Below are 54,760 nucleotides of genomic sequence, written 5' to 3' on the forward strand. Positions count from 1 at the left end.
GTGACCTTCGACCTGTACGCCACGTCGGACTGCACGGGTGCGGCTGTCTACACCGAGGACGTCGACGTTGCTGGCGATGCTGACGGCGTGACCGTCGGTACGTCGAACGAGGATGCCTTCGCCGCAGGCGACTACTCGTGGCAGGTGACCTACAACAGTGACAACCCGGCACAGCGGGACATCGACGGCAGTTGTGAGGAGACCTCCTCGCTGACCGTCGACAATGGTGACCCGGTCTCGAGTGACTGAGGCCTGACCAGCCCGCCCTGCGGGACCCGCAGCATCGTCACCCGACCAGTACCCACGAGACTGGTCGGGTGACGACTGCCCGCAGCAAGGACCGCTGGCTCTTCGCGACCCTCGCCGCCGTCACCACCGTCACCGCGATCGTCAGCAGCCTGGGTGCACCGCTCGTCCCCAGCATCGCCAGTCGGTACGACGTCCCGATCAGCACCGCGCAATGGATCCTGACCGCCACGCTGATCACCGCGGCAGCCGCCACCCCCGCCCTGGGACGCTGGGGCAGCGGACGCCTGCGTCGGCCGGTCATCCTCGGCGCGCTCGGTGTCGTCCTGGTCGGCACCGTGCTGTCCGTCGTACCGCTGGGCATCGGCCCGCTGATCGCCGGTCGCGCCCTGCAGGGCGTGGGCCTGGCCCTGTCGCCGCTGACCATGGCCGTCGCGCGCGACGTCTGGTCAGGCGACCGGCTCGCGTCGCGCCTCTCGTTGCTGTCGGTGGCGACCGTGGCGGGCGCCGGTCTCGGCTATCCGCTCACCGGCTTCCTCGCCGAGTACGCCGGCGTCAGCGGCGCGTACGCCTTCGGCGCAGCCCTCGTCGCGATCAGCCTCGGCCTTGCCCTGCGGCACCTCCCGAAGCACGCCGTAGGGGTGCCCCAGGCCGTCGACCTGCCCAGCGTCGCCCTGGTGGGGGCCGGCATGGTGTGCACCCTGCTCGCCGTGAGCGAGGGCGAACGGTGGGGCTGGTTGTCCGCACCGGTCCTGCTCCTCGCCGCAGGTGGCATCGGCCTGCTCGCCGGCTGGATCGTCCGCACGGTCGGCGTGGCCCGCCGCGGCGGCCAGCCGCTGGTCGACCTTCGCCTGGCCACCCACCCGGGCGTCCTCGGCCCGAACGTGGTCGGCTTCGTGCTCGCGTTCGCGATGTACGGACTCCTCACCGTCGTCGTCCTCCTGGTCCGCAACGACGGCAGCGACGGGTGGGGGCTGGACCGCGGACCCCTGAGCGCCGGACTGGTCCTCGTTCCCTACGCACTGATGAGCGTCGGTGGCAGCCGGGTCGCGCTCCGCATCGCGCGCCGGTACGGCGCACACGTGCTGCTCCCCCTCGGCTCCACGATCTTCGCCTCGTCGCTCGTCATGCTCACCCTCGAGCACGACACCCTCACCCTGGCCCTGGTCGCGATGGCCATCGGCGGGCTCGGCAGCGGCTTCACCTTCTCGAGCCTGCCGATGCTGATCGTGCCGCACGTCCCCCCGTCGGAGACCGGCAGCGCGATGGCCTTCAACCAGCTGCTCCGCTACCTCGGCTTCGCGGTGGGCTCGGCTGCCAGCGTCGCCCTCCTCGCGGTGTACGGCGGCCACGAGGCCGCCTTCCGCGCCACCACGCTCACCATGGCCGGTGTGTGCCTGGTCGCGGCGGTCGTCGTACCGCTGGGGCGCCGGAGGCAGCGGCGGTAGCGAACCAGCCGTCAGGGCCCTGCCGATCCACAACTCGCCCGTTTCCCGCCGGATTTGCCCCCTGAACGCCCCGAGGAGTGGATCGCCAGGGACCCTGTGGATGACCACCTGCGTTGCCCGCGCTGATGAGCGACGATCTCTGGTATGCGCCCACTGGAGGTCATGCGCGAGTGCGGCGGCGTCGCCGACACCGCCGTCCTTCGCGCACGATGCGGCAAGAAGGCGATCAAGCGCGCGCTGGACTCGGGAGACATCATCCGCCTGCGCCGCGGCGTCTACGGACTGCCAGGGATTGCCGAGGCGCAGCTGAGGTCGATCGAACTGTCCGCAACGATCATCGGGCCGTCCGCTGCCCTGATCTGGGAGTGGAAGCTCAAGCGTCCACCCGGGAGGCCGCACGTCGCCCTCCTCAAGGGACGGACCCTCACGCCTCGGCAACGCGCACAGATCGTGCCGCACTGGTGGTCCTCCCAGGGCGATGTCCTCGTCAATGCGCAAGGTGCGCGCATCCAGACGCCGCTGGCCACGGCCGTTCATTGCCTTCGGACGATGCCCTTCGACGAGGCGCTCGCCGTTGCCGACTCAGCGCTCCGTTCCGGACGTGTCACTCGCGACGACCTGCTGGTGGCCATCGCGGCCGCGCCGCGGATCGGGCGTGGCCAGGCGGAGGCAGTCGCGCGGGCGGCAGACGGTCGCGCGGCCAACCCGTTCGAGTCGTGCCTGCGCGCGATCTGTCTCGACATACGCGGCCTCGACGTCGAGCCCCAGGTGCAGATCGGCCCCCACCGGGTCGATCTCGCCGACCGTCGCCGACGGATCGTGATCGAGGCCGAGTCGCGGACATGGCACGCCGGACCTGATGAGCACAACGCTGACATCCGTCGCTACACGACGTTGGTCCGCGAGGGCTGGCTGGTGATCCGCTTCAGCTACGACGACGTGATGCACGACCCGGCCTACGTGGCTGAGGCGCTGCTCGACGTGCTTCGCCTGGCACCCGTTCGGGCAGCCTGACCAGCATCACTCAGCGACCGAAGGCCGGCTTCTCCTTGGCCAGGAACGCCCGCACGCCCTCGTTGAAGTCGGGGCCGGAGTAGACCTCGCGCAGCAGGGCCTCCTCGCCCTCGGGAGACGCCTCGAGCGACGCAGCGTAGGTGCGGAGCTGCTGCTTGGTGACCTCGAGGGTCACCCGCGACGCCTGGGCAATGCCTTCGACGAGGGCAGCGATCTCCAGGTCGAGGGCGGCAGCGTCGGGAAGTGACGCGAGCAGGGCACCGGCGGAGTGGGCACGATCCGCGGAGACCAGGCGGGAGGCCAGCAGCATCTCCCGGGTGAGCGACTCGCCGAAGACCGCCTGGCAGCGGTAGAGGACGGTGCCGGACAGCGCGTTGCCGAGCGTGCGGGCGATCGGGTAGCCGAACTTCGACGCGGCCGTCGCGACGCGCAGGTCGCAGTGCGTGGCGACGGCGAGCCCGCCACCGACGCACACGCCGTCGATCGCGGCGATGGTGACCTGGGGCAGTGTCCAGAGCCGCTCGAACATCTCGCGGATCCAGTTCTCGTAGTCGACGGCGTCGGCTTCGAGGAAGTCGCTGATCTCGTTGCCGGCAGCGAACGCCTTGCCACCGGCGCCGCGCAGCACCACGACCGCAACGGACCGGTCATCGGCAGTCTTCTCCCACAGCTCCCGCATCTGGGTGTACATCGCCGTCGTGAAGGCATTGCGGCGCTCGGGCCGGTTGAAGGTCACTTCGAGCACGCCGGCGCCGAGGCGGTCCCGTTCGATCAGCAGGTCGTCAGTCACGGCCCGAGGGTACGGCGCGCAGCAGCGCGTCCCGTACCGGCGTCCGGCTGGTGAGGACCCCCAGCACCACGCCGATCGTGTTCGCGACGGCGTCGCGCCAGTCCATCATCCGGTCGGTGGTGAGCGTGCCCTGCCCGATCTCCATCGCGACGCCGTAGAACACCGCGAACCCGGCCGCCCAGAGCAGCGGTCGCCCGGGCCGGAAGAGCTGGACGCCCGCGGCCGCGACGAGGAAGTACGTCGCCAGGTGCATCCACTTGTCGCTGGCCGGAACGTCCGGGCCGGATCGGGGTGCGCCGAGCGAGGCGTACGCGACGGCCACGAGCAGGGCGACCCACAGCCCCAGCCAGAGCCAGGGCAGGCGGAACGCCTTCACCGGCGCCTGCCGACGAGGCCGCGCCCGCGCTCGCTGACCACGAGGGCCGCCAGGACACCGGCGATCGCACCGAAGAGGTGTCCCTGCCAGGAGACGCCGGGCTGGCCGGGCAGCACGCCCCACAACACCCCGCCGTACACGAGCAGCACGGCCACGCCGATGGCGATCTCGAGGGGCTTGCGGTCGACGAAGCCCTGCACGACGAGGTAGGTGAGCCAGCCGAAGATCAGGCCCGAGGCCCCGATGTGGACCGAGTGGTCACCGGCCACCAGCCAGACCGCGAGCCCACCGGCCAGCCAGATCACCGCGGTGGCGACGAGGCCGCGCGCGATGCCGGTGGCGAGGGTCAGGAAGCCCAGCACCAGCGCCGGCACGGTGTTCGCCACCAGGTGTCCCCAGCCGCCGTGCAGCAACGGTGCCGCGAGGATGCCGAGCAGGCCCTCGTCGGACCGCGGCCGGATCCCCCAGCCGTCGAGGCGGTGCGAGGCAGCCACGTCGATCCCCTCGATGACCCACAGCACGGCGACGAACCCGGCCGCGCCGACGGCTGCCACCTGCCACGCGGGCCGTTCGCTGCCCTGGATGCTCATGCGCCCAGTCTGCCCGGAGGTCGAGGAGGTTGCTCAGCGACCGTCTCGAGACCCCCACACCGCGACCCAGTACTGCACACCAAAGGGCAGGTCGTCGTAGAGCACGTCGGCGTCCGCCAGCTCCCGGCCATCGAGCTCCGAGAGCGCGGCGACGTCCGCCCAGAGCTCGTCGGCCAACGCGGGATCCGCCGAGCCGAGGTCCGCCCGCAGCGCGGCGTCGAAGCCCTCGGCTCGTTCGTCGAAGTGCCCCGGTGCCTTCTCGGTACGACGACCCGACCCGTTCCCGACGACGAGGACCCCCGTCTCTCCGGACTCGACGACGGATGAACCGACCGCAGCGACCAGCGCAGCCCCGACCCGTCCTCCCGACCCTCCCGACCCGCCGGACGCGACGACGCGCACCCGCGGCCCGAGCCGCCCCACGGCCGCGAGGCACGATGCACGCAGCTCAGCGACCGGGTCCTCGATCGACGCGTACTCCGGCAACAGCGCCAGCACGCCGGGCACCAGGGCCACCGGCACGACCGGGGCGCTCACTGCAGCCCCCGGATCGCCCGCAGCGGCGGCCTGCGACCGGCGATCGACCACACCATGTCGACGGTCTGCCGGGTCTCGACGACCTGGTGCACGCGGTAGATCCGGGCGCCCGCCAGCGCACAGACGGAGGTGGCAGCCAGCGTCCCCAGGAGCCGCTCCCCCACCTCCCTGCCCAGCGTCTCGCCGACGAAGTCCTTGTTGGACAGGGACACCAGCACCGGCCAGCCGGTGGCCACCATCTCCCCCAGGCGCCGGGTCACCTCGAGCGAGTGGAAGGTGTTCTTGCCGAAGTCGTGGGCGGGGTCGATCACGATCGACTCCCGCGCGACACCAGCGGCCAGCGCGCGCTCGGCATAGGCCACGGTGTCGGTGATCGCGGAGGCGACCACGTCGTCGTACTCGATCCGGTAGGGGCGGGTCCGCGGCGTCACGCCGCCGGTGTGGGTGCAGATGATCGCCGCGCCCCACTGCGCCGCGACGTCGACGAGCTCGGGATCGGCACCACCCCACGCGTCGTTGAGGACGTCCGCACCGGCTTCGCACACGGCTGCGCCCACCTCGGCGCGCCAGGTGTCGACCGAGATCACCAGGCCGGGCCACTCCGACCGCACCCGGGCCACGAAGTCCACGACGCGCGCCTTCTCCTCCGCAGCGGAGATCTCGACACCGGGTGCCGCCTTGATGCCACCGATGTCGACGATCTCGGCGCCCTGCGCGACCACCTCGGCGACCCGCGCGAACGCTGCGTCCTCGGCCCAGGTCGCACCCTTGTCGAAGAACGAGTCCGGCGTCCGGTTGACGATGGCCATCATCAACGCGTCGTCGTCGCCGAAGGTGTGGCGACCGAGGGCAAGCGTCACAGCAGGTCCTTTGCCGGAGGGCGTTCGATGATCGGTACGACGTGCTCGACGGGCTCGAGTCCGCGCAGGTACTGCCGCAACACCGCTGCATCCGGTGGCTGGGGCCTCGAAACCTCCGGGGCCACCCGCGCCAGTGCCGCAGCGATGATCTGCGTCGCCATCCCGCCGAGGTCGCGCAACGCCTGGTGCCGGTGCGCCCGCACCCCGAGGTCGACCTGGGCGAGCGCTTCCACCCCGCCCTCTCGCACGGTGTCGATCAGCGCGGCCAGTTCCACCGCGTAGCCCGACGGGACCGACAGCCCGGCGAACCACGACCGTCGTACGGCCCACTCACCGGCCAGCGGCTGGACCAGTCCCCCGAGCTCCGGGAACAGCAACGCGATCAGCGGACGCGCGACCAGCTCGGTGACCCGTCCGCCCTCGAGCGGGCCGTCGGCGCCGGGGCGGTCGTAGAACCCCTTGACCAGCTGCACCTCGGGCGAGCCCAGCAGGGGCCCCAGGAGTCCCGGCACGAAGTGGGTGTCCCAGTCGTGGAGGTCGGCGTCCATGAAGACCAGTAGCTCACCGCTGGTGACGAACAGCGACTTCCACATGGCCTCGCCCTTGCCGGAGTGGGTGCCCAGGTCCGGCCGGATCTCCGCGGACCGGTGCACGCGGGCGCCGGCGGACTCGGCGACGGCGAAGGTGTCGTCGACCGAGTCGCTGTCGATGACGACGATCTCGTCCACGAGGGCGACGGTGTCCATCAGGGCCTCGCGGACCCGGGTGACGACGGCGCCCACGGTCGCGGCTTCGTTACGGGCCGGGACGACGAGGCTGACGCGCTGTCCCAGGGCCATCTTCTGACCCAGTAGCCCCTCGAGGCTCCAGTCGTCCCAGTGGGCGGCGCGGATCCCCATGCCCGCCAACCTACCGGCAGCGAAGGTTCACCATCTTTGCTCCCCATCGTCGGAAGACGGTGTTACGGTCGGAGCCATCTCGGGAACTGGGCGCTCCCTCCCCCCTGGAGTTCACATGTCCTTCCGGCGTTGGCGTCGCAAGATGCGATGTCTGTTCAAGCACGGCCCACGCGGCTGCCCTCACATCGAACGGCACACGCGGAGGTCGAAGCACCGACCCCCATTGCGGCCCGCACCGCTTCCACAGCCACAGTCCGCGGACGGCCCCGGCCGCCACGCGATGCACTGACGACCCGTCAGCGCGCCAGATACTTCCGGATCGCCTGCGCGAGGGCCCGGGCGTACCGGTTCCTGCCCTGCGCGCTCTCGACCAGCGCGGCGTCACGCGGGTCGCGCATGTTGGCGAGCTCGACCATCACGGTCGGGATGTCCGAGTGGTTCAGGGTGCCCAGGTCGGTGCGGACATCGATGCCGTTCCTCCCCTGGTACGACGACGCCGGGAATCCCGCCGCCTCCAGCGCATCGCGTACGTCGACCGCGAGCTTGCGTGACGGCTTCGCGATGTCGTCGGTCCAGCCGTCGAGGACGCCCGGCCGGATGACGTGGAACCCACGCGCGCCGTCCACTGCGACCCCGTCGGCGTGGATGCTCACGCGCAGGTCGGCCGTGCGACCGGGCTCTCCCGGGTTGCCGATGGATCCGCGCACGTCCACGCACGGACCCCAGAGGTCATCGGAGTTGCTCGCCCGGGTCAGGACGACCCGCGCGCCGAGGCGCCGCAGGATCCGCCGCGCCGCCACGGCCACCTTCCACGTGAACGTGGCCTCGGGGTAGCCCGCGTTGGTCGCCGCACCCGTGGTGTTGCACTCCTTGTCGAACCCGCCGGCGTCGACGGGCCGGGCGATCTCGGAGCCGTGGTGCCGGTTGCCGAGCTGGTGGCCGGGGTCGAGGACGACGACCTTCCCTGCCAGCGGCTTCTCGACGACAGGTGCCGGGCCGGAGGTCGAAGAGGTCGCGCAGCAACCGTCTCGAGACCCCGTGGCCGCCGGCGGCGTCGGGTCGGCGCCACCCGTGCACCCCGCAGCAACGGCTGCAACGAGCACCAGCGCGACGACCCGGGCACCGCTCACGCGTACCCCAGCACGTCCTTCCGCTTCTCCCCCCAGGCGAGCGCGGACGCGATCGCCTCGTCGAGGGAGAGCTCGGCCTTCCAGCCGAGCAGCTCGGCCGCCTTGTCCGCGTTGGCGAACGCACCGGCCGCATCGCCCGGACGGGCCGGGGCCTCCGTCACCGGGATCGGCTTGCCGACGACGCGCTCGACAGCGGCCAGCAGCTCACGCACGGTCACGCCGTCGCCGCCGCCGATGTTGATGTAGGTGAACGTCGAGTCGACCTTCGCGAGGGCGTTGTCGAACTCCTCGATCGCCCGCACGTGGGCGCGCGCCAGGTCCCACACGTGGATGTAGTCACGGATGCCCGTGCCGTCGCGGGTCGGGTGGTCAGTGCCGGTGAGCGTGAAGCTGTCCCGCTGGCCGAGTGCGGTCTGCGCCATCAGCGGCACGACGTGGGTCGCGTCCTTGAGGTGATAGCCGGTCTCGAGGTCCGGGTCGGCGCCGATCGGGTTGAAGTACCGCAGGATGATCGCGCGCAGGTCACTCGCCCTCGAGAGGTCCTCGAGCACCATCTCCATCATCCGCTTGGTGCGGGCGTACGGGGAGTTCGGGTCGACCGGGTCGGCCTCGGTCACCTCGAAGTCCGGCGTCATCGCGTAGAGCGACGCCGTCGAGGAGAACACGATCCGGCCCTTGCCGAGCGCGGTCAGCTCGTCAAACATCTCCAGCGACTTCGCGACGTTGTCTCGGTAGTACTCGTAGGGCTTCTCCACCGACTCGGGCACGACGATCCGGGCTGCCATGTGGATGGTGGCATCGAGGTCGGGGTGCTCGGCGACCAACCGCCGCAACAGCGCCCGGTCTGCGATGTCGCCTTCGTAGAAGATCCGGTCGCCGACGTACGCGCGCGGTCCGCTGAGCAGCGAGTCGAGGATGACGGGCGTGTGGCCCGCCTGCTCGAGGGCCTTGGACGTGATCGAACCGAGGTAGCCGGCGCCGCCGGTGACGAGGACCTTCATGCCAGAGACCCTAGCGACCGCTTCTCTGCCAGCAGGTCCTGCAGGTACAGGCCGTAGCCGCTCTTCAGCAGGCCGTCCGCCAGCTCCTCGAGATGTTCGTCATCGATGAACCCGAGTCGCCAGGCGATCTCCTCGGGCGAGCTGACCTTGCTGCCCTGCCGGGCCTCGAGCGCCCGGACGAAGTTGCTGGCGTCGTTGAGGTCATCGAAGGTCCCCGTGTCCAGCCAGGCCGAGCCCCGCGGCAGGATCTCGACCTGGAGGCGGCCCTCGTCGAGGTAGAGCCGGTTGAGATCGGTGATCTCGAGCTCTCCCCGGGGCGAGGGCTGGAGCGACCTGGCCCGCTCGACCACGTCGGGACCGTAGAAGTACAGCCCGGGGACGGCGTAACGACTCCTGGGATGCTCCGGCTTCTCCTCCAGCGAGAGCGCCTTCCCGTCGGCGTCGAAGTCCACGACGCCGTACGCCGTCGGGTCGGCCACGCGGTAGCCGAAGATGGCCGCACCGTCGAGGTCGGTGAACTGCCGCAGCCGCGTCCCGAGACCGGAGCCGTAGAAGAGGTTGTCGCCGAGGACCAGACCGGCGCCGCCGCCGTCGAGGTGCTGCTCGCCGATCAGGAACGCCTGGGCGAGACCGTCGGGCGAGGCCTGGACGGCGTAGCTGATCTCGATGCCGAACTGCGAGCCGTCGCCGAGGAGCCACCGGAACTGGTCGGCCTCGCGCGGCGTCGTGATCACCAGGATCTCGCGGATGCCCGCCAGCATCAGCGTGGAGAGGGGGTAGTAGATCATCGGCTTGTCATAGATCGGCATCAACTGCTTGCTGATCGCATGGGTGATCGGGTGCAGACGGCTCCCCGTACCACCGGCCAGAATGATCCCGCGCATGTCCCTAGACTGTCACGCGTGGATCGCATCCTCGTGACCGGCGGGGCCGGATTCATCGGCTCCAACTTCGTCCACCACGTCGTCAGCCAGACCGACGCCGTGGTCACGGTTCTCGACAAGCTGACCTACGCCGCGAGCCGCGAATCCATCGCCGGTCTGCCCGAGGAACGGGTCCGCCTCGTCGTCGGCGACATCACCGACGCCGCACTGGTCGAGCCGCTCGTCGCGGAGCACGACGCCGTCGTCCACTACGCCGCGGAGTCCCACAACGACAACTCGCTCAACGATCCCTCGCCGTTCATCCAGACCAACCTGATCGGCACCTTCACGCTGCTCGAGGCGGTCCGCAAGGCGGACGTCCGCTTCCACCACGTCTCCACCGACGAGGTGTACGGAGACCTGGAGCTGGACGACCCGAAGAAGTTCACCGAGGACACGCCCTACCAGCCGTCGTCGCCGTACTCCGCCTCCAAGGCCGGGTCCGACCACCTGGTGCGTGCCTGGGTCCGCAGCTTCGGTGTGCGGGCGACGATCTCGAACTGCTCGAACAACTACGGGCCGTGGCAGCACATCGAGAAGTTCATCCCGCGCCAGATCACCGAGGTCATCGACGGTCGCCGCCCCAAGCTCTACGGGTCCGGCGAGAACGTCCGCGACTGGATCCACACCGAGGACCACTCCTCGGCGGTGCTGACCATCCTCCAGCGGGGCAGGATCGGCGAGACCTACCTGATCGGCGCCGAGGGCGAGAAGTCCAACCTCGAGGTCGTGCGACTCATCCTCTCGCTGATGGGCCGCGACGCCGACGACTTCGAGCACGTCACCGATCGGGCAGGCCACGACCTGCGCTACGCGATCGACGCGGGCAAGCTCCGAACCGAGCTGGGCTGGGTGCCGCAGTACGCCGACTTCGAGGCCGGCCTCGAACTGACCGTGCGTTGGTACCAGGACCACGAGGACTGGTGGCGACCTCACAAGGACGCGACCGAAGCGTCGTACGCCACAAAGGGCCAATGACCGCCCGGGGTTCCACCCACCTCGACGATCCCACGTCCTAGGCTGGGAACCCCCACCTGAAGTCGGAGACGAAGTGTTCGCGCTCGCCTGTCACACCCAGAACTACGACTGGGGCTCCGCCGACGCCATCCCCGTCTTCCAGCGACGCCTCGGCTCCGGTGACCCCGTCGCCGAGGTCTGGATGGGAACGCACCCCTTGGGCACCGCCCGCGTCATCGACACCGAGGGCGTCGAGCGGCCGCTGACCGAGGTGGCCGGTGACCTCGGATTCATGCTGAAGGTCCTCGCGGCGGACCGGCCGCTCTCGATCCAGGTGCACCCGAACAGCGCGCGCGCCCAGGCCGGCTTCGCTGCCGAGGAGGCCGCAGGCATCCCCCTGGATGGCCCCCGGCGCGTGTTCAAGGACCCGCGCCCCAAGCCGGAGATGGTCTACGCCCTCTCCACCTTCGACACCCTCGTCGGCCTGCGCCGCACGTCCGAGATCGTGCGGGTGCTGCGCGCCCTGGAGCACCCGCTCACCAAGGAGCTGACCGAGAGCCTGCTGGACGACCCCGGCTTCGCCGGCATCATCCGGCTGATCGAGGGCCTGGTGACCAACCCGCCGTCCGCCGAGGTGGTGGGCGAGGTCGTGGCCGAGTGCCAGCGCGCCCTCGACAACGGACTCGACATCAAGCGGGCCTACGCCACCGCGGTCGAGCTCGCGCTCACCTCGCCCGGCGACGTCGGCGTCCTCATCGCGCTGCTGATGAACCGGTTGACACTGCAGCCCGGCGAGGCCGCCTACCTCGCCACCGGCATCATCCACGCGCACCTGAAGGGGCTCTGCCTGGAGGTGATGGTCGCCTCCGACAACGTCCTGCGGGCCGGCCTGACGACCAAGCACATCGACGCCGAGGGCCTGGTCCAGTGCCTCGAGGAAGGCACGTCCCGCGCCGCCCGGGTCGAGCCGCAGGTCGTGAACTACTCGACCGACGTGTTCATCCCCGGCCATGAGTTCGCGCTCTCGGTCACCCAGAGCTCACCCGCCGACCCCGCGGGCGTCGTGCTCCCTGCGGCCGGCGCACGTCTCCTCATCTGCACCGATGGTGCCGTCGCGGTCGTCAACACGCGCGGCGACATCCTCCGCCTCGAGCGCGGCGATGCGGCGTACGCCGAGGCGGCCGACGGCGCGCTCCGGGTGCTGGGCACCGGCGAGGTCGCCCAGGCGTTCGTGCCGAGCGACGGCGAGACCGGCCAGCTGTTCGACCTGCTGTGATCCTGGATTGGCCGAGCGGTTACCTGCGGCGCAGCCCGGCGAGCGCAGGTCGTACGTCGGCGAGGTAGACCAGTGCCGCGACGGTCATGGCGAGGTTCACGATCGAGAGGTTGATCGGCACCACCTGCAGCAGGACCCCGACACCGAGGATCGCGGTCCAGGTCGGCTTGGTGAGCTTGTCGGCCGCGACGTAGGACTCGCCGGAGTACAGCAGCGCGCTGACGAACGCGAAGATCTTGATCACCAGCAGCGCAAAGGCGATACCGATGTTGATCCAGACCTCGACGTCGCTGATGGCGCCTACGAATCCCCCACTCATGATGTCGCGATCCTAGCCGTCCCCCCGAAAACGACCACGACCCCGAAGCTCTCGCTTCGGGGTCGTGGTGAAAGTGGAGCGTCAGCTCACTTGGCAGCAGCCTTCTTGGCCGGAGCCTTCTTGGCGGCAGCCTTCTTCGCGGGAGCCTTCTTGGCGGCCGGCTTGGTCGCCGGAGCCTTCTTCGCGGCGGGCTTCGGGGTCGACTTGCGGAGCTTCACGACGACGCTCTCGCCGCGCTTGGCGAGGTCGGCGTACAGGGCGGTCGCGGTGGCGACGTTCTCGTCGACCTTCACCTTGACGGTGCCCTGGACCTTGGCCGGGAGGGCCTTGGCGTCGGCCTGGAGCTCGGCGAACTTCGCCTCGGCCTGGCTCTTGCGGTCAGCGAAGGTGCTGGTGGCGCGGTCCTGGAGGGTCTTCGCCTCGGGCAGCTCGAAGCCCTTGACGGTGCTCTGGACGTCAGCAACCCGAGCGGTCACCTTGGCCTGGACGTCGGCGACGTAGCCCTTGACCTTCTCGACGGCGAGGTCGGTCGCGCCGACACCGGCGTAGATCGGCTTCTGCGCGGCCTCGGGGACCTCGGGGAGGTCGATGGACTTGATGTCGATCGTGGGGATCTCGATCTTCGGGAGCTCGAACTTCGGCATTGCATTCACCCTTCGTTGGTGACGTTGTTGGGAATTTCCTGGGCAGCGATCGGTGCTTCGGCGGCGTCCGAGGGAGCTTCGGCCGCATTCAGCGCGAGGAAGGATGCATAGACGTCCAGCAGCGACTGCTTCTGGCGCTCGCTGAGGACGGTGTCGCCGAGGATGGCGAGTTCCACCGACCCGGCAAGGCCGTCCTCCGGGTTCAGGATTCCGGCCCGGATGTACAGCTGCTCTGCGGAGATCCGCAGCGCCTTGGCGATCTGCTGGAGCACCTCGGCGGACGGCTTGCGCAGCCCGCGCTCGATCTGGCTCAGGTACGGGTTGGAGACGCCGGCCTGGTCCGCGAGCTGCCTCAGCGAGAGCCGCGACGAGAGCCGCTGCTCCTTGAGGTAGTCGCCGAGGGAGCCGACGGTCTTCCCGACCTTGCCTTTTGCCATGTGCCCATAGTGCTAGCAATAGTTAGCAAACTGCAAGCACGCGGGACGTGAACTCCTTCACACTCGTTTCCCGAGCAACTCACTCAACTCTGTACGATCGCGGTTGTGTCGAGCCCGCCCGTTCCCCAGCACTGCCCCACGCCACGGGAGCTCGACGACCTCGAGCTGCTGACGTCCGGCGCCGCAGGTCCGATCGTCGGCTTCAACGAACCGGGCAGCCCGATCACGCTGGACCTGCCGGAAGCGCTGGCCCTCCACCTCGACGAAGGACACGAGGTCGAGCTCGTCGACCCCGAGGGCCTGCCCCTGGCCCGGATCGCCCAGACCCTGCGCGGCCTCAGCGTGACGCCCCTTGCCCACGCCCAGTTCGGCCCGTTCCGGCGGCTCTACCTGACGCCGGACCTCGCCCGCCTGACGTACGCCGGCCGGACCGTGGTGCCGGTGACCGACCTGGTCACCGACGCCCAGTTCGAGCAGCTGCGGACCCTCGGGCCGGTGCTGCTCGTCGCGCTCGTCGGCCGTGGCAGCACCGCGATCAACCCGGTCACGCTGCTGCGTGCCACCACCGAGGTCGCCGGCCTCATCGACGGCGCCGTGGTCGCCGTACCCCTCACCGTGCACGACACCGACGCCGACGCGGCGCTGCGCAGTTCGGTGCTGGCGGCGTACGCCGGCGCCGACCCCCTCGTCGAGCTCGTCCCGGGCGGCGCACCGCTGCCCGCCCTGGCCGAGATCAATGCCCAGGCCCACCCGGCCCCCGCCGAGCAGGGCCTGGTGCTCTTCTTCACCGGCCTCTCGGGCAGCGGCAAGTCGACGCTGGCCCAGGCGCTGATGGACCGCCTGCTGGAGCAGGGCCACCGATCGCTGACCAGCCTCGACGGCGACGTCGTCCGCCGCAACCTGTCGGCCGGCCTGACCTTCTCGAAGGCGGACCGCGAGACCAACATCCGCCGGATCGGCTGGGTCGCTGCCGAGATCGCCCGCCACGGAGGCGTCGCGGTCTGCAGCCCGATCGCGCCGTTCGACGAGACCCGCCAGCAGGTCCGCGCCATGGTCGAGGACGCCGGCGGTGCCTTCTTCCTCGTCCACGTCGCCACCCCGCTCGAGGAGTGCGAACGACGCGACCGCAAGGGGCTCTACGCCAAGGCCCGGCGCGGGGAGATCCCCGAGTTCACCGGCATCTCCTCCCCCTACGAGGAGCCCACCGACGCCGACGTCCGCGTCGACACGACCGGTCGCAGCATCGAGGAGGCCCTCGAGGACGTCACCCTCGCGCTGCGCGAGGCCGGGTACCTCGACGTCCGTCTCGACACTGCCGACCTGGTCGGATCCGGGTTCGCCACCACTGGCGCCTCCACCCCGTCGACCGAGCCCACCGCTCGTTCGAAGAGGGGACGGACGACCACCTCGACCACCAGCGCGGGTCCTGCCGAGAAGCCCCTCCGCGTCCTGTTCGTCTGTACGGCGAACATCTGCCGGTCGCCGTACATGGAGCTGCGGGCGCGATCGCTCCTGGGCCCCTCGACGCAGGTGGAGTTCATCAGCGCCGGCACGCACGGGTTCCGCGCGCACGAGGTGGATCGGACGATGGCCACCGTACTGACCGACCGCGGCGTCGGCCCGGACCTGCTCGCCGGCTTCGTGAGCCAGCCCTTGACGCGGGAGCTGATCGCCCAGGCGGACCTGGTCCTCACCGCGGAGTCCTCGCACCGGGCATTCGTGCTCGAGGAGGCTCCCGAGGCCTTCCGCAAGGCCTTCACCCTCGGCCAGTTCGCGGAGTCGATCGACCGGGTCGGTGCCTCGTTGACCGGAGCAGCACTGGTGACCGCGGTGGGCCACCGGCGGGCCGGAGCCGTCGACGCCCACGACATCCGCGACCCCTACCGACGCGGACGGGCCGCCGCCGAGGCATCGGCCGACCAGATCGACTCCCTCCTCCAGGCCGTGCTCCCCCGCCTGACCAGTGCCACGACAGGAAACAAATGAGCGAGTGGATCACCCTGACGGCCCTCTCGATCATGGTCGCCGGGTTCCTCGTCGGCATCGTGGTGGGACTGACCGGCATGGGTGGCGGCGCCCTGATGACGCCCGCGCTGATCTTCCTCGGCGTCGGCCACACCTCCGCGATCGTGACCGCCGACCTCACCGCGGCAGCGATCTACAAGACCGGCGGCGCGATCACCCATGCCCGCGAGGGATCGCCGAACTTCCGGCTGGCCGGCTGGTTGATCGCCGGTTCGGTGCCGATGGCGTTCGTGGGGCCGTACCTCGCGAGCGCGCTCACCGATGATCCGGAGCAGCTCGAGAAGACGCTCAAGCTCTGCATCGGCATCGCGCTGCTGTTCGCCGCGTCGACGTACGCGCTCCGGATCTACATCAACCTCCGGCGGGTGGAACGCGGCGGCGTCCAGCCCGACGACGATCCGCGCATCCGTCCGCTCCCGACGCTGCTGGTCGGGATGCTCGGCGGGCTGCTCGTCGGCGTGACCAGCGTCGGCTCGGGATCGGTCATCATGATCGCCCTGCTCATGATGTACCCCGGGCTGTCGGCCCTCCGGCTCGTCGGCACCGACCTCGTGCAGGCGGTCCCGCTGGTCCTCAGCGCCGCCCTGGCCAACATCGCGATCCATGGCCTGGACTGGGCCCTGCTGATCCCGCTGGTGATGGGCTCGGTCCCAGGCACGTTGCTCGGGTCCCGGCTCGCGCCGCGGGTGCCTCAGTCGTTCATCCGGCGCGGCATCGTGATCGTCCTGACCATGTCCGGCGTCGCCCTGCTCTTCAAGGCCGGCCTGCACCCGTTCGGCGAGGGCCACGAGACGCTCGAGGCCATGCTGGTCGGGGGCATCGGCCTGGCCATGCTGGTCCTGGTGCCGCTCGTCTGGGGCATGATCCGCAAGCGGCACGGCATGCCGATGTTCGGCGCACCGACGGTCGCCGAGATCGAGGCGCTCCGTCCCGGGGACAAGGCGCCGGAACCCGCCTGACCCGGGTCAGCGCGTGACGGGTGACAGCGGGAGAGGGTCGCCCTCGAAGTGGAACGGCTGCGCAGCGGCAGCGTGGGCAAGTCCAAAGGTCACCGCGGCCGCGGCAGCGACCCAGACGGCTCCGACACCCAACAACATCTCCATGGCTGACCACCTCTCTCCTCCAAGGTAGCCCGCGGTTCCGAACGAACCCATCAGCCGATCGGTGCGTCCCGGGATGGTTCTTTCGCACTAGGTCGGGCGGGACCCGGTCAGTCGCGCCCGTAGATGTCCCTCGTGTAGACCTTGGCGGCCACGTCGTCGAGCAGCTCGCACCGCCGGTTGGTGATGATCACGTCGGCCTTCGCCTTGAACTCGTCGAGGTCACCGATGACCTTGGAGTTGAAGAACCGCTTCTGGTCGAGCTCCGGCTCGAACACGATCACCTTCACGCCGCGCGCCTTGATCCGCTTCATCACGCCCTGGACCGCGGACTCGCGGAAGTTGTCGGAGCCCGCCTTCATGGTCAACCGGTAGATGCCGACGACCTTCGGGTCGCGGCGCAGGACGTCGTCGGCGATGAACTCCTTGCGGGTGGTGTTCGCCTCGACGATGGCACTGATCAGGTTCTGCGGCACCGACTGGTAGTTCGCCTGGAGCTGCCGCGTGTCCTTGGGCAGGCAGTAGCCGCCGTACCCGAAGGACGGGTTGTTGTAGTGCCCGCCGATCCGCGGGTCGAGGCCGACGCCCTCGATGATCTGGCTCGTCGCGAGCCCGTGGGTCGCGGCGTAGGTGTCGAGCTCGTTGAAGTACGCGACACGCAGCGCGAGATAGGTGTTGGCGAAGAGCTTGATCGCCTCGGCCTCGGTCGACCCCGTGAACAACACGGGCACGTCCTCGTCGAGCGCGGCCTGCACCAGCAGCTTGGCGAACAGCCGACCGGGCTCGGTGTCCGAACCGATCACGATCCGCGACGGGTGGAGGTTGTCGTGGAGCGCCCTGCCTTCGCGCAGGAACTCGGGGCTGAACAGGATGGAGGCACCGGGGTGCTGGTCGCGAAGCGTGTTCGTGTACCCGACCGGCACCGTCGACTTGATGACGATCGTCGCCGCGGGGTTCGCGGCGAGCGCATCGGCCGTGACCTTCTCGACGGTGCTCGTGTCGAAGTAGTTGGTCTCGGGGTCATAGTTCGTCGGCGTCGCCACGACGACGTACGACGCATCGGCGTACGCCGCCGTGCGGTCGCGCGTCGCGCGCAGTGACAGGCCGCCCCGGGCGAGGTACTCCTCGAGCTCGAGGTCGACGATGGGCGAGCGCCCCTCGTTGACTGCCGTCACCCGGGCCGCATCGACGTCGAGGACCGTGACGTCGTTGAACCGGGACAGCAGCACCGCATTGGAGAGTCCGACGTAGCCGGCTCCGACCACAGTGATCTTCATGCTTCCGACGGTGAGCGGCTCCCCTGAACGACCGTGTACGTCGACGTGAAGGGCACGTGGCGGCCAGACACACGCTCGGCGGCACCTCGGCGGCACCTCGGCGGCCTCAGCGGCGGGGCCCCGACTGGTCCCACTCCCACAGGCACGAGATCGGCAGGCCCCACATGCCCGGCCGCTGCTGGTGGCCGCGGGGCGCCGTGTTGAGCACGATCCCGCCACGGAAGCGGGATCCGGCGCGGGCGGCGAGCGCCTCGAGGGCATCGAACTGGTGCGGCCGGAAGCTGCTCGCGGTGCGCACCTCGATGCCGTAGACGCTGTTGTCGGGGAGCTCGATGACCAGGTCGACCTCGAGTCCGTTGCGCTCGCGCAGGTGGCTCACCCGGTGCTCGACGGCGCTCCCCGGCTGCTGGCGGAGCAGCTCGGCCGCGACGATGCCCTCCAGGAACGGAGCCAGCCGGCTGCGGCCCTGGAACGCGAGAAGGTCCTCCGCCGGCACCCCGGCGACGTGGCGTGCGACGGCCGGGTCCTCGAACACCACCCGCGGGCGGCCGATCGCACGCTTCGCGACCGGGGAGCGACAGCCCGGCACCAGGCGGACCAGGCCGAGCTCGACGAGGACGTCGACGTACGGCGAGAGGGTGGTCGCCGGGATCCCGGCAGCGGCCGCCACCCGGGCCTTGTTGAGCTCCGCGGACGGCGGATCGGCGAGGGCCGAGACCAGGGCCAGCACCCGGGCCGGATCCACCCGACGCAGCGACCGCGCCCGGCGGTGGGCGAGGCGGTGGAGGTCACGCGAGATGCCGTCGCGCGGGGCCAGCAGGTCGACGTACTCCGCGACGCCCCAGCGGGACCGGACCTCGCCGGGGACCGAGGCCCGGGAGCCCAGACGGGCGAGGAAATCGGCGGCCACGGCCCGGAGTCTAGAAGACTTCCGCCTCAAACTCGTAGATTTGTCTACGGCAAGGTCGTTGATGTCTCGCTGACAGGCGCTGCATGGCACGATGCGCGGGTGACTCAGACACGTACCGACTACCGCCTGAGCCAGCTGGACCAGCTGGAGGCCGAGTCGATCCACATCTTCCGCGAGGTCGCGGCCGAGTTCGAGAAGCCGGTTCTGATGTTCTCGGGCGGCAAGGACTCCATCGTGATGCTCCGCCTGGCAGAGAAGGCGTTCTTCCCGGCGAAGATCCCCTTCTCCATCCTGCAGGTCGACACCGGCCTGGACTTCCCCGAGGTCATGGAGACCCGGGACCGCTGGGTCAGCCGGCTCGGCGTGAACCTCGTGGTGGCGAGCATCGACGACGCCATCAAGAACGGGATCATCCCCGACGCCGCGAAGATCAGCCGCAACCGGCTCCAGATCCCGACCCTGCTCAACGCGATCGAGGAGAACGGCTTCACCGCCGCCTTCGGTGGCGGCCGGCGTGACGAGGAGAAGGCCCGCGCCAAGGAGCGCGTCTACTCCCACCGCGACGAGTTCGGCCAGTGGGACCCGAAGATGCAGCGCCCCGAGCTGTGGAGCCTCTACAACGGCCGCCTCCACGAGGGCGAGCACATGCGGATCTTCCCGATCTCGAACTGGACCGAGCTGGACGTGTGGGACTACATCGGTCGCGAGGAGATCGAGATCCCCAACATCTACTTCAGCCACCAGCGTCGGGTGTTCCAGCGCGACGGCATGTTGATGAGCGAGACCCCGCTCAACCCGCTGCGGGACGGCGAGGTCGTCGAGGAGCGCACGGTCCGCTTCCGGACCTGCGGCGACATCACGCTCACCGGCTGCGTGGAGAGCACTGCCTCCACGATCGCCGAGATCATCGACGAGGTCGCCGTGGCCAGGAAGACCGAGCGCGGCGCCACCCGTGGCGACGACCGGTTCTCCGAGGCAGCCATGGAAGACCGCAAGAAGGAAGGCTACTTCTGATGGGCATCGACACCACGCGGGACACCACGCACCGCATGGACCTGCTGCGCTTCGCCACGGCCGGTTCGGTGGACGACGGGAAGTCGACCCTCATCGGGCGCCTCCTGCTCGACTCGAAGGCGATCTTCGAGGACCAACTCGAGGCCGTCGAGGCCACGTCGCAGTCCAAGGGCTACGACTACACCGACCTGGCGCTGCTGACCGACGGCCTGCGTTCCGAGCGCGAGCAGGGCATCACGATCGATGTCGCCTACCGCTACTTCGCGACGCCGAACCGCAAGTTCATCATCGCCGACACCCCGGGCCACGTGCAGTACACCCGCAACATGGTCACCGGCGCCTCGACCGCCGACCTCGGCCTGGTGCTCGTCGACGCCCGCCAGGGCCTGACCGAGCAGTCCCGGCGCCACGCGGTGATCCTGTCGCTGCTCCGGGTCCCGCACCTGGTGCTCGCGGTCAACAAGATGGACCTCGTCGGCTACGACCAGAAGGTGTACGACGACATCTACCGCGAGTTCACGCAGTTCGCGACCAAGCTGAACGTGCCGGACCTCGAGGTCATCCCGATCTCCGCGCTCTCCGGCGACAACGTCGTGCACCGCTCGGAGAACATGCCGTGGTACTCCGGTCCCACGCTGATGCACCACCTCGAGCACGTGCACGTCGCCTCGGACCGCGACCTGATCGACGCCCGCTTCCCGGTGCAGTACGTCATCCGGCCCAAGTCCGACGAGTTCCACGACTACCGCGGCTACGCCGGACAGGTCGCCGGCGGCGTCCTGAAGCCCGGTGACGAGGTCGTCGTACTCCCGTCGGGCATGACGTCGAAGATCTCGAAGATCGACCTCTTCGACGAGGACATCGCCGAGGCGTTCCCGCCGATGAGCGTGACCGTGCACCTCGAGGACGACGTCGACGTCTCGCGCGGCGACATGATCGCCCGCGTGAAGAACGCGCCGACGCCGACCCAGGACATCGACGCGATGATCTGCTGGATGACGAATGCGCCGCTGCAGCCGCGTCAGAAGCTGGCGATCAAGCACACGACGCGCACGGGCCGCGCCCTGGTGAAGGACATCCAGTACCGCCTGGACGTCAACACCCTGCACCGCGACCTGGAGACCAAGGAGCTCGGCGTCAACGAGATCGGTCGCGTCACGCTGCGCACGACGGTGCCGCTGCTCGTCGACCCGTACTCGAAGAACCGCACCACCGGCTCCTTCATCCTGATCGACGAGGCGACCGGCATCACCGTCGGCGCCGGCATGATCAACGGCTGACGACGAGGCACTTCCTGCGCCTGTTGGGGGTTGCAACCCCCGACCGGCGCAGGAATCCCCGGGCGCCCGGGGATTCCTGCACCACCGTCAGCGCTGCGGACGGAAGTGCAGCCCGACCTCGGGGTCGACGAGGACCTCCTGCGAGGCCTGGAGGCCGTCGACCTCCAGTTGCGCGGCGATGTCGGTGTTGCGCTTGAGGAGCGCCAGGGCGATGGGCCCCAGCTCGTGGTGGCGGGCCGAGGTGCCCACGGTCCCGATCACGCGGCCACCCTCCGCCGGGACGATGTCGGCGCCCGGCTCGGGCAGCCGGTTCTCCGAACCGTCCAGGTGCAGCAGGGTCAGGCGGCGCGGGGGACGCCCGAGGTTGTGCACGCGCGCGACCGTCTCCTGCCCGCGATAGCAGCCCTTGTCCATGTGGACGGCCGACCACGGCTCGTCGCTCGCCAGCCAGCCGACCTCGTTCGGGATGGTGCGATCGTCGGTGTCGAGGCCGAAGCGCGGCTCACCCCGCTCGATCCGCAACGCCTCGAAGGCCCAGAAGCCCGCAGCCGGCCCCGCCGCTTCGGCGTACGACGCCAGCTGCTCCCGCGGCACGAGGTCGTACTTGCCGGACGGCCGCCACGCCACGGCGAGGTCGGACGTCAGGTCGCTGATCTCGACGCGGCTCATGAACTTCATCCGCTCGAGGTGCGCGACCAGTGCGGCCGCTCGCCCGGGCTCGGTGTGCGCCGTGAACGCCTCGCCGTCGTCGACCCCGGCGAAGGCGTGCTCCACGTGGCCCTGCGGGCTCAGCACGAGGGCGTTGATCCAGCGGCCCGGCTCGAGGCCCTCGAAGAACTGGGTGGTGAGGGCGTGCAGCCAGGTCAGGCGGTCCGGGCCACTGATGCGCAGGACGTCGCGGTGCGACAGGTCGACGAAGCCCTCACCGGCAGCGAGCGCGCGCTGTTCGCCGAACAGGCTGCCGTAGTGGGCTGCGACGCCGGCATCGATGCCGTTGCCGGCCACGGCACCCGGAAGGGCGAGGAGCGGGCTGGCGGGGGCGGGTGGGCCGCTGGCGGCAGTCATGTGAGATCCCTGTAGTGCTCGAGGAGGCGGGTGAGCGTGCCCAGCGCCGTCTGCATCTCCTCGATGTGGATCGGGTCGAGGGTGCGCAGCATTTCCTTGATGTCCGTGCTGGACACGCCGGAGGTGCGGGGCAGGTACTTCACTTCACAAACGTCGGCGAGGTCGTCGAACTTCCCGGCCCAGTCATCGCCCATCACGAAGACGTCGACACCGTGCTCGACGATGTCGTCGCGCTTCTGTTCCCACGAGCCCTCCGGGATCACCAGGTCCACGCCCCGGATCGCGCCGACGATGGCCGCGCGGTCGTCGTACGACACGACCGACTTCTTGCCCTTGCCTGCGTTGAACTCATCGGTGGAGACCCCGACGATGAGCCGGTCCCCCAGCGCAGCCAGCCGCTCGATGAGGCGCAGGTGGCCGATGTGGAACAGGTCGAACGTGCCGTAGGTCAGCACGGTCCGTGGGGCGGTCATCGGGACTCTCCTTCGCAGGTGGCACAGCGGCCGAAGACAGTGAGGTGCCCGAGGTCGGGGGTGAAGCCGCGTGCGGCGAGGACCTCCACGAACGGTGCCGCCTCGGCGGTGTCGATCGACGTGACGCCCTGGCAGTTCCGGCAGACCAGGTGGAAGTGCTCGTGGCCCCGGGTCGAGTGGTACGTCGGTGCCCGGTCGGAAAGGTGCGCGTGGCGGACCAGGCCGATCTCCTCCAGCACCTCGAGGGTGCGATAGACGGTGGAGGCGTTCACGGCACTGGCCGTCACCTGGACCCGGGCAAGCACCTCGTCGGGCGTCGCGTGGCCGAGCTCGTCGACAGCGGCCAGGATCAGCTCGCGTTGCGGGGTGAGGCGGTAGCCACGGTCACGGAGGGCGGAGCGCCAGTCCTGGTCTCGAGACGGTTGCTGCGCAACCTCCTCGACCACCGTGGCCTGCTTCGTGGCGTCCTCGACCCTCGGTGGCTGATCAGGCACGCTGGAGCCTCGCCCAGAGGTGGGGCTGCAGGGCCTGGCCCATCGCGGCCATGTCGAACGCGTAGAGCAGGTCGCCTTCGACGTTGCCGTAGAGGCGCCGACCGGCGGAGTACTCCTTCGCGGTCTCGGTGCGGGCCACGGCGTCGGTGACCATCTCGAACTTGCCGTTGCTCGCCTCGGCCGTCCAGATCTCCGCGATCCCCGTGTTGTGGGTCAGCAGAACCTCGAACTTGCCGTCGCCGACCGCGCGGATGAAGCCGGTCTCGATGGCCGCATCGCGCACCTTCTCCCCTGCCTCGTCGATGATCCAGGCGCGCGCCATGTAGTGGAAGAACGGGCGGCCGTCGTGGGTGAAGATCAGTTCCTGGCCGAACTCGAACTTCTCGATCGTCGGGTAGTCGCCGTGGCCGTTGCCGCGCCAGGTGCCGAGCATCCACGCGATGGGACCACAGTTGGGGTGCAGGTTCTCGGGAAGTTCGAAGGCCACGGCGTCAGTCTAGGTGCGCGGGCTCGGGGCCCTGAACGGACGGGAAGGTCTCTAGGCTGGTCCCCATGGCACGCGAGCTGGTTGTGAAGGTCACCTGTGGCGTAGATGAGCCCGAACGGTGCAACCAGGGCTTCACGGTTGCGGCGACCGCGGCCGCGTCCGGGGTCCCCGTGTCGCTGTGGCTGACCGGCGAGGCCGCGTGGCTGGCGGTGCCGGGCCGCGCCGCCGAGCTCGACCTGCCGCTCGCCACCCCGATCGCCGACCTGCTCGACGCCGTGCTCGCCACCGGCACCGTCACGGTGTGCGCGCAGTGCGCCGCACGCCGGTCGCTCGGCGTCGAGGACCTGGTCGAGGGCGTCCGGATCGCCGGGGCCCCGGTCTTCGTCGAGGAAGCGATCCGGGACGGCGCACAGGCGCTGGTCTACTGATCGACGTGCCCGCCTATGCTTCGCGCGTGGCGCGTCTCCCTGCTCTCGTGCTGGCTCTCGGTCTCGCCGGAGCCAGCCTCTCGGCCTGCGGCCCCGACGAAGGCAACGACGACCTCGACGACCCGGTGCGGAAGTACGTCGCCATCGGCGACTCCTACACGGCTGCGCCCGGCATCGGCAGCACCGACGTCGACGACGGCTGTCTGCGGTCGGCGAACAACTACCCCCGCCTGGTCGCGGCGAAGCTCGAGCTCAACCTGAGCGACGCGAGCTGCTCGGGCGCGACCTCGGACGCGGTCGAGGGGAGCCAGACGAACGGCGTGGGCAACCTCGAGCCGCAGATCAGCACCGTCGACGACGACACCGACGTCATCACCGTGGGGATCGGCGCCAACGACTTCAACCTGATCGGCCGGATCGTGGTGGGCTGTCCGAACCTCGCCCGCCAGGACCCCGACGGACAGCCCTGCACCGATCTCGACGCGCTCACCGGGGCGAACCGCGTCGAGAGCCGCCTGGGCGAGGTGGAGGACCACCTCGTCGGGGTCATCGACGCCCTGAAGCAACGGGCACCCGACGCGCAGATCCTCGTCGTCGGCTACCCGCAGATCTTCCCTGCCACCAAGGGGTGCGAGGACCTCCCGTTCGCGAGCGGCGACATCGCCTTCGCCCGCTCCTTCAACATCGGCCTGAACGCTGCGCTGTCGTCGGCCGCGAAGGAGACCGACGTCGACTACGTCGACGTGTTCGCTGCGACCGAGGGCCACGACATCTGCGGCGAGGAACCCTGGATCGCGGGCCCGAAGGTGGACGGCAAGGGGCTCGCCTACCACCCCTACGCCCCTGAGCAGGAGCTCATCGCCCGCCTGGTGACCGACGCACTGAGCTGATGCGCGCCGTCCTGCAGCGGGTCTCCTCCGCCTCGGTCGTCGTCGACGGCGCGGTGGTCGGTGCGATCGACGTACCCGGCCTGCTCGTCTACCTCGGGGTCACGCATGGCGACGGGCCGGCCGAAGTTGCGTGGATGGCCCGCAAGATCGGCGATCTCCGCATCCTCGACGACGAGAAGTCGATCAGCGAGGTCGGCGCCCCCGTCCTGGTGGTCTCGCAGTTCACCCTGTACGGCGACGCCCGCAAGGGCCGCCGACCCACCTGGATCGCCGCAGCGCCGGGCGCCGTCAGCGAGCCGCTGTACGAGGCGGTGTGCGCAGCGCTCGAAGCCGCGGGCACGCACGTCGAGCGGGGTGTGTTCGGCGCCCACATGGAGGTGTCGTCCGTGAACGACGGGCCCTTCACCGTCGTCCTCGAGACGCCCTGAATCAGGCTGTACGACGGGTCAGGCGCAGGCCGAGCAGGTACATCTCGCAGCCGAGGCAGAACGCGAAGACCGCGTTGAGGAACGCGGCGATCACGGCGAACCCGGCGAAGACCTGACCGAGCAGCACGGCGCCGGTTGCGAACCCGACCGTCGCACCGACCGCGAACACCAGGCCGACGGCCTGGGCGAAACGCGGCGGAGTCGGGTCCTCGAGCTCGGTCGGCAACGAGAGCCGCGGCCGGATCACGCTCCGGAAGAACAGCCCGGTCGGCGTCCTCTGCACGCCGAGTCCGGCACCGATGGCGAAGAACACGGCCTGGACGCCCGTGATGATCGCGGCGACACCGGGCGCAGACTCCGAGAGCAGCAGTGCCACGGCGAAGATGACGAGGGTGACCGACGCGGTGAACCGCGGGCCGCGCGGGTCGATGCCCCGGACAGTCGTTCGGGTCTCGGTGCTGGTCATGAGGTCTCCCGGGAGCTGGCTGGAAGGGCGGCGAGCACCTGCTCGCGGCGGGGTGCGCCGGCGGCTCGGGTGAGTTCGTTGCCGTCAGCGTCGAGGATCAGGGTGGTCGGCGTACGACGGATGTCGAGGGCCCGGACGAGCGAGAGATGTTCCTCGGCGTCGATCTCCAGGTGGGCCACGCCGTCGTACCGGTCCGCGACGTCGGCGAGCACGACGCGGGTGGTGCGGCAGGGAGCGCAGAACGCACTGGAGAACTGCACGAGGGTGGCCTGCTCCCCCAGTTCGGCGGAGGGCAGCGCGGCGGCGACGGAGGACCACGCCGTGGCGTCGTCTCGAGACGGTTGCAGGGCAACCTCCTCGACCAGCGGTGACGTTCCTGCCTCGTCGACCGGGCCGAAGCGGCCGTCGACCCGGCGCCGGTGCAGGCCGAAGGCCACCGCCACGAGGACGGCGAGCACGAGGATCAGCAGACCGGGGTTCACAAGAGGCTCCAACGCCGACGGCGGCTCCCGGATTCCGGAAGCCGCCGTCGGTTCGTCATGGGGATCAGATGTTGATCTGGACCTCGGCGACCGAACCGGTCGCCGCCTGGACGACCCGGTCGACCGGGTCGGCCTTCGGAGCCAGGGTGCGCAGGGTCCACTCGCCGTCGCCGGCGAAGAAGCGGAAGTGGCCCGTCGCGGAGGTCGGGACCTCAGCGGTGAACTCGCCGCTCTTGTCGAGCAGACGGACGTAGGCACCGGAGACCGGCGTGGCCTCGTCGCCCGTGCCCCGCAGGACCTGGCCCTGGATGACAGCTTCCTTGGTGACGTTGACGCCCTCGAGGGACAGGCCGCCGATGACCGCGCCGCACATCAGGCGACACCCGGCTCGTCACCGAGAGCGATCGGAACACCGACGAGGGAGCCGTACTCGGTCCACGAGCCGTCGTAGTTCTTGACGTTCTTCTTGCCGAGCAGCTCCTGCAGCACGAACCAGGTGAGCGAGGAACGCTCACCGATGCGGCACAGGGCGATGGTGTCGAGCGACTCGTCGAAGCCGACCTCGGCGTACAGCTCCTGCAGGTCCGCTTCGGACTTGAAGGTGCCGTCGTCGTTCGCGTTCTTGCTCCAGGGCACGTTCACCGAGGTGGGGACGTGGCCGGCGCGCTGCGACTGCTCCTGCGGGAGGTGGGCCGGGGCGAGGAGGCGGCCGGCGTACTCGTCGGGGCTGCGGACGTCGACGAGGTTCTGCACGCCGATCGCGGCCACGACCTCGTCACGGAAGGCGCGGATCGCGGTGTTCTGCTCCTGGGCGACGTAGGTGGTCGCGGCGCGGGTGGGCAGCTCGTCGGTCAGCTCGCGGCTGTCCAGCTCCCACTTCTTGCGGCCACCGTCCATGAGCTTGACGTCGTTGTGGCCGTAGAGCGTGAAGTACCAGTAGGCGTAGGCAGCGAACCAGTTGTTGTTGCCGCCGTACAGGATCACGGTGTCGTCGTTGGAGACGCCGCGGGCCGACAGCAGGGCCTCGAACTGCTCCTTGTTGACGAAGTCGCGACGGACCTGGTCCTGGAGGTCGGTGGTCCAGTCGAGCTTGATCGCGCCGGCGATGTGGCCCTTGTCGTAGGCGGTGGTGTCCTCGTCGACCTCGATGAGAACGACGTTCGGGGTGTTGAGGTTGTCCTCAACCCACTGGGTGGAGACGAGCGAGTTCTCGCGGCTCATGGTGATTCCTTCTGGGTGGTTGCGATGTAAGGCGGACATGCGTCTGGGTCCGGCGGCATGCCGGGGAGGCGGGGCCCTTGGAGGACACGCCGGGGCTGCGTGAGTACGGCGGCGCCAAGCCCGTGCCAGGAAAGGCAGAACGGCTTGGCCCTGAACGCTCAGGCTGGGAAGGGCCCCGTCAGCAGGGTCGACAGAGTGCCGAGCTGACGCGGCAGTTGTCCACCGCGCGCCGCTTGGTCAGCAGCAGGATTGTCGACATGGAGAGGAGCGTATGCGCTTTCCTCGACGCACCACACCTCGGTCTCGCATTACGAGACGAGTGTCCAATTGTTGAGACTCAACGAATCCGGCAGGCGGAGTTGACGGTCCCGTTGGAGCTGCCGACGAAGGCGCCGGGGGTGACAGCGAGGTCGACATCTCCCTCCTGACCGGGGCCGCTGCGCATCACGAAGTCGACACGGTGGCGGCCCTGCGGCTCCAGCTGCACGCCGATCCGCGCGAGCGACCTGCCGGCGAGGTCCTCGATGACCGGGTTCACCACCCGCTGCCCGTCGATCGACAACGAGGTGATCGTCCCGCCAACCGGAGACGTCACGTAGACCACGAGCAACTGGTGGCCCGGCTCGACCCGCTGGCCGGGGAACCCCTGTCCCGTGATCGCGGCCGGCAAGTCCTCCGCGTTGACGGGCGTGTCGCTGTGGAAGTTGATGGAGCCGGCCAGGTCCTGACGCCCGCCGATGCACGAACGCGGGACCACTTCGGCGTCGTACTTGAGGTAGTACTGCATCTTCGTCGGCCCGCCGTCGTTGATGTAGACGCCGACCTGGGGCTGGTCCCCTGCCTCGTCGGAGAACTCGCCCGCGATCGTGGTGCCGTCGATCTCGGCCTGGCTCTCGGGCTCGAAGCTGTGCATCCGGATCCGGCCCTCCATCACCCCTGCGACCAGCCCGCGGATCGACTCCGTCGTGTCGCCTCGACCGGCGGTCAACGCATCGAAGACGGCCTCGGAGACGGCCTGCTGGTAGTCGCTGTGGACCTCGCGGTCGTTGGTGAGCCGGTAGACCTCGTTCTCCACCGCCCCGACGACGTTCCTGGCGGCCACGGGTGGGTAGCCGGGCACAGCAACCGGGCCGGTGCCGCGCAGGAGATAGGACACCGCCACCGGGTCGAGGAAGAACATGCCGTCGAGGCGGCCACCGACCTCGCGCTCCCACCGCGCCCGGATGATGCCGGCCGACCGGACGAAGTCCGGCGTCAGGGTGGCGTTCACCGGACCGTTGGCCAGCGTCAGGCCGAAGATACGGCGCTCCTCCGGGGTCAGCTTCACCACCGGTGCGGGGTTGCGGCCCAGGTCCGCCATGTCGGCCTGCTCGACGATGTCGACCTTGCCGTCCTTCATCCGGACCAGCGACAGGGCACCGGGAAGACCGCCGCCACTGCGCAGCTCGGCGTTGTTCTGCAGGACCATCAGGTAGAAGCGCGGGCGGTCGGTCCCCATCATCCGCGGAATGATCTTCGCTGCGCGGTACGTCGACCCAAGGGTCGTGCGCGCATCGGTGACCAGGCTCCGGAGCTCGTCGTACCGCTCCCGGACGGGACCGACGAAGTGGCTGGAGTCGATCCTCTCGAGGGCGCTCGCCGCGTCATCGAACGCAGCCTCGCTCTGCCGGGCCGGTCCGACCATCCCCTCGATCTGGTCGATGGGGAAGACACCGTTGACCGGCTGGAAGGACTCGGCCTGCACCAGCTCTGCGGCCTCGGCGACCGGAGGAAGGCCGTCGTGCCCGATGTCGGCGAGCACCCGGGCGGCGGTGGCGATGCCCTCGGCATCGTCGCCGAGCAGCGGGACTGCCTCGAACAGCATCCAGGTGAACCCGGACGTCCGCGAGGCGGCGGTGTCGGCCGCTTCCTGGTAGCGCTCGGTCGCCCGCTGGACACCGTCGGCGTCGCCGCGGACGAGCGCTGCGCGCAGGATCTGTGCCTGGCGGTCGACCTCCTGGAGGTGCCGGGCTGCGGACACCGCCACCCACACGCTCCAGACCAGCCCCAGGGCGAGGACACCGAGGAGGACGAGGGTGGACCTGCGCCGGAGCAGACGACGCAGCTTCCGGCCGAACCGTTGCAGGCGGGTACCACGACGACGGCGCACCTCAGGCGACATCGGACCGCCCATCCGCCATCAGTTGAACCCCTCTTGCATGTCGCACGACCGACCGACCCTCGGCCAGCCTAACGGGCCGCGGAGGTCGTCCACGTAGGATCACGACGTTGTTGACAGCGTGCATCGTCATAGCAAGGACGGGGTCTTGGACTTCAAGCAGTTTCTGATGGTGTTGCGACGTCGCTGGATAAGCGTCGCAGCACTGGTACTCGTGGCACTCGCTGCGAGTTCGGCCATCACCTTCACCCGCACGCCCGCCTACGAGTCGCGCGCCCAGGTCTTCCTGACGGTCGACGTCCGGGACACCACCGACGCCTACGCCGCGTCGCTGTTCGCCTCGGGCCGCGCCAGCGCGTACGCCGACCTCGCCAGCAGCACCGAGCTCGCGTCCCGGGTCATCGACCAGCTGGGACTCGACCTGACGTCGGAGCAGCTCGCGTCCCGGATCAAGGCCGAGGTCGTCGAGTCGACCTCGCTGATCGAGCTCCGCGTGAAGGACACCGATCCCCAGCGGGCGCAGCTGATCGCCGAGGTCGTGACCAACGAGTTCACCAAGTACGTCGAGGACCTCGAGGCGCCCACCGAGGGCAGCGCATCCCAGATCAGGGTGCGGGTCACCGACGAGGCCACGCTCAACCGCTCGCAGGTGAGCCCCGACGTGCTGCTGAACCTGGTCGTCGCGGGTCTGATCGGCCTGCTGGTCGGTGTGGCGCTCGCTGTCGCCCGCGACCTGCTCGACCGCACGATCCGCACTGCGGACGACGTCGCCGAGCTGACCGAGTCGCCCGTCCTGGCCAGCATCGGCTTCGACGGCGACATCAAGTCGGCGCCGCTGCTGACCGACCTCGGTGGCTTCGCAGCCCGCACGGAGGCCTTCCGCCTCCTGCGGACCAACCTGCAGTTCATCGACCTCGACCACCAGCCGCGGTGCATCGTGATCACCAGCGCCGTGCCCGGTGAGGGCAAGACGATGACGTCGACGAACCTCGCCGTCGCGCTGGCCCAGACCGGTCGCAACACGCTGATCATCGACGCCGACCTCCGCCGGCCGCGGGTGGCCAGCACGCTCGGCCTCGACCCGGCCATCGGCCTGACGACCGCACTGGTCGGCAAGACCGAGATCCACGACGCCATCCAGGTCCACGAGGCGAGCGGCCTGCACGTGCTCGCCAGTGGCGCCAAGCCGCCGAACCCGACCGAGATCCTGCAGTCGAAGATCACCCAGGACCTGATCAAGCGCCTGCGGTCGTCGTACGACATGGTCATCATCGACGCCCCGCCGCTGCTGCCGGTCGCCGATGCCTCGGTGCTCGCCAAGCTGGCCGACGGCGTCATCGTCGTGGTCCGCCACGGCCGGACGACCAAGGACCAGGTCAACGAGGCGATCAACCGCCTCGGCCAGGTCGGCGGCCGCCTCTACGGCGTCGTGGTCAACATGGTCGCCAAGCGTGCCGTCGGCTCGTATTACTACTACTACTACGAGGAGTCCAGCCCGGCTGGACGCCAGGCGACCGGCAAGTCGTCGTCCTCGTTGAGCGGACGCCGGAAGGCCTGATCAGGCCTTCTTGACGAAGATCATCAGCGTCGGCGCCAGCCGCGGCGGGGTCAACCGGTCCACGAACTGGGCCATCCGCCAGGCCGGCGCTGCGTGGCCGAAGTACGTCGGCTCCGAGGCGTGTCCGTAGACGACCAGCTCGTTCGGCTCCGGGAACAGCCGCTTGAGGTGCTTGCGGGTGTTCATGCTGTAACGGACCGGGAAGACGTCCTCTGCCTTGCGCTCGGGCTGGAGCTTCCGCAACACCTTCGTGTGCAGGTCGTTCGGCACCGCGCGGGCGCCGATCCCGATCATTCCCCACTTGTTCGGGGTCCGGGCAGCGAACCATCCGCCGGGCTTGAGGACACGGAGCAGCTCGCTGGCGACCTGCCCGGCGTCCTCCTCGGCCACGTGCTCCAGCACGTGGTCAGCGATGACGACGTCGAAGGACTCGTCCTCGAATGACAGCTTCTCGCCCGGTGTGATCACGTGGGCACCGGCCAGCGTCTTGTTCTCGAGCACGACCGGGTCGACGTCCACGCCGTAGACCTCGCCCACCCGCTCGTGGAAGGCCCGCAGCCGCTTGTGCAGGGCCGGGAGGGGCTCGGTGGCCCACAGGCCCCGGCCCGCGCCGAAGTCGAGGACCCGGCTGTCGGGCTCGAGCAGCGCGTTGACGCGGGTGTAGAACTCGATGAACCCGTCGTGACGGGTGTAGCCGCCCGCCCGGACCTCGGGGTACAGCCGGCTCAGGGTCGGGCCGGGCCGGAACGCGTCATCCGGTGCAGTCATCTCGTTGCCTTCACTTCTCGCGGCGCACCAGGAGTACGCCGATAGGGGGTCGAGGATAGGGGGTGCCGGTGCGAGACCCGAGGGCTCATCGGGGTTCACCGGCGATCAGGGCGTCGAGTGCGTCGAGCACCCGCGCCGGTGGAATCGACACATCGTCCAGATTGCCGGCGTTGGGCCCGTTCTGGCCGTTCCCGCCGTCGGCCACGAGGTAGCGGTAGTCGGCATCGATGGCCTGGCAGATCGCCCACAGGCCCAGGTGGACATAGGTGCCGGGGAACATCTCGAGCACCTTCACGCCGGCCGGCGAGAAGGTGACGTTGCTCAGGCCCGCACCGTGCGGGGCCAGGATGACCTCGGCCCCGTGGAACAGGTCGATCTGTTCCTGCACGCTGAAGGTGCCCGGGTCGATCATCGTGAAGCCACGGCGCTCGAGCTCGGGCCACAGCTCGGCTTCCTGGACGTAGCGACGGGTGCGCGGCGTCGTACCCCGGGTGATGTAGAGGCGTCGCGGCGCGTCCGGGCCACCGGCACCGGCGGTGGGCCGCAGCCGGTCGCGCAGCCACGCGACGGAGGCCGGGGGTGCCTGCAGAGCCCAGTTCGGGTTGCTCGGCACCAGCAGCCGGTCGGCCGAGACCGTCCGGCCGCGCTCCGGCTGGATCAGTCGCCCCTCGACGCCGGCGAGCTCCAGCAGCTGGCGCTGGTAGCGGGCCTTGTGGGACACGACCACGGCGTCGTACTTCTCGCCGGGCAGGCTGTCCTCGAGGACGCTCAGGCGGGCGATCGCGTCGTAGAGGAAGTGGTAGTAGTTCTCGCTCGTGCCGCGGGTGGTCAGGCTCAGGACCGTGCCGTCGACGTGTTCGACCGGGCCGAGCGTGGGACGCAGGAAGATCGGGTGCTCGCGCCAGTCGAACACCCCGAAGTACGTGCTCGTCTCGTGGTCGAGGACCTTGCCCGGGGTGGTGGTTGCCCCGTAGTCACCGGTCAACCGGCCGCCGGCGACCTCGAGGGTGAACGTCGCCGGCACGGTCACGGCCGGCACGGTGGGGCTCGGCACGGTGGCTTCGCGGACCGCTTCGAACAGCCAGTGCGCTGCCGGCCGGCCCACGGTTGCCGAGCGAACCAGCGGCACCTCCGGTCGACCCGGGTGCACGACGATGCCCGGCTCCCCCGCCGCGGTGTCCACCGAGCGCTCGGTGGCCCTCAGCGGCACTCCCCGACTGCCCAGCAGCCGGGACACCGCCCGGAAGAGATGTCCGAACAGACGGGTGAGCGCCCGGTGCAGGCGCTTGAAGAACGGCCACCAGGGCCGCAGCACGGAGGGAAGGCTCACCGGGATCCCAACCTGCTGACGAAGCGTTGCGTGGCAATCGCCGCCCGGCTGTTGATCACGGACCGGCCGACGTGGCGCACCCGTGGCGACCTCACCAGCCGACGGGCCAGCATCGCTCCACGCCCACCGACGCGGCTGAGCGCCATCTCGAGCTCACGCTCGACCTCCACGTTGAGCGCAACCGAGGTGGGGTGCTTCAGCGGGAACCGGACCTCCTCGGCGGCGTGGTCGCGGCGGCCCTCCGCGACGCCATGGGTGGCGTCCTCGCCCCAACCGACGTTCTCCACCATGTTGACGGCCGGGGAGAGCGCGAACCCGCCCAGGCTGATCATGGTGATCCACCAGTGCTTGTCCCAGCCGTGGGCGATGGTGTCGGTCGAGGCGACCGCATCAGCGAAGTGGTGCTGCCCCGACCGGGTGACCAGCATCCCCGGTTGCGGGACCCACGGCACGGTGCGCACGGGCAGGTCATCGTCGACGTGGTCCCGCGGGAACAACGTGCGGTGCCGCTGCCAGCGATCGGCCCACGTCGCCCAACCCCACACACTCGCCCACGCCGTGAACGCGTAGCTGTCACCGTCGAAGAGCCGGGCCGGAACGCCGAGCCCGCTGCCGGAGACCTGCCACACGCGCGGATCGTCGCGATACCGGTCGAGCAGTTCCGCGGCGTAGCGGAAGAACGACGGCGTCGCCTCGCAGTCGTCCTCCAGCACGATCGCGCTCTCGACCTGGGAGAACAGCCAGTCCAGGCCGAGCTCGACATTCGCTTCGAGGCCGAGGTTCTGGTCGGCGTACCGACGGTGGACCTCGCAGGGCCAGTCGATGTCGTCCAGCACCGCGCGCGTCGCGGCGCACTTCGCCGCGTCATCGGGTCGGGACGTCCTGGGACCGTCGACGATGAGATAGAGCTCGGCGGGTCGGGCCGACCTGATCACGGCCAGCGTTCGTGCTGTCAGCTCTGGCCGATTGAAGGCGATCAGTGCCACGGGAGTGGTGAACAAGCGGGTCCTCGAATTGGGCGTGATCCGTGCGGGGGGCCATCGGACGACGACATTCCACCAGATCCCGCTCATGTTCGTGGCCGGGTCCAGTTACAGTTTCGCCTCGTGCCCCCGATTTCCCCCACACTTGCCCGTGCCTGGCTCCGCCGTCACGCCAAGTCGAGCGCCGCGCGCGCAGGTTTCATGGTCAGTCGGATCGACGAAGACGGTCGGAGGGCCGTGGCTGTCAGTCACAACGACGCGGTCAGCCTCCCCGCAGGCAGCGAAGAGGCCCTGCGCCAGGACAATCCGCGACTCGTCGAGCTGCAGGCGACGTACGACAGCCTCGACGTCGCGGCAGCGGTCCACACGCAGTGGCGCCGCTCGTTCCTCAACAAGAACCTCTCGCTGGCCTGGTTCCGTGGCGACAACGCCTACGTGTGGCAGTTCCGGCAGCTCGGGAACGCCGTCCGGATCCGGATGTACCTCGCGATGCTCGACGTCCTGGAGCGCGACTCCCTCGGCCTGTTCGACAAGGTCTCCGAGGACGGCCTGTTCGGTGCGTTCACGTTCGAGTTCGGCGACCGGCCCTCGGTCAGCCGCGACCTCCTCGACAGCATCAACGAGATCAACTACCTCAACGACCAGATGGGGCTGGCCTCCATCAAGGGCCTGCGCGTGCTCGACATCGGCGCCGGCTACGGCCGTCTCGCGCACCGGATGTCCACCGCGCTCCCGAACCTCGAGGCCTACGACTGCATCGACGGCGTCGCGACGTCGACGTTCCTGTGCGAGTACTACACCGGGTTCCGGGCCCTCCCGCCGTCGGTCCGCGTCGTTCCGCTGGACCAGCACGAGAAGCTCAACGAGCGGTACGACGTCGCCGTCAACATCCACAGCTTCTCGGAGTGCTCGCACGTTGCGATCCAGTGGTGGCTGGACCGGATCGCCGAGCGCGACATCGAGTGGCTGCTCATCGTTCCGAACACGCCCGACGAGCTGCGCAGCACCGAGGCGGACGGCAGCATGAAGCCGTTCCGCCAGGACGTGCTCGACCGTGGTTACGAGCTGGTCGACGACCGGCCGATCCACCAGTCCGACGAGCTCCGTGAGCTCATCGACCTGCACGACCGCTTCTACCTGTTCCGCAAGGTCAAGCAGCCCAGCTGATTCCGGCTGGTCCCGGCCAGTGCTGATGCCCCGTCAGGTTCGACCTGACGGGGCATCTGCGTTCCTAGATCGACCAGGTGGCGAAGGACTGGCCGGTCAGCTGGCGGAACCGGTCGGCCTCGGGCTTGAGCGCGGCCTCGAGCGAGGCGCGCAGGCCGGGGTCGAGCATCGGGACCTCGAGGCGGGCGCCGGTCCGCTTCCAGGCAAGGTGGCTGATCGCGCCGCGCGGTCCCGCGGGCATCCACTGGGCGGCCCGTCCCAGTGGTCCGCGACGGATCTTCAGGAGCCAGTCGGGCAGCGCGCGCCGGTCCTCGCGCACGTTGAACCGGACGAAGTCCTCAGCGCTCGCTTCGGGGCGCTCCAGCTCGAGGAAGTCGAAGATCCGGCCCATCGTGCCGACCACGTCACTGGCGAGATCGGCGAGGTCCAGCACGAGGATCCTGTCGCGGTCGAAGCGGCGCAGGTAGTCCTCGAGCTGCGTGGCGTAGCGGCTCGAGTCGATCAGCCCGTTGGTCCGGTCCTCGGGGTCGGCGAGCTCCTCCTCCAGCGTCCGGGTGGTGGCGCGCCACTGCAGCTGTTCGACGTACTCCGCCACCAGCCGCTCGATCGGGTCCCGCACCAGGTAGATCAGCCGTGCTTCCGGGATGAGGTCGGCCATCCGGTCGACCACGCCGGGGAAGCAGGCCGCCTTCGTGTAGAACGGGGTGGACTCGGCCCGGTAGCGGGTGCCGGTCTGGAACTGGTCCTGGTAGGCACCGATCCAGGAACGGTGATCCGGGTCGGTGAAGAACCGCATCTCCTTGTCCACGGACACCGAGATCTCCGGATGGACGTCCAGGTAGTTGTGCACGCTGGTGGTGCCGGCCTTCATCGCCCCGATGACCACGAGGTTGGGCAGCCGGTCGGGATCGGGATCGACGGCAACCGCGTCCCCGCGCGCCTGGCGCTGGCGGGCCGGGATCCGCACCGAGCAGTTCGCGCAGGCGTCGAGTCCGTTCGCGTCCGCGGCCACCGTCCAGCCATTGGCGCGCAGGCCCTGCGGGGTGTTGATCGTCAGATTGGGGGGCGTGCAGACGTCACACTGCATCGAGACGTAGCCGTGAGTCAGGCGTGCGAGAACGGTCATGGACGGTCTGCACAACAGTGGGGAGAGGGCGACACGCCGCACACCATAGCCGCACGACGACGCAGGTTTGGGCCACTCCCGCAGACCCGGCCGGGGCTGTGTAGTCTCACCGCGTGCGCCAGGCCCTCACGACCCTTGTGTTCCTGTTGCCGCCCAGCCGGATCAAGAACCAGCTGCTGCGCAGGCTGGGACACGACGTGCCGGACACGGCCGTCGTCGGCATCTGCCTGGTGCGCCGTGTCGATCGCTTCGAGCTCGGCGAAGGAACCCTGATCCACCACTTCAACCTGTTCCGCGACCTGCGCCTGGTGAAGACGGGCGCCGGCTGCCGGATCATGCTCTTCAACCAGGTCGTCGGGGACTCCGGCTACGAGCCGGGCGCGGTCCAGACGGAGAACCTGCGCACGCTGCGCATGGGCGACGACTCGCACATCATCAGCCAGCACTACCTCGACTGCGGCGGCGGCGTGCTGCTCGGCGACCAGTCGTGGGTGACCGGCATCCGGTCCACGCTGCTCTCGCACGCCTTCGACCCGACCAACGGCGGCGTCATCCTCGACCCGGTCACGATCGGCGACCGCGCCGTGATCGCGACCTCGTGCACGATGCTGCCCGGCACGACCGTGGGCGAGGGCGCGTTGCTCGCTGCGGGCTCGACCACGTGGACCGGCCAGGACGTCAAGCCGGGCCACCTCAGCGGCGGAGTCCCCGCCCGACGGCTGTCGGTGATCGACATTCCCCGACATGTCTACAACCGCGCCCGTTACCAACGACCCGGGGACGTCGTTGCCCCTTCGGAACCCCCCACATCTGAGTTGAGGTCGGAATGAACGAAGTTGAGACCAGGATCGTCGCGATCATCACGGACCTGCTGGAGCGGTCGGACCACGGAGACCTGGCGGTCACCCCCGACGTACGCCTCCACGGCGACGACGGGCTCGGGCTGGACTCGCTCGAGACCGCTGAGCTGTCCGCGATCCTCGAGGACGAGCTGGGTACCGACCCGTTCGGTGCCGGCCTGCTGCCCGAGACCGTCGGCGAGGTCATGGCGTTCTACGCCGACCAGGCCGCGGCCACCGCATGAGCGCACCTCGCACCGTCATCGTCACCGGCGGTAGCCGGGGCCTCGGCCAGGGAATCGTCCAGTCGTTCCTCGACGCCGGCGACCGCGTGGCCACCTGCTCGCGTTCCGAGACCGACGCCGTGCGCGCCTGGCAGAAGGACCCGCAGTACGCCGACCGTTTCCTCTTCCGCGAAGCCGACCTCGCCGACCGCGAGCAGTCGACCCAGTTCGTCAAGGACGTGCTGGCGGAATGGAACTCCGTCGACGTACTGATCAACAACGCGGGCGTCGCACGCGACGGCATCCTCGCGCTGTTCTCGGACGACGACACGGACACGGTCATCGACCTCAACCTCAAGGCGACGATCCACGTCACCCGTCAGGTGGTCCGCAACATGCTCGTCCACGGCGGCGGCCGGATCGTCAACATCTCCTCGATCGTCGGCCTGACCGGCTATCGCGGGCTCACGGTGTACGGCGCCACCAAGGCCGCCCTCGACGGGTTCACCCGCGCGCTGGCCCGTGAGCTCGGCAGCCGCAAGGTGACGGTCAACAGCATCGCCTCCGGCTACCTGCGTACCGAGATGAGCCATGGCCTCGATGGCGGGCAGCTCGACCAGATCGTTCGTCGTACCCCCGCGGGCCGCCTCGGCGAACCTGCGGACATCGCGCGCGCCATCGACTTCCTCGTCGACCCGCGCAACGACTGGATCACCGGCCAGGTGCTGGTGGTGGACGGCGGCCTGACCGCCTGACCCGTTCGACCGTTCGACGGTCAGGCGCGGTGCTTGCCGCGCCTGACCGGTTCGACGGGGCCGCCCTTCCAGGCGATCGCCACCCACCAGCACGCCGTCGTGACACCCGTGCCGATCGCCATCGCCCACAGGGCGCCCTCGGCACCCCCGAGCGCGGCGCCGACGACCATGCACACGCCGGCCAGCACGAGGCTGACGATGTCGGTCACCATCGCCACCTGGATCCGGTGCCGACCGATCAGGGCCGCGCGCAGGCCGCTCTGCCCGGCCATCAGGAGCACCTTCAGGCTCACCGCCAGCATCAGCGGCTCCACCACGTCCCACGCCTCGCCGAGCACGGCGCGGCCGATCACGTCGGGCAGGAACACCAGGAGCGCCATGGTCAGCACGCCGACCACGAAGCAGATCACCATCGCCCGGCGGACGTGCGGCCAGTAGCTCTCGCCGTTCTCCCGCTCGCGCGCGATGTCCGCAGCGGCCGAGGTCGAGACGGACGTCTGAACGGCGGTGCTGGGCGCCGCGAGCAACGTGGCCGCGCGGAACGCCGCGACCGCGAGCGGGCTGCTGAACAGCGACATCAGGGATGCCGTGAGCAGCACGGTGCCGCTGGCCGCCACGCCGCCCACCAGGGAGCGCCACGAGAATCCCCAGTGCTCGCGCACCCAGGCCAGGCCGTCGCGGGTGGGTACGCCGTACTGCACGAAGACCCAGAGGGCGGCGACGGCACCCGAGCCGGCCCAGATCGCCACCAGCCAGGTGAGCGAGTCGAGATCGAGGGCGATGATCGCGCCGAAGCCGGCCGCAAGCAGGAGGACCCACAGCGCATCGAGGACGATCGACTTGCCGGGCTGCTGGCGTCCGATGCCGAGGTAGCGCCCGACGTCGTGCACGAGCAACAACGGCATCGGTGCAGCCAGGGCGAGGATCGGACCGGCCAGGGCGCTGTCCGCGGCCAGCAGGGCCAGGCCTGCGGCCAGGCACAGGACTCCAGCGACCAGCCCGATCAGGAAGGTCGAGGCCAGGATGCTCCGCGGGCGGGTGTCGGCGTCCTCGGGATGCACCACGACGGTCGTCGAGATCAGGCTGCGGATCGCCACCTGCGCGACGGTGAAGACCATCATGATCAGGCTGAAGCGACCGAAGTCCTCCGGCTCGAAGGAGTGCGCGACCCAGATCAGGGCACCGATGTTGGAGAGGCTGGAGAGGATCTGGTCCAGCGTGATCAGGCCGACGCGGCGGCCCGACCCTGCGGTGGTCTGGGTCATCAACTACCTGCCGACATGGCCTGCACCAGGTCGAGGTAGCCGTCGATGAGCGTGGCGAGCTGTTCGGGCGGAAGCCGCCTGTCGTCGGTCGAGATGTTGTGGACCAGCTTGCCGCGGTAGTTCAGCGTCGCGGCGAACACCACCTGGTTCGGGGCGGACGGCAGCTGGCCGCTCGGGAAGCGCAGCCACTCGGGGTCGGTGCCGGGATCGACCACCCCCATGTTGCTCACGACCACGCACGGCGGTCCGGCCGCGAGCGCAGCCGCGACGAGGGCCTTGCCTGCGACGAGGTCGACGACGTGCTCGACGCGGGTGAGGTGGAAGAAGAGCTCGGCCTCGCCCCGGCCGAGCGCCTCGCGGATCGTGGACGCGACCTCGGTGGCCAGTCCCCAGACGTCATTGACGTCGACCCGGTACGGCCGGCCCAGCACACCCACGGCCATCGACGGCGGCCGACCCGGGTCGTCGCTGGGCAGCGAGACGTCGGCCGGCACCGAGAGGTGCAGTGCCGTCGTCGGGTCGGCGTCGCAGAGGTGCCGTGCCACGGCGACCAGCCAGGCCGCACCGACCGTGGAGAACGCCCCGGAGCCGTGCACCTTCCCGGCCTTCACCAGGCTCGTCGCGCGTTCCTGGTCGAAGACCATCACCTGCAGACGGGAGCGCCGCTCCCCGCTGACATCGGGCCACCACGCCGGGCCGGGCTCGCCGATGTCGACGCTGCGGGTCTTCAGGTCACGGAGCACGTCGATCAGCGCGCGGCGGTCCTGCTGCCAGGGGAAGTCCTGCCGCGTCGCCGGCGCCTCCGACAGGGACTGCTGCTCGGGGATCTCCTGCCCGTCGAGGAACCGGACGAAGGCCTGGATCTCCGAGATCCCGATCCGGCCGTCGAAGAAGGAGTGGTGCCCGACGAACAGCACCCGGGAACTGCCCTCCGCCGGACTCCGCAGGTAGCGCAGGCGCAACGGCGTCCCGAGGTCGTAGCGGATCGCCGCTTCCTCGTCGTAGACCGAGTCCCACAGGTCCTCGGTGAGCTCGCGCGAGGTGAAGAACTCGCCGTCGGTGCCGGCATCGGCGATGGTGAGGTCCTCGCGGGCGACGGTGCGGGCGAGCACCCGCCGCGCCCGGAACTCCTGCCACCGCTCGGCGACGAACTCGACGTCGAAGCAGCGATCGAGGTCGGCGCTGATCAACACATTGGCCGGCCAGCACTGGTCGAGCAGCGTGTAGTACTTCTCGGCGACCGTCATCGATCGGTGGGAACCCACGGTTCACTCCTCCTGGGGGGTGGTGGCGGCGACATCCTGTCACGCGAGGCGTGGCCGCCCACCGCCTTCGTGAAGGAAACGGTTCGGGGACCCGCCAGTCACGGCCATGGCCCTGCTTGGATACTGGTCCGCATGATCCGGCTCCTCGAAGCGGCTGCTGCGAGAACGCCTTCGCAGCCCGCGGTCATCACCCCCGAAGGCGTCGTCTCGTACGACGACCTGCTCGCCGAGGCGCGGATCGTTGCTGCCGCTCTCACCCGTCGCGGGATCGCCCGGTTCGCGATCGTCGAGCCCGATGCGGCGTGGGTGTTGCGCCTGCTGGGCGGCGCTGCGGCCGCCGGGGTCGAGCCGTGCCAGTACCAGCCCGACATCGACGCCACCCAGTTCGCCGAGCAGTCCGCGACCCTGGGTCACGAGTTCGTCGTGAGTCGGCGCGAGGACTTGGTCGGGGACTTCACGGTGATCCGGCCGCAGGAGCTGCTCGCCGACGCCGGCGACGCGACCACCTCGTCGCTCGATGTCGCGACGGACGGCCCGCAACCGTTGATGATCCGCACCACCGGAACGACCGGCCTGCCCAAGGCGGCACGCCACGACTGGAGCGTGCTCGCGCGGACCGCCCAGGACGCGAAGCCGCGGCCCGAGCAGCGCTGGTTGCTCGCCTACGGCCCGCACCAGTTCGCGGGCATCCAGGTCCTGCAGCACGTCGTCTCCATCGGCGCGACCCTTGTCGCACCCTTCCCCCGGCAACCGCGCGACGGCCTCGAGGCCCTGCTGGCCGGAGACGTCACGTGCGTCAGCGCGACGCCGACGTACTGGCGCTTCCTGCTCGCCGAGGCCCGCAGCCGGCAGGCCGCCCTGCCGGAGCTGTCGCAGATCACCCTGGGCGGCGAGGCCAGCTCCCCCGACCTGCTCACCGATCTGCAGGCAGCCTTCCCGACGGCCCGGATCTCCCAGGTCTACGCGTCCACGGAGTTCGGCTCCATCGCCTCGGTGCGCGACGGCCGGCCGGGACTGTCGGCGTCCAGCCTGTGGAGCGACACCAACCCCGACGGCCTGCTGCGCGTCATCGACGGCGAGCTGTGGGTCCGCGCCGGCACCGGCATGCTCGGCTACGCCGGCGAAACCGCCGAGACCGCCGAGACCGACGAGACCGCAGCCGAGACCGGCTGGAAGCCCACCGGCGACCTGGTCGACCTGGTCGAGGACCGCGTGGTCTTCCGCGGCCGCACGTCCGAGGTGATCAACGTCGGTGGCGTGAAGGTGCATCCGTTGCCCGTCGAGGACCGGATCACCCCGCTCCCCTCGGTGGCCATGGCACGCGTCTTCGGTCGCCCGAACCGCCTCACCGGCGCCATCGTGGCCGTCGAGATCGTGCCCGAGGGTGGGCTCGACGGCGCCGACACCAACGAGATCCGGCGCCAGATCAGTGCCGCCCTGGCCGACCTGCCGCCGGCGTGGCACCCCCGCAGCGTCAAGCTGGTCGCGTCGTTCGAGACCCGCGGGGAGAAGACCGTGCGGGGCCTGCAGGACTGACGGAAACCGGTGGGCACGAAGTCACTGGACCTGCCGACGACCCCTCCCTCCCGTCAGTTATCCTCCGCATGAACTGCTGGCCCGATCAAAGCCAGCTCCATCTGGCATGGAGGTCCGTTGCCGTCTGACTTCGCCTATCAATCGCTCCGGCGACTCGCCACTGTTCCCGGTGCCCGGCACCTGGTGCAGCGACTGCGCAACGAGCAGGACGAGATGCGCCTGGCCATCGGCCGGCTCGAGACGCACCTGCTGGACGTCCGGCCGGCGCCGACCACCCTCGAGGACGTGGAGTTCCGCGTGTTCTCGCAGTTCGGCGAGGACGGCATCATCCAGCACCTCGCCCGCACGACGAAGGTCCAGGACACGACGTTCGTCGAGATCGGGACCGGCGACTACCGCGAGTCGAACACGCGCTTCCTGCTCCAGAACAACAACTGGCGCGGCCTGATCATCGACGGCGGCGAGGAGCACGTGAAGTTCGTGCTCGGCACGAGCCTGAGCTGGCGCCACGACGTCGAGCCGGTGTCCGCGTTCGTCACCGCCGAGAACATCAACGACCTGATCTCCGGTGGCGGTTTCACCGGAGGCCTGGGCCTGTTGTCGGTCGACGTCGACGGCAACGACTACTGGATCTGGGACGCGATCACCGTCGTCGACCCGGCCATCGTCGTGGTCGAGTACAACGCCCTCCTCGGACCCGACGCCGCCATCACGGTGCCGTACGACCCGGCGTTCGTGAACTCCTCGGCGCACTACTCGCAGCTCTACTTCGGCGCCTCGCTGGGTGCGTTCGTGCACCTCGCGAAGAGTCGCGGCTACCGGTTCGTCGGCTGTGCGAGCAACGGCGCGAACGCCTTCTTCGTCCGCGAGGACGTCGCCGGCGACCTGCCGGAGCAGACCGCCCGTTCGGGCTACCGCGAGAGCCGCTTCCTGACGGCGCGCAACGAGGACGGAACGCTGTCGCGGATCCGTTCCCGTGCGGACCGGATCGCGACGATCGGGCACCTGCCGGTCATCGACGTCACCACGGGCGAGACGACCACGGTCGCCGAGGCGGTCGAAGGCGGCGCCGGAGACAACGCATGAGGCACCGGCTTCGGGTCCTCAAGGCCAAGACCCTCGCCTGGCTCGGATTCCTCGGGCTGGTCGTGGCCGTGGCCCGTCGTCGGGTGGACCAGGTGTGGGTCGGCGACTCCAACTCGGTGCTGTTCGTCAGGGACAGCTTTCCGCCCCTCGGCGTCGGCAACGACGGCGACCGGCGCTGGGTCTGGCACCTCGGCCCGCGGCTGATGTTCTCGATGGCCCGGGACGACTTCAAGCCCGGCATGCACCGCGCGCTGCGGATCCTGCGACGGGTTCCGGGCAGCGACCGGGTCACCTGGTTCTTCAGCTTCGGCGAGATCGACGTGCGCTGTCACCTGGCACCGCACGTCAAGGAGAAGCCCGAACTGCCGTTCGTCCCGACCTACGTCGAGCGGGTCCGGCGCCTGGCTGCCGACCTCGGCGCGCCCCGCGCGTTCGTGGTGGTGCCCGTACCGCCGGCCCTCGACACCCTCATCGACGAAGCCTTCCCGATCAAGGGAACGCCGGCTGAGCGGCTCGAGGCACACCGCCTCATGCGGGCCGACCTGCTGGCCGTCACGCGGGCCAACCAGACGGGCCCGACGATCCATGCCGTGGACCTGACCGATCTCCTGAGCGATGCCAGCGGCCACTTCCGTCCCGAGCTCACCTACGACGGCGTGCACCCGACGGACGCCGGCCGCACCCTGATCCGTGAGGGCGTCACGCGCAGCCTGCAGTCCACCTGATCCACCGCGCCCGACCACGCAGAAGGCCGCCGCCTCGTCAACGACGGGGCGGCGGCCTTCTTCTCCGTCAGGACAGGGTGCCGGGCACCAGCCGCTGGATCACGGCGCGGCCGCGGTCGTCGTCCTCGTGGACGACGGCGACGTCCCAGTACGTGCGCGCGCGGGCGGGCCCGGGCTGGTTGTCGAGCCCCTTGGCCGCCGTGGCGATCTCGTCGATGCTGGCCTGCCCGAGTGCCGCACCGCCGTTGTCCCACACAGCGACGTGGCGGTAACCGAGCTCGGCCAGCCGCGGCCAGACCGCGAGCGGGTCCAGGTCGGCCAGCCGCGTCAGGTACGGGTCGTACTCGAAGAACAGCACCGGACGCGCGTCCGCCCAGGCCTCGGCGATCGCCGGCACCAGGTTGACGTCGTAGCCGTCGGTGTCGGACTTGACCAGCCGAAGGTCACGGAAGGCGGGGTTGTCGTTGCGCAGTCGCGTCGCCGAGACCGTGGGCATGGCGTCGGTCGCCGCGCCCTTCACGAAACGGGTCGTGCCGCCGGTGCGGACGGCGGTGCCGCCGCTGCTGCCCTCGTCGACGACCAGCAGGGCCTCGACGACCGAGACCCGCTTGTCGTTGTCGACGTTGCGGTGCAGGAAGTCGAGGTAGGCCCGGTCCGCTTCGATGCACAGCACCTTGCCGTCGGCCGCGTTCAGGATCTGGACCGCGGAGTCACCCACGTTGGCGCCGACGTCGAGCACCGTCAGCGGCGGCGCTGCCTCGGCGAGGCCGCGCGCCAGCTCCACGAGGTTCTGCCCGTACAGCGGGCCCCAGGTGGCGTAGTCGGGCAACCGGTGCGACCACGGCAGGACCAGGCGAACGCCCTGGACCTCCCGGATGACCGGCCGGAACGGGAACCGGTCGCGAATCATCCAGCTCACGCGTCGCTTGGCCGTCGAGACAATCGCGTCGGGACGCATCATGCGTCGAGCTCCTTCTTGTGCTGCACGAGGCGACCGAGGTGCTCGATGTCGGCGTCGACCATCAGCTGTGCCAACTCGGTCGCGTGGGTCTTGGCCTTCCATCCCAGCACGGAGTGGGCCTTGGACGCATCACCGATGAGCGCGTCGACCTCGGTCGGCCGCTCGTAGGACTTGTCGTAGCGGACGTGGTCCTCCCAGTTGAGGCCCGCGTGGGAGAACGCCGCCTCGCAGAACTCGCGGACCGTCGCGCCGACACCCGTGGCCAGGACGAAGTCCTGCGGCTCGTCCTGCTGCAGCATCCGCCACATGCCTTCGACGTACTCGGGCGCGAAGCCCCAGTCGCGTACGGCGTCCAGGTTGCCCAGGTCGAGGTGGTCGGAGATGCCGAGCTTGATCGAAGCCACACCGAGGGTGATCTTGCGGGTCACGAAGCTCTCGCCGCGACGCGGCGACTCGTGGTTGAACAGGATGCCGGAGACCGCGAACAGGTCGTAGGCCTCGCGGTAGTTGATGGTCACCCAGTGGGAGTAGAGCTTCGCCGCGCCGTACGGCGACCGCGGGTAGAACACCGTTGACTCGTTCTGCGGCGGCGGGGTCGCGCCGAACATCTCGGACGTGGAGGCCTGGTAGAACCGGCAGTCCAGCCGGGCGGCGCGGATCGCCTCGAGCAGTCGCAGCGTCCCGACCGCGTCCGTGGACGCGGTGTACTCGGGCAGCTCGAACGACACCTTGACGTGGCTCTGGGCACCCAGGTTGTAGACCTCGTGCGGGGCGATGTCACGCAACTGGTTGCTCAGGCTGACCCCGTCCGTGAGGTCGCCGTAGTGCAGATGCAGGTCTGCCGCTCCGTGCAGGTGATCGATCCGGCTGCGGTTCAGGGTCGACGACCGACGGACCAATCCGTGGACTTCGTACCCCTTTCCGAGCAGCAGTTCGGCGAGATAGGAACCATCCTGACCGGTGATGCCGGTGATGAGTGCGCGCTTCGTCACGGGGGCACAGTATCGTCGCGTCCCATGCGTCTCGTCGTGGATGCGGTCGTTGGGCTCCCCGGCAGCGTGGCGATCGTGCTTGAACACCTCACCCGGGGATGGTCCGAGACCTTCCCCGAGGATGAGATCACCGTCCTGTTCGGCCCGGAGAGCCACCGCTTCCCGTTGCCCGAAGGAGTTCGTGCGGAGGTCCTCGAACGGCCCCGCGGACCCGTCGGCGGCCTGTGGCTGCGATCGGTGTCGATCCGCAGGGCCGCGAAGCGCCTGCGCGCGGACGCCGTGATCGTGGGCGTTCCCGCTTCCGCACTGGCCGGCACCCGCGCGCCCCGGGGCGTGATCCTCTACGACCTCCGCTTCGAGCTGCGCCCCGACCAGTTCTCGCGCAAGGCCCGCATCGCCCGCACCATCTCGTGGGCATGGAGCCTGCGGCTCGCGGACGGCATCTTCACCATCTCCGAGCGAACCCTGACGGACTTCCGCGACCTGCACCCGGCGCTCGCCGCCCGGGCCGTCGCTGCGCCGCTCGGCTCCGACCATGCCCTGGCGTGGACTCGTCCGCCGGCCGGCGACCGGCCCTACGCGATCGCCTTCGGGCACTTCAGCAACAAGAACGCCGACGCGGTCATCGCCGGCTGGGCGGAGTTCTGCGCGTCCTCCGGCCCCGATGGCCCGGGCTGGCTGCTCCGCCTCGTCGGCATGGGTTCCGCCGACCGCGCTGCCTCCACCGAGGAGGTACGACGTCTCGGCATCGAGGAGCACGTCGAGCTGATGCCCTGGCTGGACGACGATGCGTTCCAGTCCTGCTTCACCGGCGCCGGGCTCGTCGTGTTCCCGTCCGACTTCGAGGGCTTCGGACTCCCGGCGGCCGAAGCGCTGCGCCTCGGCATCCCGACCGTCATCTCCGCCGACCCGGCGCTCGCCGAGGTCACCGGCGGGCACGCCATCACGGTGCGCTCCACCACGGCCACGGACCTCGCCGACGGCATTCGCAGAGCCCTGGCCCTCACGCCGGACCAGCTCGCCGCAGGCCAGTCGTTCGCCCAGGCATTCACCTGGCGTCGTACCGCCGAGGTCATCAGGGCGGGGTTGCCGCCCGCGACTGAGTGACCTGCTGCTGTACTACCGTCCGACATTCCACCGCATCGGGAGAACGTGATGACCAACTCGCACGACTGCCCTGCCTGCGCAGGACCTCGCGTCCGCACGGCAGTCGCCTCCCGGGCAACCGGCCGGCGGATCAGCACGTGTCTCGACTGTGGCGTGCACTTCTGGCACGACCACGAGGACGCCGAGCGCCTCGAGGCCATCGAGCTCCAGATCGAGTGGTCGGACGACGACTACAGCGACTGGGTCGACATCAAGCGTGAGCAGGTGGGACCGGAGGCCTGGCGCGAGGCGCTGGGCTGGGTCCGCGATGCCCTGCCCGCCCGGGCCGCCGACACCGCACCGGTGCTGTACGACGTCGGGGCCGGCGACGGCGAGTTCCTCAGCGTCGCCCGCGACGACTTCGGCTTCTCGGTCACCGGCAACGAGATCGTCGCCGGCGCCGTCAAGCTGGCCAAGGACCGCCACGACGTCGACCTCGACCTCGGCGACCTGTCCAGCCTCGGGCACGTCGAGGACATCGACGCCGTCACCCTGTGGTGCGTGCTCGCGCACGTCACCGACACCGACCAGCTGCTCGCGGACACCCACACGATGCTGCGCCCCGGTGGCGTGCTGTTCCTGCAGACGCCGCACTGGACGAAGGCCGACACCATGGCCCACGCGGCCAAGCGCGTCACCTTCGGGCGGTTCAGCAAGGTGCCCGATCGCCGGATCGCCCAGCACCACTGGATCCTGCACACCCGCGAGAGCATCACCGCGCAGCTCACCCGACTCGGGTTCGTCGACATCGTTGCGGAGCCGCGGCTTCGCTACACCCTCACGTCGGAGGCCTACATCGCCTCGATGAACCCGCCGAAGTGGTCGGTCCGACCCGCCGCTCGACTGCTGGACCGGCTGATCTCCAGCCCGATCGCACCGCGCATCGTGCTGGACGTGCGGGCCCGCAAGGCCTAACGCGCCTCGCGACGCCCGGGGAGCGGAAGCTTCCCGAGGTAGGCCTCGTCCTCGTCGACGCCGGAGCGCAGGCGGGCGAGGTCCGCGGCGACCATCGCGTCGATCGTCTCCTCGAAAGTGGTCGCTGCGCGCCAGCCCAGCGCCACCGCAGCAGGCTCCGGGTCGGCGACGAGTACGGCGGTGTCGGCCGGCCGGACGAGCGACGGGTCCTGGTCGACGTACCCCTCGGCACTGCCGAGGCCCGCAGCGACGAAGGCGCGGTCGACCAGGTCCACCAGCCGGTGCGGGCGACCCGTGCCGATGGGCAGGTCCACGGGGACCTCGGCGTCGACCATCAACCGGATCGCCTCGACGTAGTCACCGGCAAAGCCCCAGTCCCGTACGACGTCCAGGTTGCCGAGGACGAGGCGATCCCGTCGACCCAGTGCGATCTCCGCCGCCCCCTGGGTGATCTTGCGGCTCACGAAGGTCACCGCTCGCAACGGGCTCTCGTGGATGTAGAGACGCCCGATCGACGCGGCCAGGCCGCGGTCACGCGCGTCCCGTACGACGTCCTCGGCCGCAGCCTTGGACCGCGCATAGGGACTGGCCGTCGCGTCGCCGCTGACCTCGGCCGACGAGGCCTGGAACAGGCGCACCTGCCGACCGGTCCGGTCACGCTGCGCGAGCAGGGCCGTGACCAGGATCTCCACGGCAGTCTGGTTGACCGCCTGCGTCAGCTCGGGCTCGTGCCAGCTGCGCCCGACCGAGCTCACCGCCGCCAGGTTGTAGACCTCGTCGGGCTCGACGTCCGCGACGAGCGCGCGCAGGCCGTCTCCGTCGCGCAGGTCGAGCGATCGCAGCTCGGCTCCGGCGAGGTAGGCATGGCGGGGCTGGTCGTCGATCGCACCGGAGACGGTCCCGACCACGCGGATTCCGTCCGCAAGGAGGGAGCGGGCGAGGTAGATTCCGTCCTGCCCCGCGACGCCAGTGACGAGGGCAGTGCGCACAGGCGCGAGTGTAGGAGACGACGAATCGGCAGAGTTGCCGGGAGCCGACTCCCACGTTGCCGCGACACCGTGACGCAGGGCTGGTCTAGTCGTTGGTAGGTCATCGCTGGGGGGCGGTTCACATCATTCAGATCCTGAGGAGAATTTCATGAGTTCGGGCCCCGTAGACGTCCTGGTTGCCGGTGGCGGCGGATTCATCGGAGGACACCTCGTCGCTGATCTCCTCGCTCAGGGCAAGACCGTCCGCTCGATCGACGTCAAGCCGATGGACGAGTGGTACCAGGTGCACCCCGATGCCCAGAACGGCGTCGCCGACCTGTCGCTGCTCGCCGATGCCGAGGCGGCCACCGAAGGTGCGCGCGAGGTCTTCATGCTCGCCGCCGACATGGGTGGCATGGGCTTCATCGAGAACAACAAGGCGCTGTGCATGCTGACGGTGCTCACCAGCACCCACATGCTGCAGGCGGCGAAGAAGTTCGACGTCGAGCGCTACTTCTACTCCTCCTCCGCGTGCGTCTACGCCGCGGACAAGCAGACCGACACCGCGGTCACCGCGCTGAAGGAGTCCGACGCCTACCCGGCGCAGCCCGAGGACGGCTACGGCTGGGAGAAGCTCTTCTCGGAGCGGATGGCCCGCCACTTCACCGAGGACTACGGCCTGATCACCCGCACCGCCCGCTACCACAACGTCTACGGCCCCGAGGGCACGTGGACCGGCGGCCGCGAGAAGGCGCCCGCCGCCGTGTGTCGCAAGATCGCCGAGGCGGTCATCACCGGCAAGCACGAGCTCGAGATCTGGGGCGACGGCGAGCAGACCCGCAGCTTCATGTACGTCGACGACTGCGTGGAGGGCTCGCAGCGCATCCTGGCCAGTGACCTCGAGGTGCCGATCAACCTGGGCTCGGCCGAGCTGGTCTCCATCAACCAGCTCTACTCGATCGTCGAGGAGATCGCCGGCATCAAGTGCGAGCGGAAGTACGACCTCAGCGCGCCCCAGGGCGTGCGCGGCCGCAACTCCGACAACACCATGATCAACGAGGTCTTCGGCTGGGAGCCGTCGATCACGCTCGCCGACGGTCTGGCCAAGACCTATGCCTGGGTCTACGACCAGGTCAAGCGCGCCCACGGCTGACGAGGACTGAGCAGTTGCGGATTCTGGTCCACGACCACAGCGGACACCCCTTCCAGGCCGAGCTGAGTCGCGAGCTCGCCCGTCGGGGGCATGACGTCACCCACTCGTACGTCGAGGGCTACGTGTCCGGCAAGGGCAAGCTCGAGGCTGCACCCGGCGAGACGATCACGTTCGAGGGCATCGGCGGCGCCAAGCTGATCGACAACCAGCGGATGGCCCAGCGGCTCGTGCGCGAGGTCCGTCGTGGCTTCGAGCTGGTCCGCCACGTGCGTCGGGTGAATCCCGACATCACGATGATGTCGAACGTGCAGATCCCGACCCTGGTGATCTTCGCGTTCGCGATGGCCGTGCTGCGCAAGCCGTGGGTGCTGTGGCACCAGGACGTCTACGCCATCGCCGTGAAGTCCTTCAGCGGCAGCAAGCTGCCCAAGCACTTCGCAGTCGTGGCCTGGGCCTTCGAGGTCGCCGAACGCTGGTGCTCCCGCCGCGCCGCCGCGATCGTCGTGATCGCCTCGTCGTTCGTCCCCGTCCACGAGAAGTGGGGTACGGCGGCCAAGGTCACCGTGATCCCCAACTGGGCGCCGCTCGACGAGATCCGGCCGGTCGAGCGCAAGAACGACTGGGCGATCGAGCACGAGGTCGATGACGTCCGCACCCTGGTCTACTCCGGCACGCTCGGCCTCAAGCACAACCCCGAGCTGCTGGTCCACCTCGCGAAGGCGACCGCCGACGCCGGCCAGCCGGTCCGACTGGTCGTCGTGAACTCCGGCCCCGCCGTCGACGTACTCCGTGCCGAGGCGGAGCGGCTGGACGTGCCGATCACCCTGCTGCCTTTCCAGCCGTACGAGCGCCTGCCCGAGGTCCTCGGCAGCGGCGACGTCCTCGTCGTCCTGCTCGAGAAGGAGGCCGGGGCGTTCTCGGTCCCCTCGAAGACGCTGTCCTACCTGTGTGCAGGGCGACCGGTCCTGGGCCTGATGCCCGCCGAGAACCTCGCCTCGTCCCTGGTGACCCGTGCGGGCGGGCTGGTCCTGCCGCCTGCCGAGGCCTCCGTCGCCGAGGCCGGCGCCTGGCTCGTCCAGGTCCTCCAGGACGACGAGATGCGCACCGAGCTCGGTGAGGCGTCGCGTGACCTGGCGGAGCAGGAGTTCGCTCTCGACGGCTGTGCCACGAAGTTCGAAGGGCTCCTGCGCACCCATGTCCGGGCGCGCGGCGCGGGTTCGTCCCGCCTCGGCTGAAGGTCCCGCCTTCAATCCTGCAAGTGATTCGTACCCCATCGGCCACTCGCTCGTTGGGCTGGGTGCAGGGTCCCCCACCCCGCATCGGGACGACCACAACTCGGGTCTGGTCTGTGTCAGGAGGTAGCAGTTGAAGAAGCGCGCGTTCGACGTCGTCGTGATCAGCCTGGCCGCCGTCGTCTGGGTACCTGTGGTGGCCGTTGCCGCCGCAGCCGTGCTCCTCTTCTCAGGTCGACCCATCTTCTACCGCTCCCGCCGTTGGGTGGGGCCGAAGACCGTCATCGAGATGGTCAAGCTCCGCGTGATGGTGCGCGACGCGCACAAGGTCACCGCACCCGTCGACAGCGGCAGGTTCCTCAACACCCCGCACGACTCCCCGCTCTACACCTCGGTCGGCCGCGTGCTCGACCGCCTCGGACTCAACGAGATCCCCCAGTTCGTCCACGTCCTCCAGGGCGAGATGAGCATCGTCGGCGCCCGCCCCCTGACCGACGCCGTCCGCGGTGCGCTCACCGACCAGCACGCCGACATCGACTCGCGCTGGGAGACCCCGGCCGGCCTGACCGGACTGCCGCAGCTCGTCGGTCGGTGCTCGCTGACCGACGACCAGCGCCTGGAGCTGGAGTCGGCGTACTCCCGCCAGAGCGCAGCCAGCCCGAGCATCGCGCTCGACTTCAAGATCCTGCTGTTCACGGTCCTCATCACCTTCGGCGTCCGCAAGCCGATGTCGTTCGACGAGGCGCTCCAGCTCGCGGCCCCGCGCCGCCAGCGCTCCACCGTGCACATGCCCGACCTGGCGCCGCAGCACTACGGTGCCGAGGCCGACGTCGCCTGACGACCCCTGACAGAGACGAACGGCGGCGCACCCCGAGGGGTGCGCCGCCGTTTCTGCTCTTCCGGCCGGTGGACCGGTCAGCGCATCTGGATCGCGACCTGGCCGAAGTAGTACCAGGAGTGCGCGAGCACGTCGTACTCACGCTGGTAGGCGGAGCAGTAGTTCTCCAGCGCCTGGAACTCGTTGAGCACCGACGAGAACTCGTCGAAGACCACGATCGTGCCGGGCACCAGCAGCGCGTTGAGGCGGGTCAGTACGTAGAGCGCCGAGGAGTAGAGGTCGGCATCGATGTGCACGATCAACCGGGACTCGGGCGTGAACTTCTCCAGGAACGGGTCCACGCTCTCCTGGAACCAGCCGGCGATGAACTCGACGCGGTCGTCCTCGATGTCCGGCAGGGCGCCGTTGACGTCGAAGTGCGACTTGACCATCTTGTTGTCGAACCGCTTCCAGGTCTCGGGCAGGCCCTCGAAGGAGTCGAAGCCGTAGAACCGGGAGTCCGCGTTCTTGTTGAGGTTCGCCCAGTGGCGCAGCGAGTTGCCCTCGAACACCCCGAACTCGAGGTAGTCGATCGGGTTGTCACCGATCAACGTCGCGTGGAGGTGGTCGTACATCTGCTCGCGGTGGTCGAAGGCAGGGGTGCCTTCCGGGACGTGCGCACGGCGCCAGGTCTCGATCTTGGGCAGGTTGACGACGGTGTCGAGCCGGAGGCTGTCTCTGCCCACCTTGGCAATGACGACCTTCGACTTGAGGCGAGCTTTCGCCATGGCGCGCTGTACTGCAGAAGGCATGAGGGGTCGCTCCGCGCGGCGATGGTCGGGAGGTCGCCGCTTCGGCAGAAGCATAGGGGCTGGTGGATCCCCGACCTGCACTTGGACAGGGTTGCGCGGCCGAGCCGATCCGGTCGCGGATCAGCGGATCCGCGCCGCGGCCCGCGTCGCTGGCTCTGGTTTGCCCGAGGTCATGCGCGCCTGGATGGCGAGCAGGATCGCAGGCGCCATCGGCACCCACAGGGTCCTGTCCTCGAGGCCGGGGAAGGTCGGCGTGATGGCGATGAACGCCCAGACGACGTAGCCCAGCCGGCGGTTCGGATGGTTGCCGATGATCGGGCGCGCGAGGGTGAACAGCACCATGAGGTAGCCGAGCAGGCCGATCACACCGGTGCTCGAGGCGACGCCGAGCACCACGTTGTGCACGAACAACGCGTCCGAGAACCCGTTGCCGACGAACGGATGCTGCAGGAAGAGGTCGATGCCGAAGTCCTGGGCCTCGGTGCGGGCCCGGTCGGCACCCAGCGCGTCGGCCGACCCGGCGAGTCGGGCGATGGCCGACCCCTCGCCCGAGTTGCCGACGACGAACGGGAGCGCGAAGACGAACAGCGCACCCAGGACGGCGAGCAGGAAGCCCTTGAGGGCGGACCGCTCGACGAACGGGATCATCAGGACCAGTCCCGCGAGCACGGCAGCGCCCGCACGGCTGCCGCTCGCGACGACGGACCCCACGCTCGCGGCCATGGCCAGCGCCACCACGACGCGGTACCAGACGGCGTCATTGCGACGCCACAGGTACATCAGGGCGGCGAACGCCATCACGCCCGCGCCACCGAACTCGTTCGGGTGGTGCGACAGGCCCTGGTAGCGGTTGCCGACCCCACCACCGATCGGCGCGTAGAGGGTGCTGGCCATCTGCCCGACGACGTAGCTCCAGAGGAGGACGTCGACCATCCTCCAGGTCGGCGACCACAGCGCGAACAGGCCGAGGAGACCGACGATGACGATCAGCCACTGGACGAACTGGACCGAGCTGATCAGCGGATCCGGCGAGAAGAGGGTCGACAGCGTGCCGGTGATCATGATCAGCGAGATGCCGATCGTGTAGGCCAGCGGGAGCTTCAGGGAGCGTCGCAGGAGGGTCGGGACCAGGAGCATCACCGCGAGGCCGAACAGGACATCGGTGATCGAGATCGGGCTCTCGGCCCCGCCGGGCGAGATGCCCTTGTTCATGGGCGCGGTCGCGAACGCGCCCATCATGGCGAGGAATGCGAGCCGCTCCCGGCCGAGGACGGCCAGCAGGAGCAGCATGATCGCCATCAGGCTCGCGGCGATGGCCGCGATGGGGCCGCGTGCCGCGACGTAGACCAGACCGACCGCGACCAGGACCAGGAGCCCGGTGACCAGGCGCGTCTCGAGGACGCCGGTCGTGCCGTCACCCGACGGCGCTCTCGGCGTGCGCGCGACTGTCTGGTTCGGCACGGGTCTCCTCTGCACGGCAGCCGTCCCGCTG

Annotated in this window: 61 protein-coding genes (1 of these 61 cut by a window edge); 25 read left to right on the forward strand and 36 right to left on the reverse strand. The window is 69.6% G+C overall.

What is annotated here, in order from left to right:
- From ACOACQ_RS22200 to ACOACQ_RS22210, 3 genes are all read left to right on the forward strand, one after another.
- On the forward strand, positions 1–249 hold the 3' end of the coding sequence (locus ACOACQ_RS22200; RefSeq protein ID WP_420289299.1) for a hypothetical protein. 1,644 nt of this gene lie to the left of the window's left edge; 249 of the gene's 1,893 nt are visible here — the last part of the coding sequence; the start codon falls outside the window, past its left edge; the stop codon is at positions 247–249.
- A gap of 68 nt (positions 250–317) precedes the next feature.
- Entirely contained in the window at positions 318–1,694 is a 1,377-nt protein-coding gene (locus ACOACQ_RS22205; RefSeq protein WP_420289300.1) for an MFS transporter, read from the forward strand.
- Between the two features lie 144 nt (positions 1,695–1,838).
- Complete coding sequence (locus tag ACOACQ_RS22210) at positions 1,839–2,708, forward strand: DUF559 domain-containing protein (RefSeq protein WP_420289301.1); 870 nt, start codon at positions 1,839–1,841, stop codon at positions 2,706–2,708.
- A 10-nt stretch (positions 2,709–2,718) separates the two neighbouring features.
- Here the strand turns inward: ACOACQ_RS22210 and ACOACQ_RS22215 are convergent, their stop codons facing one another.
- From ACOACQ_RS22215 to rfbA, 9 genes are all read right to left on the reverse strand, one after another.
- Entirely contained in the window at positions 2,719–3,498 is a 780-nt protein-coding gene (locus ACOACQ_RS22215) for an enoyl-CoA hydratase-related protein (protein ID WP_420289302.1), read from the reverse strand.
- The gene (locus ACOACQ_RS22220) at positions 3,491–3,874 is read right to left on the reverse strand and encodes a VanZ family protein (protein ID WP_378603786.1); all 384 of its coding nucleotides are present in this window, start codon (positions 3,872–3,874) and stop codon (positions 3,491–3,493) included. The genes ACOACQ_RS22215 and ACOACQ_RS22220 overlap by 8 nt, the downstream gene beginning before the upstream one ends.
- A complete protein-coding gene (locus ACOACQ_RS22225) occupies positions 3,871–4,464 on the reverse strand; it encodes a rhomboid family intramembrane serine protease (RefSeq protein WP_378603783.1) in 594 nt (197 codons plus the stop codon). The genes ACOACQ_RS22220 and ACOACQ_RS22225 overlap by 4 nt, the downstream gene beginning before the upstream one ends.
- A gap of 33 nt (positions 4,465–4,497) precedes the next feature.
- Positions 4,498–5,001 carry a hypothetical protein gene (locus ACOACQ_RS22230; RefSeq protein ID WP_420289303.1) on the reverse strand — a complete coding sequence of 168 codons (504 nt, stop codon included), beginning with the start codon at positions 4,999–5,001 and terminating at the stop codon, positions 4,498–4,500.
- Entirely contained in the window at positions 4,998–5,861 is an 864-nt protein-coding gene (gene folP, locus ACOACQ_RS22235; protein WP_378603777.1) for a dihydropteroate synthase, read from the reverse strand. Before folP ends, ACOACQ_RS22230 begins: the two co-directional genes overlap by 4 nt.
- On the reverse strand, positions 5,858–6,760 hold the full coding sequence (locus ACOACQ_RS22240) for a glucosyl-3-phosphoglycerate synthase (RefSeq protein WP_420289304.1): 903 nt from the start codon (positions 6,758–6,760) through the stop codon (positions 5,858–5,860). Before ACOACQ_RS22240 ends, folP begins: the two co-directional genes overlap by 4 nt.
- 296 nt (positions 6,761–7,056) lie before the next feature.
- On the reverse strand, positions 7,057–7,890 hold the full coding sequence (locus tag ACOACQ_RS22245) for an N-acetylmuramoyl-L-alanine amidase family protein (RefSeq protein ID WP_420289305.1): 834 nt from the start codon (positions 7,888–7,890) through the stop codon (positions 7,057–7,059).
- The gene (gene galE / locus ACOACQ_RS22250) at positions 7,887–8,891 is read right to left on the reverse strand and encodes a UDP-glucose 4-epimerase GalE (RefSeq protein ID WP_378603767.1); all 1,005 of its coding nucleotides are present in this window, start codon (positions 8,889–8,891) and stop codon (positions 7,887–7,889) included. The genes ACOACQ_RS22245 and galE overlap by 4 nt, the downstream gene beginning before the upstream one ends.
- Complete coding sequence (gene rfbA / locus ACOACQ_RS22255) at positions 8,888–9,775, reverse strand: glucose-1-phosphate thymidylyltransferase RfbA (protein ID WP_378603764.1); 888 nt, start codon at positions 9,773–9,775, stop codon at positions 8,888–8,890. Before rfbA ends, galE begins: the two co-directional genes overlap by 4 nt.
- A gap of 18 nt (positions 9,776–9,793) precedes the next feature.
- Between rfbA and rfbB the strand changes: the two genes are divergently transcribed.
- Positions 9,794–10,792, forward strand: coding sequence for a dTDP-glucose 4,6-dehydratase (gene rfbB, locus ACOACQ_RS22260; RefSeq protein WP_378603761.1), 999 nt, complete (start codon positions 9,794–9,796; stop codon positions 10,790–10,792).
- 73 nt (positions 10,793–10,865) lie between these two features.
- The gene (gene manA / locus ACOACQ_RS22265) at positions 10,866–12,047 is read left to right on the forward strand and encodes a mannose-6-phosphate isomerase, class I (RefSeq protein WP_378603758.1); all 1,182 of its coding nucleotides are present in this window, start codon (positions 10,866–10,868) and stop codon (positions 12,045–12,047) included.
- Between the two features lie 19 nt (positions 12,048–12,066).
- Here the strand turns inward: manA and ACOACQ_RS22270 are convergent, their stop codons facing one another.
- The 3 genes from ACOACQ_RS22270 to ACOACQ_RS22280 all read right to left on the reverse strand — a co-directional run bounded on the left by ACOACQ_RS22270 (position 12,067) and on the right by ACOACQ_RS22280 (position 13,447).
- Positions 12,067–12,366: a DUF2516 family protein gene (locus tag ACOACQ_RS22270; protein ID WP_182377779.1), complete on the reverse strand. Its 300-nt coding sequence runs from the start codon at positions 12,364–12,366 to the stop codon at positions 12,067–12,069.
- Between the two features lie 86 nt (positions 12,367–12,452).
- Positions 12,453–13,010: a hypothetical protein gene (locus ACOACQ_RS22275; protein WP_378603753.1), complete on the reverse strand. Its 558-nt coding sequence runs from the start codon at positions 13,008–13,010 to the stop codon at positions 12,453–12,455.
- Between the two features lie 5 nt (positions 13,011–13,015).
- Complete coding sequence (locus tag ACOACQ_RS22280) at positions 13,016–13,447, reverse strand: helix-turn-helix domain-containing protein (protein ID WP_378603750.1); 432 nt, start codon at positions 13,445–13,447, stop codon at positions 13,016–13,018.
- 105 nt (positions 13,448–13,552) lie between these two features.
- Between ACOACQ_RS22280 and cysC the strand changes: the two genes are divergently transcribed.
- Together cysC and ACOACQ_RS22290 are read left to right on the forward strand one after the other, a co-directional pair.
- Positions 13,553–15,433 (forward strand): adenylyl-sulfate kinase, encoded by a 1,881-nt coding sequence (gene cysC / locus ACOACQ_RS22285; protein WP_378603747.1) that lies wholly within the window; start codon positions 13,553–13,555, stop codon positions 15,431–15,433.
- A complete protein-coding gene (locus tag ACOACQ_RS22290) occupies positions 15,430–16,431 on the forward strand; it encodes a sulfite exporter TauE/SafE family protein (protein ID WP_378603744.1) in 1,002 nt (333 codons plus the stop codon). Before cysC ends, ACOACQ_RS22290 begins: the two co-directional genes overlap by 4 nt.
- A 6-nt stretch (positions 16,432–16,437) precedes the next feature.
- Here the strand turns inward: ACOACQ_RS22290 and ACOACQ_RS22295 are convergent, their stop codons facing one another.
- From ACOACQ_RS22295 to ACOACQ_RS22305, 3 genes are all read right to left on the reverse strand, one after another.
- Positions 16,438–16,575, reverse strand: a complete 138-nt coding sequence (locus ACOACQ_RS22295) for a hypothetical protein (protein WP_378603741.1) — start codon at positions 16,573–16,575, stop codon at positions 16,438–16,440.
- A gap of 107 nt (positions 16,576–16,682) precedes the next feature.
- Entirely contained in the window at positions 16,683–17,849 is a 1,167-nt protein-coding gene (locus tag ACOACQ_RS22300; RefSeq protein WP_378603738.1) for a nucleotide sugar dehydrogenase, read from the reverse strand.
- Between the two features lie 106 nt (positions 17,850–17,955).
- Positions 17,956–18,759: a DUF4143 domain-containing protein gene (locus ACOACQ_RS22305; RefSeq protein WP_378603736.1), complete on the reverse strand. Its 804-nt coding sequence runs from the start codon at positions 18,757–18,759 to the stop codon at positions 17,956–17,958.
- A 99-nt stretch (positions 18,760–18,858) separates the two neighbouring features.
- Between ACOACQ_RS22305 and cysD the strand changes: the two genes are divergently transcribed.
- Complete coding sequence (cysD, locus tag ACOACQ_RS22310) at positions 18,859–19,773, forward strand: sulfate adenylyltransferase subunit CysD (RefSeq protein ID WP_378603734.1); 915 nt, start codon at positions 18,859–18,861, stop codon at positions 19,771–19,773.
- Positions 19,773–21,053 carry a sulfate adenylyltransferase subunit 1 gene (locus ACOACQ_RS22315; protein ID WP_378603732.1) on the forward strand — a complete coding sequence of 427 codons (1,281 nt, stop codon included), beginning with the start codon at positions 19,773–19,775 and terminating at the stop codon, positions 21,051–21,053. Before cysD ends, ACOACQ_RS22315 begins: the two co-directional genes overlap by 1 nt.
- 87 nt (positions 21,054–21,140) lie before the next feature.
- Here the strand turns inward: ACOACQ_RS22315 and ACOACQ_RS22320 are convergent, their stop codons facing one another.
- Genes ACOACQ_RS22320 through ACOACQ_RS22335 form a run of 4 tightly spaced genes read right to left on the reverse strand, consistent with a single transcriptional unit; the run spans position 21,141 to position 23,572 of the window.
- Positions 21,141–22,118, reverse strand: coding sequence for a YgfZ/GcvT domain-containing protein (locus ACOACQ_RS22320; protein WP_378603729.1), 978 nt, complete (start codon positions 22,116–22,118; stop codon positions 21,141–21,143).
- A complete protein-coding gene (locus tag ACOACQ_RS22325) occupies positions 22,115–22,591 on the reverse strand; it encodes an adenylyltransferase/cytidyltransferase family protein (RefSeq protein WP_378603726.1) in 477 nt (158 codons plus the stop codon). The genes ACOACQ_RS22320 and ACOACQ_RS22325 overlap by 4 nt, the downstream gene beginning before the upstream one ends.
- On the reverse strand, positions 22,588–23,037 hold the full coding sequence (locus tag ACOACQ_RS22330; RefSeq protein WP_420281186.1) for a Fur family transcriptional regulator: 450 nt from the start codon (positions 23,035–23,037) through the stop codon (positions 22,588–22,590). The genes ACOACQ_RS22325 and ACOACQ_RS22330 overlap by 4 nt, the downstream gene beginning before the upstream one ends.
- Before the next feature lie 40 nt (positions 23,038–23,077).
- Positions 23,078–23,572, reverse strand: a complete 495-nt coding sequence (locus ACOACQ_RS22335) for an FABP family protein (RefSeq protein ID WP_378603720.1) — start codon at positions 23,570–23,572, stop codon at positions 23,078–23,080.
- Positions 23,573–23,637: 65 nt separating this feature from the next.
- Here ACOACQ_RS22335 and ACOACQ_RS22340 point away from each other — a divergent pair, with 65 nt between their 5' ends.
- The 3 genes from ACOACQ_RS22340 to dtd are packed head-to-tail and all read left to right on the forward strand — an operon-like array spanning position 23,638 to position 25,318.
- Positions 23,638–24,000: a DsrE family protein gene (locus ACOACQ_RS22340; RefSeq protein WP_378603717.1), complete on the forward strand. Its 363-nt coding sequence runs from the start codon at positions 23,638–23,640 to the stop codon at positions 23,998–24,000.
- A gap of 26 nt (positions 24,001–24,026) precedes the next feature.
- On the forward strand, positions 24,027–24,890 hold the full coding sequence (locus ACOACQ_RS22345) for an SGNH/GDSL hydrolase family protein (protein WP_378603713.1): 864 nt from the start codon (positions 24,027–24,029) through the stop codon (positions 24,888–24,890).
- Positions 24,890–25,318: a D-aminoacyl-tRNA deacylase gene (dtd, locus tag ACOACQ_RS22350; protein WP_378603710.1), complete on the forward strand. Its 429-nt coding sequence runs from the start codon at positions 24,890–24,892 to the stop codon at positions 25,316–25,318. The genes ACOACQ_RS22345 and dtd overlap by 1 nt, the downstream gene beginning before the upstream one ends.
- A gap of 1 nt (position 25,319) precedes the next feature.
- Here dtd and ACOACQ_RS22355 read toward each other — a convergent pair whose 3' ends face one another.
- The 6 genes from ACOACQ_RS22355 to ACOACQ_RS22380 all read right to left on the reverse strand — a co-directional run bounded on the left by ACOACQ_RS22355 (position 25,320) and on the right by ACOACQ_RS22380 (position 29,648).
- Positions 25,320–25,784, reverse strand: a complete 465-nt coding sequence (locus ACOACQ_RS22355; RefSeq protein WP_378603701.1) for a DUF4395 domain-containing protein — start codon at positions 25,782–25,784, stop codon at positions 25,320–25,322.
- Positions 25,781–26,266: a TlpA family protein disulfide reductase gene (locus tag ACOACQ_RS22360; protein WP_378603698.1), complete on the reverse strand. Its 486-nt coding sequence runs from the start codon at positions 26,264–26,266 to the stop codon at positions 25,781–25,783. Before ACOACQ_RS22360 ends, ACOACQ_RS22355 begins: the two co-directional genes overlap by 4 nt.
- Before the next feature lie 64 nt (positions 26,267–26,330).
- Positions 26,331–26,639 (reverse strand): DUF1416 domain-containing protein, encoded by a 309-nt coding sequence (locus ACOACQ_RS22365; protein WP_378603695.1) that lies wholly within the window; start codon positions 26,637–26,639, stop codon positions 26,331–26,333.
- Positions 26,639–27,487: a sulfurtransferase gene (locus ACOACQ_RS22370; RefSeq protein WP_378603692.1), complete on the reverse strand. Its 849-nt coding sequence runs from the start codon at positions 27,485–27,487 to the stop codon at positions 26,639–26,641. The genes ACOACQ_RS22365 and ACOACQ_RS22370 overlap by 1 nt, the downstream gene beginning before the upstream one ends.
- Positions 27,488–27,665: 178 nt before the next feature.
- Positions 27,666–27,746: a putative leader peptide gene (locus ACOACQ_RS22375; protein ID WP_378603891.1), complete on the reverse strand. Its 81-nt coding sequence runs from the start codon at positions 27,744–27,746 to the stop codon at positions 27,666–27,668.
- Positions 27,747–27,824: 78 nt separating this feature from the next.
- Positions 27,825–29,648, reverse strand: a complete 1,824-nt coding sequence (locus ACOACQ_RS22380; RefSeq protein WP_378603689.1) for a DUF4012 domain-containing protein — start codon at positions 29,646–29,648, stop codon at positions 27,825–27,827.
- Between the two features lie 118 nt (positions 29,649–29,766).
- Between ACOACQ_RS22380 and ACOACQ_RS22385 the strand changes: the two genes are divergently transcribed.
- Positions 29,767–31,203: a polysaccharide biosynthesis tyrosine autokinase gene (locus tag ACOACQ_RS22385; RefSeq protein WP_420289306.1), complete on the forward strand. Its 1,437-nt coding sequence runs from the start codon at positions 29,767–29,769 to the stop codon at positions 31,201–31,203.
- Here ACOACQ_RS22385 and ACOACQ_RS22390 read toward each other — a convergent pair whose 3' ends face one another.
- The 3 genes from ACOACQ_RS22390 to ACOACQ_RS22400 form a co-directional block, all read right to left on the reverse strand.
- Positions 31,204–31,971: a class I SAM-dependent methyltransferase gene (locus tag ACOACQ_RS22390; protein WP_378603683.1), complete on the reverse strand. Its 768-nt coding sequence runs from the start codon at positions 31,969–31,971 to the stop codon at positions 31,204–31,206.
- Between the two features lie 85 nt (positions 31,972–32,056).
- Positions 32,057–33,301 (reverse strand): glycosyltransferase family 61 protein, encoded by a 1,245-nt coding sequence (locus ACOACQ_RS22395; RefSeq protein WP_378603680.1) that lies wholly within the window; start codon positions 33,299–33,301, stop codon positions 32,057–32,059.
- Positions 33,298–34,302 carry a hypothetical protein gene (locus ACOACQ_RS22400; protein ID WP_378603677.1) on the reverse strand — a complete coding sequence of 335 codons (1,005 nt, stop codon included), beginning with the start codon at positions 34,300–34,302 and terminating at the stop codon, positions 33,298–33,300. Before ACOACQ_RS22400 ends, ACOACQ_RS22395 begins: the two co-directional genes overlap by 4 nt.
- Before the next feature lie 219 nt (positions 34,303–34,521).
- Here ACOACQ_RS22400 and ACOACQ_RS22405 point away from each other — a divergent pair, with 219 nt between their 5' ends.
- Entirely contained in the window at positions 34,522–35,451 is a 930-nt protein-coding gene (locus ACOACQ_RS22405) for a hypothetical protein (RefSeq protein ID WP_378603674.1), read from the forward strand.
- Between the two features lie 64 nt (positions 35,452–35,515).
- Here the strand turns inward: ACOACQ_RS22405 and ACOACQ_RS22410 are convergent, their stop codons facing one another.
- The gene (locus ACOACQ_RS22410; RefSeq protein WP_378603671.1) at positions 35,516–36,577 is read right to left on the reverse strand and encodes a sulfotransferase family protein; all 1,062 of its coding nucleotides are present in this window, start codon (positions 36,575–36,577) and stop codon (positions 35,516–35,518) included.
- A 113-nt stretch (positions 36,578–36,690) separates the two neighbouring features.
- Here ACOACQ_RS22410 and ACOACQ_RS22415 point away from each other — a divergent pair, with 113 nt between their 5' ends.
- From ACOACQ_RS22415 to ACOACQ_RS22425, 3 genes are read left to right on the forward strand one after another with little or no spacing between them, the layout of a single operon-like run.
- Positions 36,691–37,407 (forward strand): acyltransferase, encoded by a 717-nt coding sequence (locus ACOACQ_RS22415; RefSeq protein WP_378603668.1) that lies wholly within the window; start codon positions 36,691–36,693, stop codon positions 37,405–37,407.
- Positions 37,404–37,661 carry a hypothetical protein gene (locus tag ACOACQ_RS22420; protein WP_378603665.1) on the forward strand — a complete coding sequence of 86 codons (258 nt, stop codon included), beginning with the start codon at positions 37,404–37,406 and terminating at the stop codon, positions 37,659–37,661. Before ACOACQ_RS22415 ends, ACOACQ_RS22420 begins: the two co-directional genes overlap by 4 nt.
- The gene (locus tag ACOACQ_RS22425) at positions 37,658–38,395 is read left to right on the forward strand and encodes an SDR family NAD(P)-dependent oxidoreductase (protein WP_378603662.1); all 738 of its coding nucleotides are present in this window, start codon (positions 37,658–37,660) and stop codon (positions 38,393–38,395) included. Before ACOACQ_RS22420 ends, ACOACQ_RS22425 begins: the two co-directional genes overlap by 4 nt.
- 20 nt (positions 38,396–38,415) lie before the next feature.
- On the opposite strand, the gene ACOACQ_RS22430 is transcribed toward ACOACQ_RS22425, so the two are convergent.
- On the reverse strand, positions 38,416–39,660 hold the full coding sequence (locus tag ACOACQ_RS22430; protein ID WP_378603659.1) for an oligosaccharide flippase family protein: 1,245 nt from the start codon (positions 39,658–39,660) through the stop codon (positions 38,416–38,418).
- Positions 39,660–40,925 (reverse strand): phthiocerol/phthiodiolone dimycocerosyl transferase family protein, encoded by a 1,266-nt coding sequence (locus ACOACQ_RS22435; protein ID WP_378603656.1) that lies wholly within the window; start codon positions 40,923–40,925, stop codon positions 39,660–39,662. Before ACOACQ_RS22435 ends, ACOACQ_RS22430 begins: the two co-directional genes overlap by 1 nt.
- 132 nt (positions 40,926–41,057) lie before the next feature.
- Between ACOACQ_RS22435 and ACOACQ_RS22440 the strand changes: the two genes are divergently transcribed.
- The 3 genes from ACOACQ_RS22440 to ACOACQ_RS22450 all read left to right on the forward strand — a co-directional run bounded on the left by ACOACQ_RS22440 (position 41,058) and on the right by ACOACQ_RS22450 (position 44,272).
- Positions 41,058–42,461: a class I adenylate-forming enzyme family protein gene (locus ACOACQ_RS22440; protein ID WP_378603653.1), complete on the forward strand. Its 1,404-nt coding sequence runs from the start codon at positions 41,058–41,060 to the stop codon at positions 42,459–42,461.
- A 117-nt stretch (positions 42,462–42,578) separates the two neighbouring features.
- Positions 42,579–43,547: a hypothetical protein gene (locus tag ACOACQ_RS22445; RefSeq protein ID WP_420289307.1), complete on the forward strand. Its 969-nt coding sequence runs from the start codon at positions 42,579–42,581 to the stop codon at positions 43,545–43,547.
- Complete coding sequence (locus ACOACQ_RS22450; protein WP_378603647.1) at positions 43,544–44,272, forward strand: hypothetical protein; 729 nt, start codon at positions 43,544–43,546, stop codon at positions 44,270–44,272. Before ACOACQ_RS22445 ends, ACOACQ_RS22450 begins: the two co-directional genes overlap by 4 nt.
- Before the next feature lie 67 nt (positions 44,273–44,339).
- On the opposite strand, the gene ACOACQ_RS22455 is transcribed toward ACOACQ_RS22450, so the two are convergent.
- Complete coding sequence (locus tag ACOACQ_RS22455; RefSeq protein WP_378603644.1) at positions 44,340–45,233, reverse strand: FkbM family methyltransferase; 894 nt, start codon at positions 45,231–45,233, stop codon at positions 44,340–44,342.
- Positions 45,230–46,225: a GDP-mannose 4,6-dehydratase gene (gene gmd, locus ACOACQ_RS22460; protein WP_378603641.1), complete on the reverse strand. Its 996-nt coding sequence runs from the start codon at positions 46,223–46,225 to the stop codon at positions 45,230–45,232. The genes ACOACQ_RS22455 and gmd overlap by 4 nt, the downstream gene beginning before the upstream one ends.
- 24 nt (positions 46,226–46,249) lie before the next feature.
- Between gmd and ACOACQ_RS22465 the strand changes: the two genes are divergently transcribed.
- Both ACOACQ_RS22465 and ACOACQ_RS22470 read left to right on the forward strand, forming a co-directional pair.
- Positions 46,250–47,332, forward strand: coding sequence for a glycosyltransferase (locus ACOACQ_RS22465; RefSeq protein ID WP_420289308.1), 1,083 nt, complete (start codon positions 46,250–46,252; stop codon positions 47,330–47,332).
- 48 nt (positions 47,333–47,380) lie between these two features.
- Entirely contained in the window at positions 47,381–48,286 is a 906-nt protein-coding gene (locus ACOACQ_RS22470; RefSeq protein ID WP_378603635.1) for a class I SAM-dependent methyltransferase, read from the forward strand.
- Here the strand turns inward: ACOACQ_RS22470 and ACOACQ_RS22475 are convergent.
- Positions 48,283–49,275, reverse strand: a complete 993-nt coding sequence (locus tag ACOACQ_RS22475; protein ID WP_378603632.1) for a GDP-mannose 4,6-dehydratase — start codon at positions 49,273–49,275, stop codon at positions 48,283–48,285. The two genes, ACOACQ_RS22470 and ACOACQ_RS22475, sit on opposite strands and share 4 nt — an antisense overlap.
- A gap of 148 nt (positions 49,276–49,423) precedes the next feature.
- Between ACOACQ_RS22475 and ACOACQ_RS22480 the strand changes: the two genes are divergently transcribed.
- The 3 genes from ACOACQ_RS22480 (at position 49,424) to ACOACQ_RS22490 (ending at position 52,477) form a co-directional block, all read left to right on the forward strand.
- Positions 49,424–50,407: an NAD-dependent epimerase/dehydratase family protein gene (locus tag ACOACQ_RS22480; RefSeq protein ID WP_378603629.1), complete on the forward strand. Its 984-nt coding sequence runs from the start codon at positions 49,424–49,426 to the stop codon at positions 50,405–50,407.
- Positions 50,408–50,421: 14 nt separating this feature from the next.
- Positions 50,422–51,642, forward strand: coding sequence for a glycosyltransferase family 4 protein (locus ACOACQ_RS22485; protein ID WP_378603626.1), 1,221 nt, complete (start codon positions 50,422–50,424; stop codon positions 51,640–51,642).
- 130 nt (positions 51,643–51,772) lie between these two features.
- On the forward strand, positions 51,773–52,477 hold the full coding sequence (locus ACOACQ_RS22490) for a sugar transferase (RefSeq protein WP_420289309.1): 705 nt from the start codon (positions 51,773–51,775) through the stop codon (positions 52,475–52,477).
- A gap of 77 nt (positions 52,478–52,554) precedes the next feature.
- Here the strand turns inward: ACOACQ_RS22490 and ACOACQ_RS22495 are convergent, their stop codons facing one another.
- Both ACOACQ_RS22495 and ACOACQ_RS22500 read right to left on the reverse strand, forming a co-directional pair.
- Positions 52,555–53,268: a TylF/MycF/NovP-related O-methyltransferase gene (locus ACOACQ_RS22495; RefSeq protein ID WP_378603620.1), complete on the reverse strand. Its 714-nt coding sequence runs from the start codon at positions 53,266–53,268 to the stop codon at positions 52,555–52,557.
- A gap of 120 nt (positions 53,269–53,388) precedes the next feature.
- The gene (locus ACOACQ_RS22500; RefSeq protein WP_420289310.1) at positions 53,389–54,729 is read right to left on the reverse strand and encodes an O-antigen ligase family protein; all 1,341 of its coding nucleotides are present in this window, start codon (positions 54,727–54,729) and stop codon (positions 53,389–53,391) included.
- Between the last annotated feature and the right edge of the window lie 31 nt (positions 54,730–54,760).

Source organism: Nocardioides sp. CPCC 206347 (assembly GCF_048654605.1).
In the GTDB taxonomy this organism is placed as follows: Bacteria; Actinomycetota; Actinomycetes; order Propionibacteriales; family Nocardioidaceae; genus Nocardioides.

Excerpts from the sequence above, each read along its gene's own strand:
- ACOACQ_RS22425 (WP_378603662.1), top strand. The coding sequence starts at position 37,658 with ATGAGCGCACCTCGCACCGTCATCGTCACCGGCGGTAGCCGGGGCCTC.
- ACOACQ_RS22300 (WP_378603738.1), bottom strand. The coding sequence starts at position 17,849 with ATGAAGATCACTGTGGTCGGAGCCGGCTACGTCGGACTCTCCAATGCG.
- ACOACQ_RS22375 (WP_378603891.1), bottom strand. The coding sequence starts at position 27,746 with ATGTCGACAATCCTGCTGCTGACCAAGCGGCGCGCGGTGGACAACTGC.
- ACOACQ_RS22355 (WP_378603701.1), bottom strand. The coding sequence starts at position 25,784 with ATGACCAGCACCGAGACCCGAACGACTGTCCGGGGCATCGACCCGCGC.
- galE (WP_378603767.1), bottom strand. The coding sequence starts at position 8,891 with ATGAAGGTCCTCGTCACCGGCGGCGCCGGCTACCTCGGTTCGATCACG.
- ACOACQ_RS22275 (WP_378603753.1), bottom strand. The coding sequence starts at position 13,010 with ATGCCGAAGTTCGAGCTCCCGAAGATCGAGATCCCCACGATCGACATC.
- ACOACQ_RS22380 (WP_378603689.1), bottom strand. The coding sequence starts at position 29,648 with ATGTCGCCTGAGGTGCGCCGTCGTCGTGGTACCCGCCTGCAACGGTTC.
- ACOACQ_RS22420 (WP_378603665.1), top strand. The coding sequence starts at position 37,404 with ATGAACGAAGTTGAGACCAGGATCGTCGCGATCATCACGGACCTGCTG.
- ACOACQ_RS22320 (WP_378603729.1), bottom strand. The coding sequence starts at position 22,118 with ATGACTGCCGCCAGCGGCCCACCCGCCCCCGCCAGCCCGCTCCTCGCC.
- ACOACQ_RS22365 (WP_378603695.1), bottom strand. The coding sequence starts at position 26,639 with ATGTGCGGCGCGGTCATCGGCGGCCTGTCCCTCGAGGGCGTCAACGTC.
- ACOACQ_RS22480 (WP_378603629.1), top strand. The coding sequence starts at position 49,424 with ATGAGTTCGGGCCCCGTAGACGTCCTGGTTGCCGGTGGCGGCGGATTC.
- ACOACQ_RS22290 (WP_378603744.1), top strand. The coding sequence starts at position 15,430 with ATGAGCGAGTGGATCACCCTGACGGCCCTCTCGATCATGGTCGCCGGG.
- ACOACQ_RS22495 (WP_378603620.1), bottom strand. The coding sequence starts at position 53,268 with ATGCCTTCTGCAGTACAGCGCGCCATGGCGAAAGCTCGCCTCAAGTCG.
- ACOACQ_RS22370 (WP_378603692.1), bottom strand. The coding sequence starts at position 27,487 with ATGAGCCGCGAGAACTCGCTCGTCTCCACCCAGTGGGTTGAGGACAAC.
- ACOACQ_RS22325 (WP_378603726.1), bottom strand. The coding sequence starts at position 22,591 with ATGACCGCCCCACGGACCGTGCTGACCTACGGCACGTTCGACCTGTTC.
- ACOACQ_RS22210 (WP_420289301.1), top strand. The coding sequence starts at position 1,839 with ATGCGCCCACTGGAGGTCATGCGCGAGTGCGGCGGCGTCGCCGACACC.
- ACOACQ_RS22270 (WP_182377779.1), bottom strand. The coding sequence starts at position 12,366 with ATGAGTGGGGGATTCGTAGGCGCCATCAGCGACGTCGAGGTCTGGATC.
- ACOACQ_RS22315 (WP_378603732.1), top strand. The coding sequence starts at position 19,773 with ATGGGCATCGACACCACGCGGGACACCACGCACCGCATGGACCTGCTG.
- ACOACQ_RS22430 (WP_378603659.1), bottom strand. The coding sequence starts at position 39,660 with ATGACCCAGACCACCGCAGGGTCGGGCCGCCGCGTCGGCCTGATCACG.
- ACOACQ_RS22450 (WP_378603647.1), top strand. The coding sequence starts at position 43,544 with ATGAGGCACCGGCTTCGGGTCCTCAAGGCCAAGACCCTCGCCTGGCTC.
- ACOACQ_RS22470 (WP_378603635.1), top strand. The coding sequence starts at position 47,381 with ATGACCAACTCGCACGACTGCCCTGCCTGCGCAGGACCTCGCGTCCGC.
- ACOACQ_RS22225 (WP_378603783.1), bottom strand. The coding sequence starts at position 4,464 with ATGAGCATCCAGGGCAGCGAACGGCCCGCGTGGCAGGTGGCAGCCGTC.
- ACOACQ_RS22455 (WP_378603644.1), bottom strand. The coding sequence starts at position 45,233 with ATGATGCGTCCCGACGCGATTGTCTCGACGGCCAAGCGACGCGTGAGC.
- ACOACQ_RS22440 (WP_378603653.1), top strand. The coding sequence starts at position 41,058 with ATGATCCGGCTCCTCGAAGCGGCTGCTGCGAGAACGCCTTCGCAGCCC.
- ACOACQ_RS22340 (WP_378603717.1), top strand. The coding sequence starts at position 23,638 with ATGGCACGCGAGCTGGTTGTGAAGGTCACCTGTGGCGTAGATGAGCCC.
- ACOACQ_RS22295 (WP_378603741.1), bottom strand. The coding sequence starts at position 16,575 with ATGGAGATGTTGTTGGGTGTCGGAGCCGTCTGGGTCGCTGCCGCGGCC.
- dtd (WP_378603710.1), top strand. The coding sequence starts at position 24,890 with ATGCGCGCCGTCCTGCAGCGGGTCTCCTCCGCCTCGGTCGTCGTCGAC.
- ACOACQ_RS22240 (WP_420289304.1), bottom strand. The coding sequence starts at position 6,760 with ATGGGGATCCGCGCCGCCCACTGGGACGACTGGAGCCTCGAGGGGCTA.
- ACOACQ_RS22390 (WP_378603683.1), bottom strand. The coding sequence starts at position 31,971 with ATGACTGCACCGGATGACGCGTTCCGGCCCGGCCCGACCCTGAGCCGG.
- ACOACQ_RS22410 (WP_378603671.1), bottom strand. The coding sequence starts at position 36,577 with ATGACCGTTCTCGCACGCCTGACTCACGGCTACGTCTCGATGCAGTGT.
- ACOACQ_RS22465 (WP_420289308.1), top strand. The coding sequence starts at position 46,250 with ATGCGTCTCGTCGTGGATGCGGTCGTTGGGCTCCCCGGCAGCGTGGCG.
- ACOACQ_RS22280 (WP_378603750.1), bottom strand. The coding sequence starts at position 13,447 with ATGGCAAAAGGCAAGGTCGGGAAGACCGTCGGCTCCCTCGGCGACTAC.
- rfbA (WP_378603764.1), bottom strand. The coding sequence starts at position 9,775 with ATGCGCGGGATCATTCTGGCCGGTGGTACGGGGAGCCGTCTGCACCCG.